This window comes from Streptomyces sp. NPDC005722 (assembly GCF_040630935.1).
In the GTDB taxonomy this organism is placed as follows: Bacteria; Actinomycetota; Actinomycetes; order Streptomycetales; family Streptomycetaceae; genus Actinacidiphila.
In genome coordinates, this window is record NZ_JBEXYN010000009.1 from 169,105 (window position 1) to 226,775 (window position 57,671).

Below are 57,671 nucleotides of genomic sequence, written 5' to 3' on the forward strand. Positions count from 1 at the left end.
TCGACGTCAGGTCGGTCGGGGTGCTGCCGCCGTCGGGGCCGACGGACACCGGCAGGCCCAGGCGGGTGCCGTCGTTGGACGACACGACCACCACGATCCCCGAGTCCACGATGGAGCGCAGGGTGTCCCTGATCTCGGGGTCGTCCTCCAGCCACCGGGAGGGGAAGCCGATCGAGCCGTCCGTGCCGAAGCCGAGGCTCGCGGTGATGACGTCCGGCCGGGGCTTCTGGGCGGCCGCGGCCCGCAGGGCCGCCGCGATGCCGACCGCGGAGGGCTCCTCGGGGATCACCAGCCGGTACTGCGCGCCGGGCGCGATGCCCAGCAGGTCGGTGGCGCCGCTGCCGGTGGCCTCGGGGCGCTGCCGGTCGTGCGGCAGCGGGGCCATCATCGAGAAGTCGAGCAGCACTTCGGCGAGGTTGGGGTCCTGGCCCTCGATGCTGCCGGCGGCGTCGAGACGGCCCTTGTTGTCGCTGGTGAAGGTCGGTATCAGCGGCAGGGAGGGGAAGTCCAGGTAGCGCTTGCCGTCACGGAGCACCGTGGTGGGGCCGTTGAGGCGCACGTACTCGTCGCCCGCGTCGGCCATGCCCTGGTCGGTGAGGTCGCCCAGCGACACGTTGGTGACGATCTGGCCCTCGCCGGGCAGCGCTCGCAGGTAGGTCGCGGTGTCCTGGAAGGCACCGACCGCGTTGACGCCGCCCGCGTTGAGGTACGACTGGAAGGACGTCGTCAGGCCCTCGTTGGCGGGCAGGTCCTTGGCGGCGGTCGAGGGGGCGGTGGTGCGGGCCGCGCTCCGGTCGCCCATGCCGCCGACGGCCGCGAGGACCTCCTTCGGGAGCTGCACGGCGCCGGAGTTCATCGTGCGGGGGCGGACCGCGGAGCGGGCGCCCGTGGACGCGCCCACGCTGTACGGGGTCAGCGCGGCGGCGTCGGCCCTGGCCTGGAGTATCCCGGGCGAGGGGGTCAGCGGGTCGCCGAACGCGCTGCGGCCCTGGGGGGCCACCACGGGGAAGGCCCGGGTGGTGCCGTCCTTGCGGGTCAGGGTGCCCGACCCGTCGTCGGACCAGCGCAGCACCGAGCCGTCGGAGAGGGTGAGGGAATGCGCCGCGGGAGCCGCCTGGGCCGCGGACCGGGACGCCGGGGCGTCCGGATCCGCGGCGTGGGCGACGGAAGGTGCGGCGGCGATCGTGGACAACAGGGCGGCGAGCGCCGTCAAGCGTGCTCGTCTGAAGCGGTGGGACATGCAACGCCCTTCGATGATCGGGTGAGGAACGTGCAGAGGGCCGGCGGGACTTCGGGACGCGGGACGGAGCTCACCTTGACGGTGCCACGTCACACCGGACAAGCTCCGGGAGCTGCGGGTTTGTGCAGTTGCCCACATGCGCGGGGCGCGGCACGCCGCCGCCGGGCGGTCACTGCTCGTCCCGCTCCGCGACGCGGACCAGGTGGACCGCCGTGCTGGCCCAGTCCCCGGGCGGCAGGTCCGGCGTGAGCCCGTACCCGCCGAGCACGGCCGCGTGGTGCACGGTCCCGGTGCGCGTGTCGCGGTAGCGGGCGCCGGGCGTGAGACCGCCCAGCCGCACCGGGCCCTGCGGACCGCCGTGCCGCCGGACGCTCTGCCAGACCAGCACCAGGGCCTCGCTCCCGTCGTGGGCGGCGTACTCCACCACCGTGGGACCCTCGTCGCCGCCCTCGCGCAGCCGGTGCAGCGCGCCGTGCTGGACGAGGTGCCGGACCCGCTTGTACTCGGCCACCAGCTCGGCGCCGGCGGCCAGTTCCTCCTCGGACCAGCGGCCGAGGTCGCCGCCGATGCCCAGCAGCCCGGCCATGGCGACATGGAAGCGGAAGCGCAGCGGCACCGTGCGGTGCGTCAGCTGGTTCGGCACGTCGGTCACCCAGGCGGCCATGGTGCGCGCCGGGTAGACCTGGCCGTAACCGTGCTGGATGGCCACGCGGTCGGCGGCGTCGGTGTTGTCCGAGGGCCACGCCTGGTCGGTGCGGGAGAGGATGCCGAGGTCCACCCGGCCGCCGCCGCCGCTGCAGGACTCGATCCGCAGCCGCGGGTGGTCGGCGCGGAGCCGGTCGATCACCCCGTAGAGGTTGTGCACGTACCCCGTCCACAGCCGGTCCGCGCCGTCCTCGCGGCCGGGCCAGCCGGCCTCGCTGAACGCGCGGTTCATGTCCCACTTGAGGAAGTCGACGCCGTTCCCGGCGACGAGCCGGGTGAGCCAGCCGTACGCCCAGTCCGCGACGTCCCGCCGCGCGAAGTTGAGGACCAGCTGGTTGCGCAGCTCGGTCCTGGTCCGGCCGGGGACGTGCAGCACCCAGTCCGGGTGCGTGCGGTACAGGTCGCTGTCGGGGTTGACCATCTCCGGCTCCACCCACAGCCCGAAGCGCATCCCGAGCCGGTGCACCTCGTCGGCGAGGGGGGCGAGCCCGCGGGGGAAGCGGTCGGCGGCCGGGGTCCAGTCGCCGAGGCCCGCGCGGTCGTCGCGCCGGGCGCCGAACCATCCGTCGTCGACGACGTACAGCTCCACGCCCAGCGCGGCGGCCCGCGCGGCGAGCGCCGCCTGGCCGGCCTCGTCGACGTCGAAGCCGGTGGCCTCCCAGGAGTTGTAGAGCACCGGCGCGATCTCCCGCGGGTGCGGCAGGACATGGGCCAGGGTGTGGGCGTGCCAGGCGCGGCTGGCGGCGCCGAAGCCGCCGTCGGTGAACACGGCGGCGAAGACCGGCGTGCTGAACTCCTCGCCGGGGGCGAGCGGCAGGCCCGTCCCGTCGTGCCCGGCGCCCCCGGTGAAGCCGGCCCGGCCGTCGTGCGTGCGCTGCGCGGTGATCCGCCAACTGCCGCTCCAGGCCAGCGCGGCGCTCCACACCCGGCCGTGGGTCTCGGTGGCGTCGCCCGCGTCGAGCATCACCCAGGGGTTGGCGTGGTGGCTGGTGATGCCGCGGCGGCTGGTGAGCACGGTATCGCCGTACGGCAGCGGGTCCCGGCGCAGCCGGCTCTCGGCGGACCACTGGCCGGTGACGTGGCTGAGCCGGTAGCCGGGCAGCGGCGGCAGGCTCCAGGCGGCGGAGTCGGCCCGGAGCAGGGTGAGTTCGCGGTCGCCCGCGTTGCGCAGGACGGTGCTGCGTTCGATGACGTCGCTGTCGTCGTGCACGCGGTACCGCAGGGTGACCTCCAGCGGGTGGACGCGGTCGCGGAACCGCAGCGACAACTCGGCCGTGCCGGGCGCCGGTTCCCGCACCTCGTGTCCCACCGGGAGCCACTCGAAGGCCCGGGTCCCGTCGGCGAAGCGGACCTGGAGCGAGGGCGGCCCGAAGCGGGCGCCGCCGTCGACGGGGAGCTCCTCGCCCACCGGGGGCCGGCCCTCGAAGCTGCTCGCGTCCGGCCCCGGGGGGACGGCGAGTTCCGCGGCCTCGTCGAGGGTCAGCCGCGGGCCCCAGGCGACGTGGCAGGGGGCACCGGTGGCGTCGACGCGCAGCGCGTACGACGTGCGCGGGGTGCTCAGCAGCCAGATCCCGGTGTCCGGGGCATGGGAGATCACGGGCATGGGTCCTCACGTTCGGGTGGTGCAGGGGAACAGTCGGCAGCCAATCCTTACCTTGGATCAGATGTCAACACCCACCCTGATCCGGCCTTTTCAAGCTGAGGGCACCTCATGGAGGCAACTTCCGAGGAACCTTGATTCTTTTATTGACAGCAGAAAAGAACCCACCTAGGTTCCCGGCCATGCGCTCGATCCTGCCGGGGGAGGCGTTCCCGGCCCACACGCCGGCCGCCGCCCAGATCTTCACCACCGTCCTGTGCCACGGTCCGCTCACCCGCACCGAGGTCGCCAGGCGTGCCGGGCTGTCCGCGGCCGCGGTCACCAAGGCGGTCCGGCCGCTGATCGAGGCCGGCTACCTCGTCGAGGACGTGGACGAGGAGGCCCGCCCCTCCCTGGGACGGCCGGCCAACCCCGTACGGGTGGACGGCGGCCGGGCGCTGTTCATCGGCCTCAAGATCACCGGGGACGAGATCATCGGCGTGCTCACCGACCTGTGCTGCCGGATCCGCACCTCCCGCCACGTGCCGCTGCCCGCCCCCGGCCCCAGGGCCGTCCTGGAGTCGGCGGCCGCGCTGGTGCACGAACTGCTGGCGGAGGCGGACGGCTTCGGCGTCGCCGTCAGCGGCCTGGGCATCGCGGTCTCCGGTGACGTGGACCGGGCCGGCGGCGTGGTGCGCTACTCGCCGTTCCTCGACTGGCGCGACGTCCCGCTGGCCGAACTGGCGGCGATGACCACGGGCCTGCCCGTCACCGTCGACAACGACGTCAGGGCGCTTACCGTCGCCGAGCAGTGGTTCGGCGCCGGCGTGGGCCTGTCCGACTTCGCCGTGGTGACGGTCGGCGCCGGCATCGGCTGCGGCCTCGTCGTGCACGGGCGCGTCGTCTCGGGCGCGTACGGGGTGGCCGGTGAGATCGGCCACCTGTCCATCGACCCGGCGGGACCCCTGTGCCACTGCGGCAACCGCGGCTGCGTGGAGGCGATCGCGGCGGACCCCGCCATCGTCCGCGCCGTCCGCGAGGCGACGGGCACCCCCGTGGCCGACGCCGCCGAGGCGCTGCGACTGGCCCACGGGGGAGACCCGGGGGCCAGGGAGGTGTACGCGCGGGCCGGCGAGGCGATCGGCCGGGCCATCGGCTCGGTGGCCAACCTCTTCGGCCCGGAACGCGTGATCATCTCGGGCGAGGGCCTGGTGGCCCACGACCTGTTCGCCGACCAGATCCTCGAGGCGTTCGCCGCCTCCGCCTTCGGCACCGCCGGGCAGTGCGACCTGCGGACGCGGCCGCTGCCCTTCGAGGAGTGGGCGCGCGGGGCCGCGGCCACCGCGATCCAGTCCTTCATCAGATCAGACACGTACTAGGAGTAGCGATGACGCTGCAGAGCCGCACCGTCCCGACCGCGCTTCAGCCCAGCCGCCGCACCGTGGTCGGCGGACTGTTCGGGCTCGGGGCCGCGACGCTCGCCGCCCCCCTCCTCACCGCCTGCGGCGGGGGAGCGACGGCCGACCCCAAGACGGTGACCTTCGGGTCCAACGGGGCCGACGCCACGCCCAAGTCCGCCTACGCCGCGGTCACCAAGGCCTTCGCCAAGGAGAGCGGCCTGACGGTCAAGACCAACACCGTCGACCACGACAGCTTCCAGAAGAGCATCTCCAGCTACCTGCAGGGCACTCCGGACGACGTCTTCACCTGGTTCGCCGGATACCGCATGCAGTACTTCGCCAAGAAGGGCCTGGCCACCCCGCTCGACGACGTGTGGGAGAAGATAGGCGGCGGCTTCAGCGAGGCCACCAAGCAGCTCTCCCGCGGCGAGGACGGCAAGTTCTACTTCGTCCCGCTGTACAACTACCCCTGGGGCGTCTTCTACCGGAAGAGCCTGTTCGAGGAGCGCGGTTACACCGTGCCCCGCACCTGGTCCGAGTTCACCGCGCTCGCCAAGCGGATGAAGAAGGACGGCCTCTCCCCGATCGCCTCCGGCTACGGCGGCGGCGACGCCTGGAGCATCCTCGGCGCCTTCGACTACCTCAACCTGCGGGCCAACGGCTACGAGTTCCACATGTCCCTGATGCGGGGCGAGGTCTCCTGGACCGACAAGCGCGCCGCCACCACCCTCGACCTGTGGCGCGAGATCAGCCCCTACTACCAGCAGGGCGCCGGCGGACGCTCCTGGCAGGACGCGGCCCAGTCACTGCTGGACAAGAAGTCCGGCATGGCGGTCATCGGCCTCTTCCTCGGCCAGCAGGTCTCCGACGAGGCGCTCCGCGCCGACATCGACTTCTTCCCCTTCCCCGAGATCGACCCGGCCAACGGCCAGGACGCCGTCGAGGCGCCCACGGACGGCTTCATGCTCAGCCGCCGTCCCAAGAACGAGAAGGGCGCCAAGAAGCTGCTGGAGTTCCTCGGCGGCGCCAAGGCCGAGGGCCTCTACATGGGCGTCGACCCCAGCAACGTGGCCGTCCACGCGCAGGCTGACACGGGTTCCTACAACCCGCTGCAGAAGAAGTCCGCCGAACTCATCGCCTCCGCCAAGCACATCACCCAGTTCGCCGACCGCGACAGCGACCCCGGGTTCATCTCCACGGTCGTCCTGCCCGGACTCACCCAGTGGCTCGGCCACCCGGACGACGGCGCCGCCCTGCTCAAGCGCATCGAGTCGCAGCGCTCGCGCTTCTTCACCTCCTGACCGGACCGGGAAGGTTCACCGTGCCCTCCGCGTCCCCCACCGCACCCCCCGTCCCCGGGCCGCAGGCCCCCGCCACCGCGGCGCCCCGGCGCCGCCCCCGCCGGCTCGGCCCCGGCGACCGGCTGTTCCTGACGGTCGTCGTCGGCGTGCCGCTGCTCGCCCTCCTGGTCTTCGTCTGGCTGCCGGCCCTGGCCTCCATGGGCCTGTCCTTCACCAGCTGGGACGGCATCTACCTGTCCGACATCCACTGGGTCGGGCTCGACAACTACCACCAGATCCTCACCAACTACCCGCCGTTCTGGCCGGCGGTGCGGCACAACGTCATCTGGCTGCTCTTCACCGCGCTGCTGCCCACCCCGTTCGGGATCTTCCTCGCCTACCAGCTCGACCGGAAGCTGCGCTTCACCCGGGTCTACCAGACGGCGATCTTCCTGCCGATGGTGCTCTCGCTGGCCGTCGTCGGCCTCATCTGGGAGATCATCTACAACCCCGACACCGGCCTGCTGGACGGCATCCTGAACGCGGCGGCCCCCGGCCACCACATCGACTGGCTAGGCGACCCCGACCTCAACCTGTGGGCCGTCCTGGTCGCCTCGGCCTGGCGGCACACCGGCTACATCATGATCCTCTACCTGGCCGGGCTGAAGGGCTTCGACCCGGCCCTGAAGGAGGCCGCCGCCCTCGACGGCGCCAACGGCCGCCAGACCTTCCTGAAGGTGGTCTTCCCCGCCCTCAAGCCGGTCAACGTCATCATCCTCGTCGTCACCGTCATGGAGTCCCTGCGGGCCTTCGACGTCGTCTACGTGCTCGGCGGCGGCGTCGGCAGCAAGCCCGGCATGGAACTGCTGTCGCTGCTCATCACCGACAACATCATCGGCGAGTCCAGTCACATCGGTTACGGCTCCGCTCTCGCGGTCGTCCTGCTCCTGGTCTCCCTCGCCGCCATCGGGACCTTCCTCGTCCAGACCTTCCGCAAGGAGGACCGGTGACCACGACCGCCGCCCCGCCCGTCACCCCGGCCCGCCCCCGCGACGAACCGCCGCACGGCGGCGGCGCCTCGAAGCCCCCGCGGCAGACCGGCCGCCACCTGATGCTCGCCACCATCGCGCTGCTGTGGCTGCTGCCACTGCTGTGGGCCGTGTACACCTCGCTGCGCCCCTACGCGGACACCAGCAAGCACGGCTACCTGTCCTGGCCCCGGGGCATCAGCCTGCAGAACTACACCGACGCCTGGAACCAGTCCGGCATGCCGCACTTCTTCTGGAACTCGGTCCTCATCACCGTCCCGTCGGTGCTGGGCACCCTGCTGTTCTCCGCCGCGGTCGCCTTCTTCGTCTCCCGCTTCGACTTCCGGTGGAACATCGCGCTGCTGATGCTCTTCACCGCGGGCAACCTGCTGCCCGCGCAGGTGCTGATCACCCCGCTCTACCGGCTCTACCTGCTGGTGCCGCTGCCGGCGTGGATGAGCGACTCGCTGCTGCTGTACAACTCGACGTGGGGCATCATCGCCATCCACATCGCCTACCAGTGCGGCTTCTGCACCTTCGTGCTGAGCAACTACATGAAGACGATCCCGGGCGAGATCTCCGAGGCCGCCCTCGTCGACGGCGCCCCGGTGTGGCGGCAGTTCTTCCAGATCATCCTCCCGCTGTGCCGGCCGGCCTTCGCCGCGCTGGCCACGCTGGAGTCGATCTGGATCTACAACGACTTCTTCTGGCCGCTCGCCCTCATCGAGACGGGTGACAAGCGGCCCATCACCTCGGCCCTGGCCAACCTGCAGGGCCAGTACTTCACCAACCCCAACCTCATCGCCGCCGGCGCCCTGATGACGGCGATCCCCACCCTGCTGGTGTACTTCGCGCTCCAGCGGCAGTTCATCAGCGGCCTGACCATCGGCTCCGGCAAGGGCTGACCTCGTCAGGCCCGGCACCCCCCACCCGCCGTACCCCCCACCCCCAGGAGGCCCGACCCATGCGGTCACCCTCGCGCTCCCCCCTGTCCTCGACCGCCGCCAGGACGCTGCTCGTCCTGGCCCTCACCGCCGGAGTGTCGGCGGCCGTCCCCGCGGCCGGGGCGACCGGCCCGGACGCCGCGCCCGCCGCGACGACCGCCACCGCGCACCAGGTCGCCGCCAAGCCCTACATGGGCTGGTCCAGTTGGAGCATGCAGTCCTCGAAGTACCCCGGTCTCAACCCCACCGGCGACTACAGCTACCTGACCGAGGCGAACGTCCTCAAGCAGACCGACGCCCTCGCCGCCAAGCTGAAGAAGTACGGCTACGACCACGTCAACCTCGACGCCGGCTGGTGGCGCGACCAGAGCTGGAAGCCCGAGTTCGACGCGTACGGCCGGCAGACCCCCGACCCGGAGCGCTTCCCGCGCGGCATGAAGGCGGTCGCCGACCACATCCACGGCAAGGGGCTCAAGGCCGGCATCTACCTGCCCGTCGGCCTGGAGAAGGAGGGGTACGGCGACGGCAAGCTGCCGATCTGGAACACCACCGACTGCACCACCGCCGACATCGTCTACGACGACCTGCGCACCACCAACGGCTGGGACAGCTCCTACAAGATCGACTTCTCGAACCCCTGCGCGCAGAAGTACGTCGACTCCCAGGCGCGGATGATCGCCGACTGGGGCTACGACTTCCTGAAGATCGACGGCGTCGGCCCCGGCTCCTTCAAGAGCGGTGACAACTACGACAACCGCGCCGACATCGCCGCCTGGCAGAAGGCCATCGCCGCCACCGGCCGCACCATCCACCTCGAACTGTCCTGGTCGCTGGACATCGGCCACGTCGCCGACTGGAAGAAGCTCTCCAACGGCTGGCGCATCGACACCGACGTCGAGTGCTACTGCGACACCCTCGTCAGCTGGGAGAACTCGGTCGACGACCGCTTCGACGACGCGGCGGCGTGGAGCCGGCACGGCGGTCCCGGCGGCTGGAACGACCTGGACTCCCTCGACGTCGGCAACGGGAGGATGGACGGCCTCACCAAGGCCGAGCGGCAGACCTACATGACGCTGTGGGCCATCGCCAAGTCCCCGCTGTACACCGGTGACGACCTCACCCGCCTCGACGACTACGGGCTGTCCCTGCTGACCAACCGCGAGGTCATCGCCCTCAACCAGTCCGGCACCCGCCCGGCCCGCCCGGTCACCCCCGCCGGCGACCGGCAGGTCTGGGCCGCGAGGAACGCCGACGGCAGCTACACCGTCGCCCTGTTCAACCTCGGCGACGCCCCCGCCGCCGTGACCGCCGACTGGACCTCGCTCGGCTTCTCCGGTCGCGCCCTCGTCCGCGACCTGTGGAACCACGAGGACCTCGGCGCCGTCAAGGACAAGGTCACCGCGTCCCTCCCCGCGCACGGCTCGCGCCTGTTCACCGTCACCCCGCACGGCCCCGCCGTGCGCACGACCGGCTACGAGGCGGAGGCCCCGGGCAACACCCTGGCCGGCAACGCCTCCCTCGCCGACTGCTCCGCCTGCTCCGGCGGCCGCAAGGCCGGCAACCTCTACCTCGGGGGCTCGCTCACCTTCGGCGACGTCGTGGTGAAGAGGGCCGGCACCTACCTGGTCGACGTCGCCTACGTGAGCGGTGACGCCCGCACCGTCCAGGTCTCCGCCAACGGCGGCGCCGCCACCGCCCACAGGTTCGCCTCCACGGGCGACTGGGGCACCGTCGAGACGGTCAGTGTCCCCGTCATGCTCAAGGCGGGCGCCAACACCGTCACCTTCGGCAGCGGCACCGGGTACGCCCCGGACATCGACCGGATCGACGTCCCCGAGCTGTCCTGACGTCCCTCGGGGCCCGGCACCCGCCGGGCCCCCAAGACAGGGCGGGCCGGCAGACACGGACGGGGGAGCGCGTATCTGCCGACCCACGATCACCATAGGGCCCCGAGGGGGGACGCCGCCCGCACATCGCGGATGTCCGCCGGTTTCGGCCACGAACCTGGCGCGGAGCGTTCACCGCCGTCCAACGGGCCCCGCGGGCCTCACACGCGTGCGGCGGAGCGCAGGTCGTGGTCGAAGGCGCGGATGTCCTCCGTCGTGAGCGTGGTGCGGGTGCGGGCGACGGCCTGCAGGTAGTCCTCGGTGCGGTGCGTCAGATCCGCCGTGGTGCGCGGATCCGTCGCCAGGTGCCGTTCGAAGGCGGTCTGCGCGGCGGCCTGGGCCGCGTACTCGATGTCCGCCGGCGTGAAGCGGTCGCTGGCCTCGACCAGCGCGTCCAGGTCGATGTCCGTGACACGGTCCGGCCCGATGTAGCGGACCCAGATGGCCCGGCGGGCCGCGGGGTCCGGCGGGCCGACCGGGATCAGGAAGTCGAAGCGGCCGGGGCGCAGGAAGGCCGGGTCCAGCGAGCGCACCGCGTTGGTCGCGCAGATCAGCAGCCGGCGCTCGCCGCGCCGGAACTGCGGGATGAGCTTCAGGAGCTCGTTGGTCACCCGGTGGGCCAGGGTGGACGGGTCCTGCCGCTCCGAGGCGATCTCCTCCGCCTCGTCGAAGAAGAGCACCACCTGCTCCAGGTGCTCGACGCGGGCGAACAACCGGCGCAGCCCGTCCGCCACCCCGTGCGCGTCCTCCGCCAGCCGGTACGGCAGCACCTCGATGAACGGCCACGCCAGCCGGGACGCCACCGCCTTCGCGAAGGTCGTCTTGCCCGTGCCCGGGGGACCGAACAGCACCACGGCACGCGGTGGGACGAGGCGGTAGCGCTCCGCGACCCCCGGGTTCTCCAGCGGCAGCACCAGCCGCCGCTCGATGAGCGTCTTCTCCGCGGCCATGCCCGCGATGCGGTCCCACAGCCCCTCCTCCGGGACCGCGCCACCGAGCTGGTCCAGCAGCACGGCCTCCGCGGAGTCGGCCGACAGCAGCTTCTCGAAGTAGCCCAGCCCGGGGCGGAAGGAGTAGCCCGAGTTCCGGAACGCCTGCTCGCCGACCTCGCCCGCCGGCAACAGCGCCCCGATCCGGCGCACCCCTGTCTGGCCGAGGCTCTCCTCCAGGGCGGCCAGCAGCGCCGAGCCCATCCCGTGGTGCCGCCACTGCCGGGCGATGGCCAGCCGCAGCACCCAGGCGCGTTCCTGGGCCGTCGACGACACGGCGGCCCCCACGACCCGGTCACCGACCACCGCCACCACCGCGGGCGCCCCCACGCGCAGCGCCCCGACCACCTCCGCGAGGGTCACCGCGGGATCCTCGGCCGTGTCGCGCGACTCCTCCCAGATCCGCACGACCTGGTCCAGGTCGCCTTCCTCCAGATCACGAACCCGCCAAGGCGTCATGGCGCTCACCTCCCGACCATTCTGGCCCAGCCGGCGCCGGAACGCTCAGCCGGCGGGGTGGCTGACCTGCTCCTCCGAGTGTGTGGCCGGGGCGTCGGCCTGGCGGAGTTCGGCGAGCAGCTCCGTCTGGCCCGCGAGCAGTTCGGTGAGGATGCGGCGGGCCGCGCGCAGGAGTTCGGCGACGTCCCCGCCGGCGAGGGCGTAGCTGACGGTGGAGCCCTCGCGTATCGACACCACGATGCCGGACCGGCGCAGCACCGCGAGCTGCTGCGACAGGTTCGAGGGCTCGATCTCGATCTCGTTCAGCAGGTCCCGCACCGGCACCGGGCCGTTCTGGAGCAGCTCCAGGACCCTGATCCGCACGGGGTGCCCGAGCATGCGGAAGAACTCCGCCTTGGCCTGGTACAGGGGTACCTGCATCGTCTGATCGCTCCTGCCCGGATTCCGACGGCCCTTCCCGCACCCGCCGGCGGCGGCTCCCCGCTCCCACCGGCGCGATGCTGCGTCCAATCCTTCCCCCTCGGGGGCCCGTGCACCGCCGTGCTTGTGCGGATCAGGATGTGCCGAATTGAAGGATTCTTCAATTCCCGGGCACACGGGACCCCGAGGAAGGACCGGCGGCTACAGCTCGAGATCGGCCTCGATGCGCCGCAGGCGGTGCCGGGCCATCGCCAGGTTGGCGTTGCGCCGGTCGAGCACCAGGTAGAGGAACAGGCCGTTGCCGTCACGGCTCTTGAGCAGCCGGATGAGGTGGTACTGCGTGTCCATGGTGATCAGGACGTCCTCGATCTCCTCCTTGAGGCCCAGTTCCTTCATCGTCCGTGCCTTGGCGCGGACCACGTCGGTGTTGCCGGCGGCCGCGACGGTGAGGTCGAGGTCCTTGCCGCCACCGATCGTGCCCAGCGCCATCCCGCTGGTGTAGTCGACGAGGGCAGCACCCACGCTGCCCTCGATCGACGTCATCGTCTCCTTGAGGGAGGTCTCCACATTCGCCATCGGCGTCCGCTCCTTGCCGTCGCTCTCCAGGCGTCCGCGCGTCCGCGCGCCGCCACCCCGGTTGGTGACGGAGAAGCTACTGAACGTGACGCCTCCCGTGGGGGAATCACCGATGCGGGCGAGCGGCCCCACGGCCGCGGGTAGGATGCGCCGCCCGCAGGGTTCAGCGTTCCCCGACGGCGAGGAGTTCGCCGAGGACGTGCCGGGCGATGGACGCCATCCGCTCGTGGGTGTCCCGGTAGTGCAGCAGTTCCATCAGCGCGATCGACAGCGCCCAGCCGCGACCGCGCGCCCAGGTCGCCTCGTCGGTGCCCAGTGCCGTACGGAACGCGGCGCGACCCTCGGCGGGCAGCACGTACCAGGCGGCGATGGTGTCGACGGCGGGGTCGCCGAGACCCGCGCAGCCGAAGTCGATGACGGCGCGGAGCCCGCCGTCCGCCACGAGGAGGTTGCCCGGCTGCAGATCCGCGTGCACCCACACCGGCGGCCCCTGCCGTTCCGGAGCCGCCAGCGCGGCCTCCCACACCGCGTGGGCCGCCGCGGGGTCGACCTCCGGGCGCAGCGCGTCGATGGCGGAACGCGTCTCGCCGTCGCGCGCGGAAAGGGGCCCGGTGCGGTACGCGGGCGGCGCGCCGGCCGGGCCGACGCGCTGCAGGGCGGCCACGAAGGCCGCCAAATCCCCGGCGAGCGGGCCGGGTTCGGCGACACGGCCCACGGAGGGGTGCTCGCCCTCCAGCCACCCGTACACCGACCACGGCCAGGGGTACCCGTCGGCGGGCGCGCCCTTGCCGAGGGGCGCGGGAACGGCCGTGGGGAGCGCCGGCGCGAGCCGCGGCAGCCACTGGTGCTCCTTCTTCACGTCGTCCGCGGCGCCCGCGGTCCTGGGCAGCCGCACCGCCATGTCCGTGCCCAGGCGGTACATGACGTTGGCGGTGCCGGCCGACTCCGTGGCGGTGAGGGGGAGGTCCGCCCAGTGGGGGAACTGCGCGCGCAGCAACCGGCGTACCAGGGCCGTGCCGGTCCCGGACCGGTCGCCGCTCGGGGTGTGTGGGTGCATGTCCGCCTTCCGGAGTGGTCGCGCCGACCATGATGGGCCGACGGGGAGCGGGCGCGGCAACGGATTTCCGCACGCCCCGGCCCCCGGGTGCGCGGCCGGCGGGGCCATGGGCTTGGATGTGCGCGTGACCGTCCACGATGTTGCCCCGCTCCTGCCCTCCATCGCCGAACTGCGCGACCACTGCCGCGCCCTGGCGATGCTCGAGGCGATCCTCAGCCCCGAGTGGGAGACCCGCTACCACTCCTTCGACGCCGTGTGGGACGCGGACGAGGAGATGGCCTCCCTGCGCAACGGGTCGGGCGACGAGTACGCCATCGTGTTCTCCGCCGCCGGCGCCTTCATCCGCGGCTTCGACCACGAGTCGCCCGTCAGCCCCTACGGTTCGGAGGACCACGAACCGTGGCCGGGCGTCGTCGACGAGGTGCCGGAGGCCTTCCGCGCGTACGTGGAGGAGCCGGCGTTCTGCGACGAGGAGGGGGTGCCGGTCGCGACCGTCTGCCTGTGGCGCGGAGCCGGGGACGACGCGTGGCGGCACGGCTCCGTCGACCTGCCGGCCGACCGCGAGGACGCCGACGGCGCCTCGTACCTGTTCGAGATGCTGACCGACCGTTCCCCCGAGGCGTTCCGCTCCTTCGCCGAGGACTACTACGAGGTGCCGGTCGACCTCGACGCGGTACGTCACGTCAAGGCGCTGCGTCCGCTCACCGCGGAGGTCGTCGCGACGCTGAACGCGGAGGTCACGCTCGCGCAGCTGGCCGAGGACATCGAGGGCATCGGTTACCCGCGAGAGCGTATGTGACGGTCTGTCAGGGGTGGGCGGGGTCCGCCGCGGCCGGGCCCCGTGCGACGTCCCGCAGCGCGTCGAGCAGCCCCCGCAGCGCCGGTTGCAGCAGCGAGGTCTCGCGCACCGCGGCGTGGACCGCGCGGACGGGTTCCGGGCCGCGCACCCTCCGTACGACGACCCCGGGGTGGTGGTGCGCCAGGGCGGCCAGCGGCAGCAGGCTCACCCCGAGACCGGCGGCCACGAACCCCTGGGCGGTGGCGTAGTCCTCGCTCTGCACGACGACGTCGGGGCTGAAGCCGGCGGCGGCGCACGCCTGGAGGATCAGCTCCAGGCACGAACCGTCCGGGGACTCGCTGCCCACCCACGGCTCACCCGCGAGGTCGGTGAGGTCCAGCACCCGCTTCGCGGCGAGGCGGTGGCCCTTGGGGAGGACCGCCCGGTACGGGTCGTCCCGCAGGTGCACCAGGCGCAGCCCCTCCCGGCCCTGCCCTCGGGGCCGCACCACGATCGCCAGGTCCGCGCGGCCCTTCTCCACCTCCGGCAGCGGATCGCCGGGGTCGACCAGGCCGAGGTCGATCCGCACCCCCGGATGCTCACGACGCAGCCGCGCGACCGCCGGGGCGACCAGGTCCGCTCCCGCCGTGGGGAAGTAGCGCACCGTCAGCCGGCCGCTGCGGCCCGCGCGCAGGTCGGCGAGCGCCGTCTCGGCCTCGGCCACCTCCCTGCCGATGCGGGCGGCGTACTCGGTGAGCAGCAGTCCGGCGGGCGTGGGCTGGACGCCGCGTCCGACGCGTTCGAGCAGCGGGATCCCGGCCTGCCGCTCCAGGACGGCGATCTGCTGGCTGACCGCCGAGGGCGTGTAACCGAGATGGGTGGCGGCCGCGGTGACCGAGCCGCTGGTCACCACCGCCCGGAGGACCTGCATGCGGCGCACGTCGAGCATGTAGCCCAGCTTAACGGTAGCTCCGTGAACTTTCGCTTGTCGTACCAGAACACGGTGGGGGAACGTCGGGGGACGGTGACGTTGCGACGAGCGGAGGCGGGGATGTCCGGGGAGTCCGGAAGCGGTGGCGGTGGGGGCGCGAGGGCGCTGTTGCGGCTGGGGGTGCTGGCCCTCCTGTGGGGGTCGACCTTCCTCTGGATCAAGATCGCACTGGAGGGGTTGCCGCCCGCCTGGGTCACCTTCCTGCGCTGCGCCTCCGGCGCGGCCCTGCTGCTCCTGCTCTGCCGCCGTGCGGGTCTGCGTCTGCCGCGCGGACGGGTGCTGTGGGGCCGGATCGCGCTGGCCGCGCTGCTCTGCAACGCGCTGCCCTTCCTCCTGTTCGGCGTCGGCGAGCAGAGCGTCGACTCCGGCGTCGCCGGCGTGCTCAACGCCACGACGCCGCTGTGGTCGCTGCTCATCGGCCTCGCCCTGGGCACGGAACGCGGCATCCGCGGACCCCGCCTCTGCGGGCTGCTCGCCGGCTTCGCGGGCGTCCTGCTGATCTTCGCCCCCTGGCACCGTTCGGGTCTGCCGGGCTGGGGCGCCCTGGCCCTGCTGGGCGCGGCGGCGAGTTACGCGCTCGCGTTCACCTACATGGGGCGCAGGCTCGTCGGCACGGGTACGGGCACGCTCCCGCTCGCCGCCGCGCAGTTGAGCGCCGCGACCATGTTGAGCGTCCCGGCCCTCCTCGCGACCGGCACCGGTGGGATCGCGCTGACGGTGCGTCCGGTCGTCGCGGTGCTCGTCCTCGGTGTCCTGTGCACCGGAGTCACCTTCCACCTGACGGTCCGCGTCATCGCCGACGAGGGCGCGACCGACGCGGCCACCGTCGGCTACCTGCTCCCTGTCGTGTCGGTGGGGCTCGGCGCCCTCGTGCTCGGCGAGCCGGTGGGCGGAAGGGTGGTGGCGGGCATGCTGGTCGTCCTCGCCGGGGTCGGGCTCACACGGTCGCGGGCACCACGGCTACGGCGGCGGCATGCCGACCGCGCGGGCGAGCGCGGCGACGACCGCCGGGGCGTGCCCGGGCAGACGCGACGCGGCCCAGCCGGCGCAGGCACGGAGGAACGCCGCCAGGTCCCGCTCGGCGTCGGCGATCCCCTGGCGCAGGACGTCGGCGGCCACCTCGAACGCCGGACCGTCGTCCCGCTCCGCGTCGACGGTCAGACGGACGACGTCGCCGCGCCGTTCGGCGAGCGGCCAGGGGCTGTGGCCGAGCCACGTGTCACCGGTGCCGTCGAGGACGCCGAGCCAGGTCTCCCGCCAGTCCTCCAGGCCGCAGCAGCAGCCGGGAAGCAGCACGGCCCCGCCCGCGGGGTCGGCGATCCGCAAGCCGCCGTAGCACTGGAGGTCCTCCTCGGACAGCAGCCCCAGGAGGAAGGCCTCCACCGGATCCCCTGAACGGGCGGGGAGGTCCGCATCGTCCGCCTCCGTGCCGTTGTACGCCGCGACGGTCATCACGGCCGTACCGATCTCGGCCGCCGACAGCCCGCCGTGCAGCGGCACGAAGGTGAACGGCTCCCACTCGGCCACCGGCCAGAGGGCGAAGCCGTCCGCGGTTCCGGTCTCCAGCACGGGCTGCACGACGATCACCGCCCGAGTCTGCACCGGCGCGACGCCGGGCCGCCTCCTGTTTTCCGGCTGCCCCGGGGCGGCGGACGTCACTTCGCGGGGGCGAAGACCCGCTGCGCGGCGACGGCCGCGCCCAACTCGGCCGCCGACAGCCCGCCGTGCAGCGGCATGAAGGTGAACAGCTCCCACTCGGCCACCGGCCAGAGGGTGGAGCCGTCCGTGGTTCCGGTCTCCAGCACGCGCTGCACGACGATCACCGCCCGAGGAAGCGGTCCGGGGCACCCCGGTTGCCTCACTGACCCCCACCGGCCGTTGTGCGCCCCTACCTCGGGAGGGGGTGTGGCGGGGTGCGCCTCCCGGCCGAAGGCTGGGGGAGGGCGGGAGGGTGGGGGCCGCCTCCTGCTCCCGGCCCCCCGCGCCGAGCGGCCCGCGCGGCGGACGTCACTTCGCGGGGGGCGAAGACCCGCTGCGCGGCGACGGCCGCGCCCATCTCGGCCGCCGACAGCCCGGCGTGCAGCGGCATGAAGGTGAACGGCTCCCACTCGGCCACCGGCCAGAGGGTGAAGCCGTCCGTGGTTCCGGTCTCCAGCACGGGCTGCACGACGATCACCGCCCGAGGTAGCGGTCCGGGGCGCCTCCGGACTGCCTCCATACCCCCCACCGGCCGTTGTGCGCCCATACGGCGGGAGGGGGTGTGTCGGGGTGCGCCCGGAAACGACGAGCGGCGGACGCGGTGCCCGAGGATGTTGGGGTGAACCGCGAGCGTTGAGGACGTGCGCCGGCGCGGCGCCGACCCCAGACGAACTTGCGCAGGCCCGCACCAATCGCGCCGGGCAATCGGGTGGGAGGGTGGGGGCCGCCTCCTGCTCCCGGCGCTCCGCGCCGAGCGGCCCGCGCGGCGGACGTCACTTCGCGGGGGGCGAAGACCCGCTGCGCGGCGACGGCCGCGCCCATCTCGGCCGCCGACAGCCGCCGTGCAGCGGCATGAAGGTGCCGCCTCCTGCTCCCGGCGCCCCGCGCCGAAGGCCCGCGCGGCGGACCTCACTTCGCGGGGGCGAAGACCCGCTGCGCGGCGACGGCCGCGCCGCCGCGTGCCCATTCCTCGAAGGGCAGCGGACGGACGACGAGGTCGCAGTCGGCCGCCGCACCGAAGGCGTGGTCGGCGAAGGTCTGCCGGATCTGGTCGGCGAACAGGTCGTAGGAGGCCACGCCCTCGCCGGAGATGATGATGCGTTCCGGGCCGATGAGGTTGGCCACCGAGGCCATCGCCAGGCCCATCACGTGCCCCGCCCGGGAGAAGACCGCGCGGACGGCGGTGTTGTCGGCGTGCGCCAGCCGTACCGCCTCCTCCATGGTGAGCGCGGGGTCGCCGGTGGCCTGCCGGGCCTGCTCGGTGATGGCGTGCGTGGAGGCCACCGTCTCGACGCACCCGGTGTTGCCGCAGGTGCAGGTGCGGTCGGTGCCGCCCACCGGCAGGTGGCCGACCTCGCCCGACACCCCGTGCGCCCCCGACACCACACGGCCGCCGATGGACAGCCCGCAGCCGATGCCCGCGCCGACCGTGACGAGGGCGAACGAGGACAGCCCCACGCCGGCGCCGAACCACTGCTCGGCGACGGTCAGTGCGCGCACGTCGTTCTCGATCACCGCCGGGATGCCGGAGGCCGACTCCACCAGCTGCGCGAGCGGCACGCGGCGCCAGTCGAGGAACGGTGAGTACTGCACGGTGCCGGTCTGCCCGTCCACGTCGCCCGAGATCGTGACGCCGACGCTGTGGACGGCGCCGTCCTCCTCCGCACCCGCGTCGGTGCGCAGCTGCCCGATGAGCCGGGCGATCGCCAGCACCACGGTCCCGACGTCCCGGGAGTCGAGTGCGGCGCGCCGGGAGGCCAGCGGCCGGGCGGTCAGGTCGGTGAGCACACCGATGAGTTCGTCGCCGGTCACCTTGACGCCGACGAACCGCGCGCGGTCGGCGCGCACGGCCATGGGCGTGGCGGGCCGGCCGCTGGCCCGCTCCCGGGCCGGCCTGCCGAGTTCGGTGATCCAGCCGTCCGCCAGGAGGGGAGTCGCGGCCTTGGTCACCGCGCCCGCCGACAGTCCCGTGCGCCGCCCGGTCTCGGCCCGGGTGAGGGGGCCGTGGACGAGCAGGGTCTGGAAGACCAGGACGGCGGCGGGGGGCTGGTCGGCGAGGCTCATGTCCCGGACCATACCTTTCCAAGGGAAAGTAAGGAAGGGGCTCGGCCGCGCCCACTCATCCCATCTTTCCCAGCAGAGGAGGGGGTTGCGGCCCAGGTTTTCCGGTGAAGGCCGAAGGCTCGGCCGGACAGACATCCGATTTTTGCCGCGGAATATGTTGACGGTGGAAGGAAAGCCTGGCTACATTCGCCGCACTCCTCGCCCGGAGCGGACGTAGTGCCCCCGGCCGAGGCGTGCGACCGGAGCCTCCCCCGGTCGCAGCACGTCCGCCCTCGGTGGTGTTCCGGGACGACCGCCACCGAGGGACGCGCCTTGCCTGCCGTACCCCCTGCCCACTCGAAGCGGACGCCGTCGCGCCGGGATGGAGTGCCCCCATGGCCCGTTCAGCTCTACTCGCACGTCTCAGATGGCCCGGGACCCGCGGACGCGGCGGCATGGGCAGGGCCGCCGTGCCCGCGCTCGTCGCCACCGCGCTCGCCACGGCCCTGGCGGTGCCCGCCGCCGCGTCGCCCGCCGCCGCGTCGCCCGCCGCCCCCGCGTCGGCGTCGGCGTCGTCCACGGCGTCGTCCGTCGCCGCCGCGTCCCGGGCCGGGGCCGCCGGCTCCGGTGCCGACCCCGTCGTGGCCGCCAAGCCCTACATGGGCTGGAGCAGCTGGAGCCTGGAGTCGACCAACTTCCCCGGCTACGGCGGCTCCTGGCTCACCGAGCCGCACGTGCTGCAGCAGGCCGACATACTGGCCTCGAAGCTGAAGCGGCACGGCTACGAGTACGTCAACGTGGACGCCGGCTGGAACGTCGGCAGCGCGACGAACAAGAGCCTCTCCGACGAGTACGGCCGCCCCGTCGCGGACCCCGTCAAGTTCCCGCACGGCATGAAGTGGCTCGGCGACCAGTTGCACGCCAAGGGCCTGAAGTTCGGGCTCTACCTGGCGGTCGGCCTGTACATCGACACGTACGACGACGGCAGGACGCCGATCCACGGCGCGCCGGGGTGCACGACCAAGGACATCGTCTACCCCGACCTCCGCAAGACCAGCGGCTGGGACAACGTCTCCTACCAGCTGAACTTCGCCAGCCCGTGCACCGAGAAGTACATCCAGTCCGTGGCCGACCAACTGGCCGGCTGGGGAGTGGACTTCCTGAAGATCGACGGTGTCGGCCCCGGCTCCAACCAGGGTGACGCGGCACACGACAACGTCCCCGACATCAAGACCTGGCACGCCGCGCTGGAGCGGACCGGCCGGCCCATCCAGTTCATCCTGTCCTGGTCGCTCAGCCACGACAAGGTGGACGTCTGGAAGGAGAACTCCAACGGCTGGCGCGTGGACACCGACGTCGAGTGCTACTGCGACACCCTGGTGACCTGGAACAACTCGGTCAAGCAGCGGTGGAACGACGTCGTCCCCTGGATCGACGACGCCGGGCCCGGGCACTGGAACAACCTCGACTCCCTCGACGTCGGCGCCGGCCCGCTCGACGGCCTCAACGAGGTCGAGCGGCAGAGCCACATGACGCTGTGGGCCATCGAGAGCGCGCCGCTCTACATCGGCGACGACCTCACCAAGCTCGACGCGTACGGCCTGTCGCTGCTCACCAACGACGAGGTCATCGCCGTCGACCAGGCCGGCAACCCCGCCAGGCCGCTCAGCCAGGACACCCCGCAGCAGGTCTGGTACGCCCGCAACGCCGACGGCAGCTACACGGTGGCCCTGTTCAACCTCGGCAAGGGGTACTCCGACGTCACCGCCGACTGGAGCGAGCTGGGCATCAGCGGCAAGCCCGCCGTCCGCGACCTGTGGAGCCGCAGGAACCTCGGCAGGGTCGACGGCGGCTTCACCGACAACCTGCCCCCGCACGGCTCCCGGCTGCTGCGCGTCACCCCGGCGAACGTGACCGGCAGGCCCGGCGTGCCGCTCGGCGTCCACGCCACCGCCGCCACGGCCGGCAGCGTCTCGCTCGCCTGGGACGCGGTGAACACCGGTACCGCCACCACCGGTTACGACGTGTACGCCGACGGAGCCAAGGTCGCCACCGTGGACGGTACCTCCGCCACCGTCACCGGCCTCCACGCCGCCACCGGCCACGCGTTCACCGTGGCCGCCCACGACGCCCGGGGCCGCACGTCCGCACCGAGCAACGCCGTCTCCGTCACCACCCCCGCCGCCGAAGGACCCACCGCCTACGAGGCGGAGGCCTCCGTGAACCCGCGTACCGGCAACGCGAGCATCAGCGACTGCTCCCGCTGCTCCGGCGGCAAGAAGGTCGGCAACCTGGGCGTCGACGCCTCCGTGACGATCAAGGACGTGACGGCGCCGGAGGACGGCACCTACCTGATGACGGTGGACTTCACCGACGGATCCTCGGGCCGCACCGCTGTGGTCACCGTCAACGGCACCGCCTTCCAGCTGCCGCTGCACGGCGGCAACGACAACGACTGGGGCCGCCCGCGCTCGGTCACCGTGCCCGTCCGACTGAAGGCGGGCGCCAACACGATCGCCTTCGGCAACCCGTCCGACTACGTGTCCGACGTCGACCGGATCACCGTCTGACCGGCGGTCAGGGCGGCAGCGGACACCGTCCCGGCCGCCCTGACCGCCCCAGCCCTGACCGCCCCAGCCCTGCCAACCGCTCGACCCGCCCCACCCGTTCGACCCGACGCACGTGAAGGAGAGTGCCGTGGTGGTCACATCGCAGGACAACCACACGACGCCGGTGGCACCACCGTCCGGCGCAGCCGGTGCGGGGGCCACCACGGCCTCTTCGGCCCCGAAGGCCCGCGGACCCCTGAAGGTCCGCAAGGACACCGGCCGCCGCCGGCCCCGGCGCGTGACCGCGACCCGGTCGGCGGCGGCCCGGCGGCGGGACCTGCCGGTCGCGCTGCTGCTGATCCTGCCCGCCGTCGTCGGGTTCGCGATCTTCTACGCCTACCCGACCCTGCGCGGCATCTACCTGGGCTTCACCGAGTTCCACGTCCTCACCCCGCCGCGCTGGGTGGGACTGGCGAACTTCCACGAGATGTTCGGGGACGGGGTCTTCTGGCACTCGCTCCTCGTCACCCTCTGGTTCGTCGTCCTGTCCGTCGTCTTCGGCACCCTGGTCTCCCTGGTGACCGCGGTGGTCCTGCACCGCGTCACCGACTCCTCGGCGCTGCGCGGCGTGATGCTGCTGCCGTTCCTGATCTCCAACGTGATCGCCGCGCTGGTGTGGCAGTGGATGCTCGACCCGCACCTCGGGGTCATCAACATCGTGCTCGACCACGTCATCGGCCACCCGGTCCTCTTCCTCGGCAGCGGCCCGTGGGCGATCCCCTCGCTCGCCGCGATCAGCGTCTGGAAGTGGATGGGCTACTACTCCCTGCTGATCTTCGCGGGCCTGCAGACCATCCCGTCCACCATCTACGAGGCCGGCCGGGTGGACGGCGCGAGCGAGTTCCAGATGTTCCGCCGCCTCACCGTGCCGCTGCTGCGGCCGATCCTCGTGATGGTGGTCGTCCTGACGGTGATCAACGCCTTCCAGGTCTTCGACATCGTCGCCGTCACCACCAGGGGCGGCCCCGCGAACGCCTCGAACGTGCTGCAGATGTACATCTACGACAAGGCCTTCCGCCAGTTCGACTTCGGCTACGCGGCGACCATGTCGCTGGCCCTGTTCGTCCTGCTCATCACGGTCACCTTCACCCAGCTCCGGCTCGCGCGGGCCGACGAATCCGACCTGAACTGAAGGAGGCCCCCGATGACGCTCCCCCTCGCGCCCCGTACGACGAGCGTGCGGCGCCCCCGCACCCGCAGGGCGACCCCCGGCCGGATCGTGGCCTGGGCCTACCTCGGCCTCGTCGCGCTGATCACCCTCTTCCCCTTCTACTGGATCCTGCGCACCGCGCTGTCCAACAACTACCGGCTGGCCACCGACCCCTCCTCGCCGCTGCCCGTCGGCTTCACCTTCGGCGCCTTCAAACGGGCGCTGGGCCTGGCCTCCCTCGCCGAGGCCCAGGCCCAGGGCGGCTCGGGCGCCTCCCTCGACATCGCGCTCTACCTGCGCAACTCGCTGATCTACGCATCGGTGCAGACCGTGCTCATCGTGCTGTTCTCCGCCTGCGCGGCCTACGCCTTCGCGCGCCTGCACTGGCGCGGCCGCAACCTGGTGTTCGGCGTCCTCATCAGTGCGCTGATGGTGCCGAGCGTCTTCACGCTGCTGCCGAACTTCGTCTTCATCAAGGACGTCGGACTCACCAACACCTTCGCCGGCCTCATCCTGCCCGGCGGGCTCTTCCAGGCCTTCACGGTGTTCTTCCTGCGGCAGTTCATGCTCGGCCTGAGCAGCGAGATCGAGGAGGCCGCGATCATCGACGGCGCGGGCCCGCTGCGGATCTTCTACCGCATCATCCTGCCGATGTCGGCGGCGCCGATCGCGACCGTGTCACTGCTGATGTTCGTCAACGCCTGGAACGACTACATGTGGCCGCTGCTGGTCACCAACGACCCCGGTGCGCAGCCGCTGACGCTCGCCCTCGGCGTGTTCAAGCAGTCGTCGCCGCAGGCCGCGCCCGACTGGGCGGGGCTGATGGCCGCCGCCCTCATCGCGGCGCTGCCGATGCTGCTGCTGTTCCTCGCCTTCGGCAAGCGGATCGTCAACTCCATCGGCTTCTCCGGGCTCAAGTGAGCGCGCCCGCGCACCAGGACGGCACCCCATGAACCCCACTGACCTGCTGCTCGGCTGGCCCGCGCCCGCGGCCGGCTGGAACGAGGCCGCACCCGTCGGCAACGGCCGGCTCGGCGCGATGGTCTTCGGCGGCGCCCACCGCGCCCGGATCCAGATCAACGACTCCACCGTGTGGTCCGGCACCCCCGGCGGCCCGGCGAAGGCGCTCGCCGACGTCCTCGCCGCCGGGGCCGGCCCGGAGCGCCTCGCGGAGGTGCGTGACGCGCTCCGGGCCGGGGACCCGCACCGCGCCGAGGACCTCCTGATGGCCTTCGAGGGCCCGTACAGCCAGGAGTACCTGCCCTACGCCGACCTGTGGCTGACGGTGTCCGGCGCGCAGGACGCGACCTACCGGGGCCGCACCCTCAACCTCGACAGCGGCGTCGCCGAGGACGCCTTCGAGTTGCGCTCCGGCACCTCGGTCGCCCGCCGGACCTGGGCCGACGCCACCACCGGGACGCTGTGCACCGACATGACGGCGCGCGGCGGCACCGTGGACCTGCGGCTGGAGCTCACCACCCCGCTGCGGGAGGTGCACCGCGCCGCCGGCCCCGAGGGGGTCGTCCTCGGCGTGGAGATCCCCGTCGACGGGGCACCCGCCCACGAACCGGACGTCCCGGAGCCGCTGCGGTACGCGGACGGCCCCGTCGACGGCTACGACCCCTTCGGCGCGCTCGCCCTGCGCGTGGCCACCGACGGAGAGGTCACCGCCGACGGGGGAGCGTTCCGTGTCACCGGCGCCACCCACCTCCTGGCCGTCGTGGCGAGCTCCACCGAGGCGCTGCGCCACTGGCGCGGCCTCGACACCCCGAACGGCCGGCCCGCGCACCTCGACGCCGCCGCCGACAGCGCCGCCCGCGCCGCGCAACGCGGCGCCGACGACCTGCTCAAGGCCCACGAGACCGACCTGCGCGCCCTCCTCGGCGGCACCTCGCTGCGCATCGGACCGCGCCGCACCGGTACCCACGACGTGGCCCGCGACATCCTTTCCGGCGAGGACGAACTCCTCACCGCCACCGTGCTGTTCCAGTTCGGCCGCCACCTGCTGGCCGCCGCCTCCCGCCCGCAGGCCGGACCGCCCGCCAACCTCCAGGGCATCTGGAACGCCGACCTGCGCCCCGCCTGGTCGTCCAACTACACGATCAACATCAACACCCAGATGAACTACTGGGGCGCCGAGGCCGCCGGCCTCGGCCCCTGCCACGAGCCGCTGTTCGACCTCCTCGACCGCGTCGCCGCGCACGGCCGGGACGTCGCCCGGCAGCTGTACGGCGCCCGCGGCTGGGTCGCCCACCACAACACCGACATGTGGGGCTGGGCGCTGCCCGTCGGCATGGGCCACGGAGCCGCGTCCTGGGCGATCTGGCAGATGGGCGGCGCCTGGCTCGTCCAGCACCTGTGGGACCACTGGGAGTTCGGCCAGGACACCGCCTTCCTGCGCGAACGCGCCTGGCCGCTGCTCAGCGGCTGCGCCGAGTTCCTCCTCGACTGGCTGGTCGACGACGGCACCGGCGGCGGCCGGCTGGACACCCTCCCCTCCACCTCGCCCGAGAACCTCTACCTCACCCCCGGCGGCTCCACGGCCTCGCTCACCCGCTCCGCCACCATGGACACCGCACTCACCCGGGCCGTCCTGGAACGCACCCTGCGCGCCGCCGCGCTCCTCGGCGTCGACACCCCGCTGACCGGCCGTATCGCCGCCACCCTGCCGCGGCTGCGGCCCTTCCGGATCGCCCCGGACGGCCGGCTCCAGGAGTGGGACGACGACCTCCCCGAGCACGACGCCCACCACCGCCACCTCTCCCCGCTGGTCGCCGTCCACCCGCTCGGCCAGGTCGACCCGGACCGCACCCCGGAACTCGCGGCCGCCGCCACGGCACTGCTGGACCGGCGCGGTCCCGGCGCGATGGGCTGGTCATGGGCCTGGAAGACCACCCTGCGCGCCCGGCTGCGCGACGCCGCGACGGCCCGCACGCTCCTGCTGGAGGCGAGCCGCCCGCTGACCGCCGACCCGGACACCGACGCCCCCGTCGACGGCTCGGAGTGGGGCGGCCTGCTCCCCAACCTGTTCTCCACCCACCCGCCGTTCCAGATCGACGGCAACTACGGCCTCATGGCCGCGGTCACCGAGATGGTGCTGCAGAGCCACGACGGCGCCGTCCACCTGCTGCCCGCCCTCCCCGCGCAGTGGACCGAGGGCGAGGCCTCCGGCCTGCGCTGCCGCGGCGGGCTGGCGGCCGACCTCACCTGGCAGGACGGCGCCCTCACCGCCGTCACCCTGCGCCGGCACGCCGGCGACGACACCGAGCCGGTGACGGTCCGCCACCGCGACCGCACCGCCCGGCTACGCGTCGCCACCGGCGCCGCCGTCACCCTCGACGCCGCCCTCACCCCGTACGAGGAGGCCCGGCCGTGCTGACCGAGGACGACGTCCCCGAACTGTGGGCCTACCGCAGCGCATACCGCGAGCCCGCCGACTTCGACGCCTTCTGGAGGGACACCCTCGACGCCGCCCGCGTCCACGAGCCACGGCTCGAACTCACCCCGGTCGACACCGGCCTGGAGACCGTGGACGTCTACGACGCGGTCTTCCCCGGCTTCGGCGGTCACCCGGTCCACGGCTGGCTGCGGTTGCCGCGCCACCGCAGCGGGCCCCTGCCCGCGGTCGTGCAGTTCCACGGCTACGGCAGCGGACGCGGCGCCCCCGTCGAGGACCTGCTGTGGGCCTCCGCCGGCTACGCCCACCTGCTGGTCGACACCCGTGGGCAGGGCGGAGCCTGGGCGGGCGGCGGCGCCACCGGCGACCCGGTCGGCAGCGGGCCCTCGCACCCCGGGTTCCTCACCCGCGGCATCGAGGACAAGGACACCTACGTCTACCGCCGGGTCTTCACCGACGCCGTCCGCGCCGTCGACGCCCTGCGCACCTCGCCGCACGCCGACCCCGACCGCGTCGCGGTGACCGGCCCCAGCCAGGGCGCCGGCATCGCCCTGGCCGTCGCCGGACTCCTCCCGGACCTCCGCGCCGCCCACTTCCAGGCGCCGTTCCTCTGCGACATCCGGCAGGCCACCCGGCTCACCGGCGAGCAGCCGTACGCCGAACTCGTCGGCTACCTCGCCGCCCGCCGGGACCGGGTCGAGCAGACCTTCCGCACCCTCGGCTACTTCGACGGCCTCGCCTTCGCCCACCGCGCCACCGCGCCCGCCTGGTTCTCCGCCGGACTGCGCGACGAGGTGTGCCCGCCGGCCACCACCCTCGCCGCCTACCACCGCTACGGCGGGCCGAAGCAGATGCGGCTGTGGGAGTTCAACGGCCACGACGCCGGCGGCCCCGAGGACCTGGTCACCACCCTGGGCGCCTTCCGCGCGCTCCTCAAGACGTCGTCCCACCACCCTCACCAGGAAACGTCCCGAAAGAAGGAATCATGAGAATTCGCAGAGTCGTCGCGCTGGGGGCCACGCTCACCCTCGCCGCGGTGCTGTCCGCCTGCTCCTCCGGCTCGGACTCCGCGGGCGGTTCGAAGACCGTCAACTGGTGGACCTGGGACGACAAGCAGGCCGCCGCGTACAAGACCTGCGCCGCGGACTTCGAGAAGGCCAACCCCGGCACGACCGTCAAGATCTCGCAGTACAACGTCGACGACTACTTCACCAAGCTGACCGCGGGCTTCGTCGCGGGCAACGCCCCCGACGCCTTCCAGAACAGCGTGCAGTTCTTCCAGGCGTACGCGAGCCAGCACCAGCTCCTGCCGATGGACGACTTCATCGCCAAGGACAACTTCGACCTCTCCCGTTTCTCCGTCGGCGTGAACGCCTGGAAGTTCACCGACGGCAAGCAGTACGCGCTGCCGCTGGACTGGGCCGCGGCCGGCCTCTACTACGACCAGGACGCCCTCACCAAGGCGGGCTACAGCAAGGCCGACGTCGACTCCGCGACCTGGAACCCCGACGACGGCGGCGAGTTCGGCAAGATGATCGCCCACCTCACGATCGACGAGAAGGGACGCCGCGGCGACGAGCGCGGCTTCGACAAGGCCCACGTCAAGACCTTCGGCTTCGGACAGATCGCGGCCAAGGACTTCATCGGCCAGACCTCCTGGAGCCCCTTCGCCTCCAGCACCGGGTGGCGGCTCGGCGACAAGGAGAGCTGGCCGACCGTCTTCAACTACGGCGACCCCCGCCTGGTGAAGACGCTGCACTGGGCGCGCTCCCTGACGGAGAAGGGCTACGCGCCCAAGCTCGGCGAGTTCACCTCCAGCGTCAGCGACGTCGACCTGCTCTCCTCCCACAAGGTGGCCATGGAGATCGGCGGTTCCTGGTCCGCGTCCACCTTCGCCAAGATCCCCGGCGTCAAGGCCGGCATCGCCGCGCCCCCGTACGGCCCCGACGGCAAGACCCGCGCGGTGATGAGCAACTCCAACGGCAACAACATCTGGGCGGGCACCAAGAACCCCGAGCAGACCTGGAAGTGGGTGTCCTACATGGGCTCCGAGGCCTGCCAGTCCAAGGCGGCGAGCAGCGGCTCGTTCTTCCCGTCCATCCCCGCCTCGATGGACGCCGCGACCAAGGCGCTGGCCGCCGACGGCGTCGACCTGTCGGTGTTCACCAGCATGCTGAAGGACAAGGTCCTCTACCCGTCCCCGGTCTACGGCAACGGCGCCGCCGTGCAGGACGCCCTCAACCCGCTCTTCGAGGGCTACTTCGCCGGACAGAAGGACGACTCCGTCTTCGCGGACATGCAGGACCAGAGCAAGACCCTCCTCGCGAAGAACTGAGCCACCGGAAGCGAACCGACGCACCCGCCGCCGGACGACGCCCCGAACCGGGGCCGTCCGGCGGCGGGGCACACCCGAAAGGAATCCCCCCATGGCAGACAGCACCGCGCGGATCGTCCCGCTGCGCGCGGCCGGCACCGCGTTCGTCGTCGAACTGACCGAGCCGGTGCCCAGGGTGCTCCACTGGGGGGCCGACCTCGGGCCGCTGTCCGCCGCCGACCTCGCCGCCCTCAGCCTGACCGCGGAGCCCGCGGTCCTCAACAACTCCCTCGACACGCCACGCCGCTTCACCCTCTGGCCCACCGAGGCGGACGGCTGGGCGGGCACCCCCGCGCACCACGGGCACCTCGACGGCGGCGCCGCCGCCCCCCGGCTGACCACGACCGCGACCTCCGTCCGCCAGGACGCCGAGGGCGGCGAACTCAACGTGGCCCTCACCGACGCCGCCGCGGGGCTCGACATCACGATCACCTACCGGCTGGAGCCCTCCGGCGTGCTCGCCGTCCACAGCGAGATCGCCCGGCAGCGGACGGCGGACCCGGCCCCGTACGACCTCGCGCAGGTCACCGCGCTGCTCCCGCTGCCCCGCCGGGCCGGCGAGATCCTCGACTTCACCGGCAAGTGGAGCCGCGAGCGCTCCCCGCAGCGCCGTCCCCTCACCCACGGCACCCACGCCCGCGACGTCCGGCGCGGCAAGCCCGGACTGGACTCGCCGTACCTCGTCGCCGTCGGCGTTCCCGGCTTCGGCTTCCGCGAGGGCGAGGTGTGGGGCCTGCACGTCGCCTGGAGCGGCGACCAGCGCTACCTCGTCGAGCAACTGCCCGAGGGCGCGGGCGTCCACGCCGCCGTCCTCGGCGGCGGGGAACTGCTGCGCGCCGGCGAGGTCCGGCTCGCCCCGGGCGACACCCACCGCACCCCCGTCTGCCACTACGCCTGGTCCGGCGCCGGCCTCGACGGACTCGCCGACCGCTTCCACACCCTGCTCCGGGACCGCCCGGTCCACCCGCGCCGCCCGCGCCCGGTCATCCTCAACAGCTGGGAGGCGGTCTACTTCGACCACGACCGGGAACGCCTGCTGCGGCTGGCCGACCGGGCGGCCGAGGTCGGCGTGGAGCGCTTCGTCCTGGACGACGGCTGGTTCCACGGCCGCCGCTCCGACCGCGCGGGCCTCGGCGACTGGACGGTCGACCGGGAGGTGTGGCCCGCCGGGCTGGCCCCGCTCGCCGACCACGTGCGCTCGCTGGGCATGGAGTTCGGCCTGTGGGTCGAACCCGAGATGGTCAACCTCGACTCGGACCTCGCCCGCGAGCACCCCGACTGGGTCCTCGCACCCGCGAGCGGCGCCGGCCCCGCGGCCCGCCAGCAGCACGTCCTCGACCTCTCCCACCCCGGCGTCGCCGCCCACCTGCTGGGGGCCCTGGACGCCCTCGTCGAGGAGTACGGCATCGCCTACCTCAAGTGGGACCACAACCGCGAGGTGCACGAGGCCGTGAGCGGCCCGGCCGACCGCCCCGCGGCGCGCGCCCAGGTCGAGGCGCTCTACCGGCTGCTGGACACCCTCCGGCAGCGCCACCCGGCCCTGGAGATCGAGAGCTGCGCCAGCGGCGGCGGCCGCGTCGACCTCGGCATCCTCGCCAGGACCGACCGGGTGTGGGCCTCGGACTGCAACGACCCGGTGGAACGTCAGTCCATCCAGCGGTGGACGGGACAACTCCTGCCCCCCGAACTCGTCGGCGCCCACGTGGGCCCCACGCCCAGCCACACCACCGCACGCGTCAGCTCCGACACCTTCCGGCTGGTCACCGCGCTCTTCGGCCACCCCGGCATCGAGCAGGACCTCACCCGCTGCACGCCCGAGGAACTGGCCCGGCTCACCGCCTGGACCGCCTTGTACCGGGAACTGCGCCCGCTGCTGCACGGCGGGCGCACCGTACGCGCCGACCTCGCGGGCGGAGAAACGCTGCTGCACGGCGTCGTCGCCCACGACAGTACGGCCGCGCTCTACTGCTGGGCCCGGGTGGCGACCTCCCCGGAGGGCCAGGCCGGCCGGGTGCCGCTGCCCGGCCTCGACCCCGCCGCGCGCTACCGCGTGCGCGTCCGCACCGACCTCGGCCTGCCCTCCTTCCACCAGCGGAGCGGCCCGGCCTGGCTCCCGGAGGCGATCGACGACGGCCTCACCCTCCCCGGCACGCTGCTCACCGCCGCCGGCCTCCCGATGCCGCAACTCGACCCCGAACAGGCCCTGCTGATCGAGGTGCGCCGGGACGAGTGAGCGGTGGGGAAAACCCGGCGGGCTACAGCGTCCCGGCGTCGGGCCAGTGGGACCAGTGGGTGTTCGGGGGAAGCGTCGGCCGGTAGCGGGACGGGTCCCCGGAGTCCAGGACCTCGGCCATCATCCGGAACGTCTCGCATCCCGCGGGCATGACCTCTCCCAGGTCCTCCGGCTGGTGCCATTCGTCCAGCCGCAGCAGCACCGGCAGGTCGCCGGGGACGCCGGCGCGCAGTTCGGCGCCGTCGGCCAGGAAGAGCGCGCGGTGCGCGGGCACCAGCTGACGGAACACGTCCTCCAGCGGTGTGCCGGCGGGGGCGTCGACCGGAAGCGCCTGCCCGCGCACCCTCACCGGAACCCCTCCGGCGTACACCTCGTCGTCGCCGAGGACGATCTCCTCCATGTTCTCCACCCGGTCGAGGAGGGCGCCGATTCCGGGCTCGCCGACGGTGAGGCAGTTGCCGAACCGGTGCACGACGTCGGTGAGGTTGCCGGCGCGCGGGGAGTACCCCAGCAGTTCGGCGACCATCGCCCAGCGGGTCGAGTCGCCGAACAGATGGATCCGGGTGTCGACCGGGTAGTAGTAGCCGTTCAGCAGATCGGGGAACTCGGCCCGATCCGCGATGAGGTCGAACTGCCCGAGGACGGAGGAGGTGGTCATCACCCGCCACACGGTAGGGCCGGCCACCGACAGCGGACCGGGCGGCCGGAGCGCCCGCGGGACCCCGCCTACTCCTCCTCGGCGTCACCCGGCGTCGCCGCCCCCTGGCGGCCGAGCCAGTACAGCGCCGTGTCGACGTCACGGGCGGTCCAGCCGTCCGTGCCGGGGCCGGAGCGGGCGAGGAGGTCGTCGAGGAGGTCCATGTAGCGGCCGTAACGGCCGGGCGCCGGGGTCAGTTGGTAGCCCAGCTGCTCCAGGCCGAACTGCGCGCGGCGGTCGTAGACGGCCATCCGGTCCGGCGCGGCGGCGGTGAGCAGCGCCGAGGCCAGCGCGTCGCCGGTGCGGCAGCCGGGGAGGGGGAGCAGGGCCCTGCGGCCCTCGCGGGCGGCGGCACCGCGCGGGGAGTGCGGGTCACGGACCGCGCGCACTGCCGCGGCCGTGACGGCCCTGACCTCCGCGTCGCGCAGGTTCATCAGCTCGACGACCCACGCGGTGCTCGCCTGCAGCCGCTTCCACACCACCAGCGCGGCGATGTCCGCCTTGCCCAGGCTGCCGGTGTCCCGGGCCCGCTCCGCGATCTCCGTCAGCACCTCGTCGTACGCGGCCGGGACTGCGGCGCGGTACGCCTCGCGGGCGGCGGTGAGGGTGGACCGTACTCCGTCGGGGAGCGGGGTGAGTGCGGCGGTCGCGGATGGGTTCATGGACCGATCCTGGCCCGTCTCGGCCCGCTCCAGGTGCACTTGACCGCTTGTGATCGGATCCGGTGCGATGTGCCGTCAGGAAGGATCAGATCCAGCCACGTGCGCCGGCCTCCACCCCTGCCTGGAAACGCGTCGTCGCGTCGAGCCGTGCCATGAGGGCGGCGATGCGTCGCGTCGCCGTCCGTGTGCTCAGCCCCAGCTGACGGGCGATCGCCTGGTCCTTGAGACCGGCGCGCAGCATCGTCAGCAGCGCGACCTCCTCGGCGGTGGGGCCCTCCTCGCCGGCCCCGGGGGCCGGGGCGCCGATCGGCTCGGCGCGTGCCCAGTACGCCTCGTACAGCTCGATGAGGGCATCCAGCAGGCCGGAGGGGTGCACGACGGCCAGGCTGTCGTAGACCCCTCCGACCAGCGGGACGAGGGCCACACGGCGGTCGATGACGTGCAGCTTGAAGGGGAGGCTCGGCAGCATCCGGGCCTGCTCGCCGAGCGCGGCCATCTCCAGCACCGTCTCGAAACGGCCGGGCCGCTCCATGGACTCCGGGCAGTAGACCGAGCGGATGTCCACGCCGCGGCGCGCCCAGGCGGCGGTCGACGCCTTCTCGGCCTCGTTGGTGTGGGGCAGCCCGTCCGCGCGGTCGAGGTAGGGCGGCTTGTCGAGGATCCAGATGTGCGTGCGGACCGAGCGGTTGAGCTCGTCGATGCGCGGCGCGACGACGTCGCGTCCCGACAGCACCTCCACCAGGCTGCCCGGATCGCTGCGCAGCCGCCCGGCCCGGTACTCCTCGGCGAGGTCGTCGACGACCGACCGCACCCCGGCGAACGCGGCCTCGGTCTCCAGCCGTCGCTGGTCGAGCAGGGCGGTGAGCGCGGTGCCGGGACCCACGGGCCGGTACTCGCCGCTGCCGTCGCGGCGCAGCAGACCGAGCCCGGCCAGCCGGGCGACGGCCCCGCGGACGCGGTCCGGGGAGACCCCGGCGGTCGCGGCGTACTCCTCGGTGCCGAAGCCGGCCCGGGTGAGGAAGGCCCGGTAGACGTCCTCGTCGAACTCGCTGATACCCAGGGCCTGCAGCACGTACGCGCTCCTCGTGATGGCGTGGTCCGCCAGCTGTCCGAAGACGCCACAAGATTATCTGGACATCGACCGGTCGTGGGCCGTTCACTTTTGAATCGTCCCAACACCCCCACCGGGGAGCGGCGGTCCGCCGGCCGCCCCCGCGCACCCCGCCGCGCCCGGACGCGCGGTGACGCCCCTGGCCTCTTCCCTTCTGGAGGACCGAACGTGACCTCGACGTCACGCAGCACCAGACCGGCCGCCCTGGTGGCGGCCGCCGCCTTCGCACTGGCCCTGTCGTCCGCCGTCCCCGCCCAGGCCGCCCCCGCGGCCGGCCCGAAGCCGGTCCCGGTGGCCGGCCACCTCGCCGCGGGCCGCTACGTCGTCACCCTCGCCGACCGGCCGATCGCCGCTTACCGGGGCGGGGTCGACGGCATACCCGGCACCGCCCCCGCGCCGGGCGCCAAGGTCGACCTCGCCGCCCCCGGCGCCGTGCGCTACCGCGCCCACCTCACCGGGGCCCAGCGCGCCGCGGCCGCCTCGGTCGGCGTGCGGATCGAGCGCGGGTACTCCGTGGTCACCAACGGCTTCACCGCGGACCTGTCCGCCGCGCAGGTGGCGGCGCTGTCGAAGACCCCCGGGGTGCTGTCGGTCGCACCCGACACCCTCAACAAGGTCTCCGACGACCGCAACTCCCAGGACTTCCTCGGCCTCACCGGGCGGCACGGGCTCTGGTCCGCCCTCGGCGGTGCCGAGAAGGCCGGCCGGGGTGTCGTCGTCGGTGACATCGACACCGGCGTCTGGCCGGAGAGCCGCTCCTTCGCGGCCGCCCCGCTGGGCACCGCGCGGCCCACGTCGAAGGACCCGTACCGTCCCTACCGCAAGGGTGACAAGGTTGTCATGCGGAAGGCGGACGGCGGCACCTTCACCGGAACCTGCCAGGCGGGCGAGGAGTTCACCGCCGGCGCCTGCAACGGCAAGCTGATCAGCGCCCGTTGGTTCGGCGACGCCTGGCTGGACAGGGTGCCGCCGGAGCGCCGCGCGGACTACGTCTCCGCACGGGACGGCGAGGGCCACGGCACGCACACCGCGTCCACCGCGGCGGGCAACAGCGGGGTCGACGTCACCGTCGACGGCCGGCACCTCGGCAAGGTCTCCGGGGTCGCACCGGGCGCCGCGATCGCCGTCTACAAGGCGTTCTGGACGGGCAAGGCGGCCGGCGACAGCGGCGGCATGACCTCCGACATCGTCGCCGCCGTCGACCAGGCCGTCGCCGACGGCGTCGACGTCCTCAACTACTCGGCCGGGTCGGTGATCGAGACGGCCCCGGACTCCCCGGTCCAGGCGGCCTTCCGCACCGCCGCGGCCGCGGGCGTGTTCGTCGCCACCGCCGCCGGCAACTCCGGCCCCGAGGTCTCCTCCGCCGACAACGTCGCCCCGTGGACGACCACGGTGGCCGCGAGCACCCTGGCGCCCTACGAGGCCACCGTGCGCCTCGGCAACGGGGACACCTACGTCGGCGGCAGCACCACCGTGGACGCCCCGCTCGGCCCCGAGCCCCTCGTGCTGGCCGAGAAGGTGAAGAACCCCGGCGCCTCCACCTCCGACGCCGCGCTGTGCCAGGACGGCACGCTCGACCCGGCGAAGGTCTCCGGCGCGATCGTCGTCTGCGACCGGGGCGTCAACCCGCGCGTCGACAAGTCGCACGAGGTCCAGCGGGCCGGCGGCGTCGGCATGGTCCTGGTCAACGTCAGCGACCTCGACACCGACGGTGACCTGCACGCCGTGCCCACGGTGCACCTCAACACCCCCGGTGCCGCCGACGTCCGGGCGTACGCCGCCGGCGCCGGGGCCGAGGCGAGCCTGATCCCGGGCGGCACGACCGGTCAGCCGTACCCGCAGATCGCGCCGTTCTCCTCGCGCGGCCCGTCCACGACGAACAACGGCGACCTGCTCAAGCCCGACATCGCCGCGCCGGGCGTCGGCATCCTCGCGGCCGTCGCGCCCGCCTCCAACTTCGGCCACGACTACGACTTCATGACCGGCACGTCGATGGCGACCCCGCACATCGCCGGCCTCGCCGCGCTCTACCTGGCCGAGCACCCCTCGTGGTCGCCGATGGCCGTGAAGTCCGCGATGATGACGACCGCCGTCGACACCAGGACCGCGACCGGCGGGAAGAACACCGACCTGTTCGCGCAGGGCGCCGGTGAGGTGCGCCCGGCGGACATGTTCGCACCGGGCCTGGTCTACGACTCCACCGAGAAGGACTGGCTGGGCTACCTGGAGGGCCTCGGCGTCGACACCGGCACCGGGGTGCGGGCCGTCGACCCCAGCGACCTCAACTACCCGTCGATCGCCATCGGCCGCATGGTCGGCTCGCAGACCGTGACCCGCACCGTCACCGCCGTGGCGGCCGGCACCTACCGGGCCTCGATCTCGGTGCCCGGGGTCAAGGCCACCGTGCACCCGTCCGTGCTGCACTTCAGCAAGGCCGGTCAGAAGGCGCGGTTCAGCGTCAGCTTCGAGCTGACGACCGGGCGGTCCGGCGAGACCGTCACCGGTGACCTCACCTGGCGGCACGGCCGCACCGGCGTGCGCAGCCCGGTCGTCCTGACCCCGTGGAGCCTGATCGCCCCCGACCAGGTGTCCGGCCCCGCGGGCAGCGGCAGCGTCTCCTTCCAGGTGACGCCGGGCACCACCGCGCTCGCGCCGGCCCCGCGCGGCCCGGTCGCGGGCACGCCCGTCCGCAACGCGGTCTCCAACGACAAGCCCGAGCAGGACTTCACGTTCACGGTGCCGGAGGGCACGCAGGCCGGGCAGTTCTTCGTCACGCCCGACAACCCGGAGGCCAGGCTGACCCTGCTGCTCGCGTACGACCCGGGCGACGGCCAGCTCCCGTACATCGTCGGGGACCTCGCCCTCGACCAGACGCGGCCGGTGGTGAGCCTGCCGAGCATGAAGCCGGGGAAGTACCTGGCCATGGTCATGACGCTGGGCGGCCAGCCGGAGCTGACGGACTTCCCGTTCTCCTTCCAGACCAACCTGATCGGCCCGGACAGCCCGCCGGCACAGGGCACGTTCACCGTGACGCCGCGGAACGCCGTCACGAAGCCCGGCGTCCCCCTGACGCTGACCGCCTCGTGGAGCGGCGTCCCCTCCGACCGTCCCGCCACCGCCTACATCGGCTACCCCAACGCCGCGGGCACCCTCGTCACCATCGGCTGACGGGCCCCGCGTGACGGTGCCGGCCCCCTCGCCACGAGGGGGCCGGCACCGCCGCGTCCCCCAGAGGGCAGCGCCGTCAAAGGCGTACGGCCCCCGGCCCGGAGGCGCCGCCCGGCAGGCCTCCCGGGGCCTCGGGGGAGCGCGCGGCGGACGGGGCGTCGTCGAGGTCGCCGCGGAGCGCCGCCAGGGCGAAGGCGACCGCCGAGGTCAGCAGCACCGCCGCGATCGGCCCCCAGATGGCCGGGATCGACCACATCGGCCACCCGCCGGCCGCCTGCGCCCAGAGCGTCACGATCGCCGCCACGCCCATCGGGACGCCGTGCCACCGCACCACCCTCGCCGCGCGTGCGTGCCGCGGCTCCCGCGTGAAGAGCGCCCACAACGCGCCGACGAGGGCCATCAGGCCGGTCGAGAGTCCGGCGAGCGCGCCGCCGAGGCGGTCCTCCGGCCACTCCAGGGGCCCGTCGCTCGTCTCCTGCCAGGTTCCCGCGGCGTCCCGCACCTCGACGACCTGCCCCCGCCAGATGAGGCCGACGACCTTGTCGTCCGGCTCCAGCTGCGAGAGCACCGGGCCCGTCCGGCGGAAGGTCAGGTGCCACGGCTTTCCGGAGGGCAGCAGGAAGTCCGCCTCGGGCGACTTCCGCCTGCCGCTGTGGGTGTCCACCGACCGTACGGTGAACCGCTGTTCCCACCGGCACTCCGACACCTCGACCGGTACCGAGGCGCACGGCGGAGCGGCGCGGAACTCCCGTTCCCGTTCCAGCGCGTCACGCGTGAGGAAGACCATCGCCACCCCGACGGCCAGCGCCGTCACGGCGATCAGCAGCCACACCACGACCGACGACCTGTTCCGTTCCACCCGTTCCACCGTGTCTCCCCACCCGCGTACGCCCCCCGCACCTCGCATCCGATCACGCCGGGCCGAGCGCCGGCCAGGTCCGCTGCCGGCAGCGGACGACCCCGCCCCCTTGCCGGTTCGGGGCAACGAACGGAGCGCCGGGGAACGGCAGCGCGGCCGGCCCCGAGGGGACCGGCCGCGCTGTGTTTCGCGCTGTGTGCGTCCGCGGATCAGGCCAGGCCGGTGGCCCGGATCACCGTCTGCGTCACGGTGTTGCCCCGCTTGTCCGAGGCACGCACGCGCAGCGAGAGGAACTCCGCCCGCCGCGGCGCGTCCAGACGGACCCGGGCGGCGCCGTCGTCCGCGCCGCGCAGTGCCGGCTTGTGCCACGTGCGGCCGTCGTCGTACGAGACCTCCACCGCGTCGGTGCGGACCCGCGAGGCCGGCGTGCCCGGCAACGCGGAGGCGCTTACCGTGAGTTCGGCGTCACGTCGCGCGGCGCCGCCCGCGTCGGTGCGGATCCCGTAGTCGAGCTGCAGGAGCGGCAGCACCTGCGGGTCGTCCGCGGCCGCCGTTGCCGAGGAGAAGCCCCACTCGGTCCGGGTGGCGGTGGAGTACGGGTACCCCTCCGTCCGCTCGGTGGCCGTCACCAGCCGGTACCGGCCCGACGCCGCCGGGACGTCCCCGCCCAGCCAGCCGCCCTCGGTGCGGGTGACCAGGTCGCCGCCCCGGTAGAGCTCGTTCACCTGGGAGGTGGTGCCCGGGCCGATCACGCCCGCGTGGTCGCGGCCGCCGTCGCCCCAGGCCGGGATGGTCACGTCCAGGACGTCACCGTTGCGCTGCGGCAGCCACTGGCTCTCGTTCATCCGCGGGTGCTCGACGGGCCCGAACCACTGGACGTCGGTGGTGCGCCCCGCCGGGTAGCCGACCAGCCCGGAGAACTGGATCGAGCGGATGCCGTTGGCGGCCTCCTCCATCCAGGTCGCCTCGTCCGACGGGGTGACCCAGTCGGTGCGCTCGGCGCCCGCAGTCGACAGCCGGGTGCCACCGACCTTGACCCCGAGGTACGGCTGGATGTCGTAGCGGAACTCGTCGACCTCCGTGCCGGGTTCGTTGCGGAAGCCGACGTCGACCCGGGCGAGCCGGTGCTCGGCCGGCGCGTAGCGCTGGGTCTGCGGGACCGTGCCGTGCCAGGTGTGCACCAGGTCGTACAGGTAGTCCGTCTCGGCGTGGCCGGCGACCCGCATCGGCACCGAGCCGGAACGGCTGTCCTGGATGCGGCCGATCAGGGCCTCGCCCTCGGTGCGGGAGACGCCGGCGACGACGACGGCGGTGCGGCGCACGGGTTCGCGCAGCCGGCCGTCCAGGTCGTTCACCACGACCAGCAGGGCGACGCCCGCCTTCTGCGCGTCGGTGATCTGGTCGTCGTCCCCCGTGTAGCGGACCACGGCCACCTTGTCCTTGGCGCCGGCGGCCGCGTACTCGGCCGCGGTGCCCTTGCCGGCGAAGACGGCGGGCAGCGTCCTGGTGCCCTCGGCGGGACGGCCGGAACCGGGCTGCAGCCACAGGTCGTCGAAGACCTGGTCGCCGGAGGACAGCGCCAGCAGCGGCTGCTGCATGCGCCAGCGGACCGTGTACGCCAGGTCGCCGCCGGAGGCCTTCGGCATGGGCAGCGCCCACACGCTGTCGAAGCCGTCGCCGACGGTCGCGGTGTCCGTGATCGCCGGCGAGCCGTCCTTGAAGGACTGGGTGAAGTCCATCCGGATGTCGCTGTCGGTCGAGGTCTTCGGGGTGACGACCTCGGTCCTGCGCAGCTTCGTCCCGTCCAGCGCCGTGTCGGTGTCGGCGTTGCCGACCACGACGCCGGTCCTCGCCAGCAGGGCCCGCCCGTAGGAGGACTCGCCGTGGACGCCGCGCACGGCGCCCCAGGTCCAGACGGTGTACGTGCCCGGCGGGACGACGGTGTCGAGCACGCCGTCGAGGTCGGTGTAGAGGGCCTGCGCGTACTCGTCGCCCTTGCGCTGGTACATCACCAGGCCGACCAGCGGGTCGCCGGCCCGGTCGGTGACGTGCACGCGCAGGTGGTGGTACTCGTCGCGGGTGCTGACCGCGAGCAGGGTGCGCGTGACGGCCTTGCCGTCGACGACGCCCTCGACGTGCCCGGTGAAGCGGGATCCCGCCGGGGCCCGGTCGAGCGTGGTGGTCACGGTGGTGGAGGCGGTGCCGTGGGCGGGGACGGTGACCTGACGGTCCGTCACGGTGAACAGGCCCTCGGGCACGCCCGGGGTGTCCAGGCGCGGGGTCACGGTGACGGCGGTGTCACCGGAGTTGGCCCACTCCACGGTCCGGGTCACGGTCCCGCCGGACGCGCCGCCCGGGGGGTGGATGCCGGAGTCCGCGGTGGCGGTGGCCACGAGCGTGCTGCTGGTGGCGGCGACCGCGTCCACGCGTCCGTTGCCGCCCGAGTCGGCGGGGATGTCCGGCGTCGCGACGGAGGTGGAGACCAGGGCGTCCTTGATCCGGGCCCCGTTCCAGTCCGGGTGCTTCGCCGCCACCAGGGCGGCGACGCCCGCGACGTGCGGGGTGGCCATCGAGGTGCCGCTGAGGGTGGCGTACGAGCCGGTCCCGAAGGGCGCCCACTGCGAGCGGGCGGCCAGGATGTCGACGCCGGGGGCGGTGATCTCCGGCTTCATCGCGTCGTCCCGGAAGCGGGGGCCGCGGCTGGAGAAGTCGGCGATGGCGTCGGCGGAGTCGACGGCGCCGACGGTCAGCGCGGCGTCCGCGGCGCCGGGCGCGGCCACGGTGCCCTCGTAGGGGCCCGAGTTGCCCGCGGCTATGGTGAACAGCGCGCCCGTCTCGGCGCTGAGTTCGTTGACGGCCTGGCTCATCGGGTCGGTGCCGTCGGTGGGCTGGTCGCTGCCGAGGCTCATGCTGACCACGCGGGCCCCGGCCTCACGGGCGGCCCACTCCATGCCGCTGATGATCCAGGAGTCGGAGCCGTTGCCCGCGTTGCTGAGCACCTTGCCCACGTGCAGGCGCACGCCGGGGGCGACGCCCTTCTCCTTGCCGCCGGACGCGGCGCCGTTGCCGGCGATGGTGGACGCCACGTGGGTGCCGTGGCCGTGGTGGTCGTCGATGTCCTCGCCGGGCACGAAGCTGCGGGAGTCGGTGACGACGCCGTCGAGGTCGGGGTGCCCGGGGTCGTAACCGGTGTCGAGGACCGCGACGTCCACGCCCTGCCCGGTGTCGCCCCCGGCCCAGACCTCGGGGGCGCCGATCTGCGCCACGCTGTCCGCGAGGTCGGCCTTGACCTTGCCGTCGAGCCACACCTTGCGTACGCCGCCGGTCAGCGCCGGGCCGCTCGCCACGGCCCTCGCTGCCGCCTGCGGCGCGGCGCCCTGGCCGGTCAGGTCGTCCCAGAACTCCGCCGCCTGGTCGTGGTCCTGCGTGGTGGCGGTGCTGTCGATGCTGGTCAGCGCCCGTGCACCGGTGGCCCCTTCGGGCAGCGACGGCGCCGCGAGCCTCCGGCGGGAGTCGGAGGAGTAGGTCAGGATGACGGGCAGGCCCTTGGACCGGGCGTCGTCGTAACCGTCGGCGATCAGCCGCGTGACGTTGAAGAGGTCGGTGTCGAGCAGCCCGGCCGCCACGTACCGTTCGGCGGCGAACGGGTAGACGTAGGTGTCGCCGTGCTGGGTGGTGATGCGGGCGTCCGCGCGGTGGCCGCGGGGGCCCTCGACGGTCACGGAGGCACGGCCGTCGCCGCCGGGCGTGACGGTGACCCGGTCGCCCGTGATGAGGGTGACGGTGCGCGGGGTGGAGCCCGCGGGGGCGCCGCCGGTCACGACCACGTCGTCGGGCGAGGGGGAGGCCGTGGCGTGGTCACTGGCAGCTGCCGGTGGGATCGCCATCAGCAGTGCCGCGACACCCGCGACGATCGGGAGGCCGGTTCGGCCCGGGAAGAGCGGTCTCACAGGGGATCCTTCACGTTAGATCCATCCAATGTCCGCCGCATGCTAGCGAGTTAAACGATTCAACGGACCGGTAAACGAGAGACGAACAGCGGCGTCTTTCCGCCCCCTGTCGGGATCACGACAGGGCGTGGACTTCGGCCGTGCGAACCTCCGCTCGACCGGGGGCGGTTCGCTCCGCCCGGTTTCGGGGCCGTCGTCCGCGGGTGACCGGTTCGGCGATCCGGCCTTCGGGCACGTGCCCGGGGTCCTCGTGCGGCGGCGGTGGCCGTGCCCGGCGGGGCCACGGACGGCCCAACGAGGGGATCGGCCGAAGGTCGCCGACCTCGCCCGTAGTTACGATCTTCCCGATATGGCCAATTTGACTGGATATGAGTCATGGCCGCGGCCGTCCGATCACCGGGAGCACACTTGTTCGCACTTCTGCTGTCCCGTCACCATGGACCGCGTCCCTCGTCCGCCGGGGTCCGGCACCCCTGGGGGAGCCGCGGCCGAATACGGCCGGGACGGGGCTCCCGCCGGTCCGGGCGGCTCGCGGTCGCGGGGCTCCTGGCCGCCGGTCCGTTGTTCGTCCCCGGCGGAGGAGCCGCCGCGAGCGTGCCGGTGACGATCACGTTCGCGTCTGCGGGGGAGCACACCTTCACCGTCCCCGCGGGGGTGTCCGCGGTGACGATCACCGCCGTCGGCGCCCGCGGGGGCAACGCGGGGGGACCGGGCGCCACGGTGACCGGGTCCGTCGCCGTGACGAGCGGCAGCACCTTCTACGTCCACGTCGCGAGAGGCGGAGCGGCGCCCGTCGCGGGGGGCGGGGCGGGCGGCGGAGCCAGTGACGTGGCCACGTGCGGCTCGGCCGACGCCGGGTGCGTCCTGACCGGTGATCCGGCCACCGACCCGCGGTTGATCGTGGCCGCCGGCGGCGGCGGAGGGGCGGCCGTATCCGGGGGCGGGGCGGCCGGCGGCGCCGCCGGCGACAGCGGCGAGGCCGGTGTCACCAGGGCGGTCCCCGACGCCGCGGAAGGCGGCGGCGGGGGGAGCTCCACGGGCGGGGCGGGTGGCGCGGCGTGCGTCGGGACCAACGGCGCCGCCGGGACCCCGGGTACGGCCGGAGCCGGCGGGTCCGGAGGCGGCCGCGGATTCGGCGGTGGCGGAGGCGGCGGCGGGTGGTTCGGCGGTGGCGGCGGAGGGAGCTGCGTGGTCAGCGGCTCGGATTCGCTGGGCGCGGCCGGCGGCGGTGGCGGATCGAACCGGGTCCCGGCCGCCGGGACGTCCGCGACGGCGACCGAAACGGCATCCGTGAAGATCACCTTCCAGGTGCCCGACCTGGTGATCACGACCATGTCCCTTCCGGACGGCGTGACCGGCATCCCCTACTCGGCGGCGATCGCCACCGCCGGCGGCGTCGGCGCACCCTCCTTCGCGGTGACCTCGGGCGCGCTGCCGCCGGGTCTCACCCTGGACGCGGGCACGGGGCGGATCAGCGGGACCCCCACCGCGTCCGGCGCGTTCACCTTCACCGTGACCGCCTCCCAGACCGCCCCCGCGCAGACGGCCGCACAGTCCTTCACGCTGACGGTCTCCGCCGCGACGTGCGCCACGGGTGCCCCGACCATCACCGGGACCGACGCCGCCAACGTCATCATCGGCACCCCCGGCGATGACGTGATCTTCGCCCGGGGCGGCAACGACGTCGTGGACGGCCGCGGCGGCAACGACCTGATCTGCGGCGGGGCCGGCAACGACACCCTGACCGGTGGCACCGGCAACGACCGTGTCGAAGGCGGTGACGGAAACGACGCCCTGACCGGCGGTGACGGCGACGACACCCTCTTCGGCGACGCCGGCAACGACGTCCTCTCCGGCGGTCCCGGCACCAACGCCAACGACGGCGGACCCGGCACCGACGTCTGCACGAGCCCGGCCACCGGTCCCGGCTGCAACCCCTGACCGCTCACCGGCCCGGGGCGTCGCCACGGCGGCCCGGTCGGCCCCCGGCGACGGCGCTGGACGGCGCTACCGCGGCGCGCCGAGGCGGTCGACCAGGTCGTGCCAGCCGGCGTCCAGCCGCTCGACGGGCATGCCCCGGGCCGTGAGCAGGTACTCCATGAGCACGGTGTCGAGGTAGGCCTGCAGGGTGTGCCCGGTCAGTTCGACGTCGCCGGGGGCCCCGGCCTGCCGGAGCAGCAGCGTCAGGTGCGTGTGCCTGAGCTGGTACGACGGGTGGAAGCGGCGGCTCAGTCCGCGGCGTGCGGCCATGTACAGGTCGTGGTGGGCGTGTTCGTGGCGGATCACGGCGGGGCCGAAGGCGTGCAGCCGTTCCAGCGGCGGGGCGTCCGGTCCGAGGGGCGGCGGGCCGGTGAGGAAGGCCGCCTGGATCTGCTGCTCGATGTGGTCGAGCAGCGAGAGCATCAGCCCCGCGCGGTCGCCGAAGCGCCGGAACACCGTCCCCTTGCCGACCTCGGCCGCGGCGGCGACGGCCTCCATCGTCACGTTCGCCGCGCCGCGCTCGGCGGCGAGTTCGGCCGCCACCTCCAGCAGGCGCTTGCGGTTCCGTGCGGCGTCGGCACGCAGCCGTGGCGGCTCGCCCACCGGTGTGAGCGAGAGGTCCACGGGTCCGGCGGAGGCGTCGCGCGCGGGAGGGGCGGCGCGGGGCGGCTCGGTCATGGCCACAGCGTAGCGGCGGGAATGGAAGTGGACCGCGGTCCGTTTAGCTGGTAGACAGGTAACCGGACCACGGTCCGTTTCCGGTTCCCAGAAGGAGATCCCCCATGTCCGTCCGCATCCTCGCTCTCGTCGGCAGCCTCCGCGCCGGTTCGCACAACCGCCAGCTCGCCGAAGCCGCCGTGAAGCACGCCCCCGAAGGTGTCGAGATCACCCTCTACGAGGGCCTGGCGGAGGTCCCCTTCTACAACGAGGACATCGACGTCGAGGGCGCGCTGCCCGAGGCCGCCGCACGCCTGCGGGCCACCGCCGCCGCGAGCGACGCGCTCCTGCTCTTCTCGCCCGAGTACAACGGCACCATCCCGGCCGCCCTCAAGAACGCCATCGACTGGATGTCCCGCCCCTACGGCGCCGGGGCGCTGATCGGCAAGCCGGTCGCCGTCGTCGGCACCTCCCTGGGCCAGTACGGCGGGATCTGGGCGCAGGACGAGGCCCGCAAGGCCGCCGGCATCGCCGGCGCCACGGTCCTCGGCGACGCCAAGCTCTCCATCCCGGGCTCCGTGAACCGCTTCGCCGAGACCCACCCGGCCGACGACTCCGAGGTCGTCGACGGCCTCACCCAGGTCATCCGGCAGCTCACCGAGGCCGGCGCCGCGGCCTGACCCCCTCCGCACCGGGACCCCGCGGGCCGTTGCCCGCGGGGTCCTGATGTTCCGTGCGGCCCCGCGTCACGCGGAGGCGCGCCGCATGACAGGGTCGTCGTCGTGATCGACGACGACCACGGCGTACGCCGCGCATTCGTGCCCGCCGGCGGTTCGAGCCCCGCGGACCTCGTGTCCCTCCACCGTGAGGCGCTGCGCGTCCTGCGGCCCGACCTCGACAGCGCGCACCTCGACGCGTACACCGACGGTGCGTGGCCGCAGGAGGTCCTGTCCTCGTACGCGAGCCTGCTCGCACTGTCCCGGGAAGCGGTGGCGGCCGGGACGCGCTCGCGGCGTGACGACCCCGGGATGGGGATCGACATCGACACACGGGACGACGCGCAGTTCGGGCTGTTGCTCGACCTGGCACCGTTCAGCATCCACGCCGAGGGCCGGTGCGCGGGGCGGACGGTCTTCACCGCCGACGACGGGGGCGCCCTGTGGATCGCCCTCACGCGGGCACAGGAGTCGGAACTCCTGGCGCGGTTGGCGGCACACGGCATACCGGCCGTCGCGCTCGTCGCGTCCGCCGCACGAGGGCGCTGACGGCGGTGCGGGCGGGCCCTGGAGGGCCCGCCCGCACCGTGGGATGTGACGGCGTCGCGTCAGCGGAGGCCGAAGGCCCGCATCACGGTCTGGGTGACCGCGTTGCCCGCGGAGTCGTGCGCCCGCGCACGCAGCGAGACGAACCGGGCCTGCTTCGGCGCGGAGAGCCCGAAGCGGCCGTCGTGCCCGCAGGCGGTCTTCCGCCAGGTGCGTCCGTCGTCGTAGGACACCTCCAGGGAGACGGCCGACAGGGAGCCCGCACCCGCCGCGCCCGGCAGGTGCGCGGCCGTCACGGACAGCGTGCCGTTTCGGGCGGCCCTGCCCTCCGCGTCCGTGGCGACGCCGTAGTCGAGCTGCGGCAGCGGCAGCACCGCGGCGTCGTCGCCCGACGGCGCCTTGGACGTGAACTCCCACTCGGTGTGCGTGGCCGAGGAGTACGGGCTCACCGACGCGTCACGGCTCGCGTCCAGCACCAGGCGGTAGGGCAGCTTGCCCGCGGCCGGGGCGGTGCCCCCCATGCTGGTGTTGGTCGTGCTCTGGCCCAGGCGTGTGTCGCCCTGGTAGAGCGTCAGAGTCTGCTTCGTGCGGTCGTAGTCCATCGACATGCCGACGTGGTCCGCACCGCCCCAGGCGGGGATGTCGAGGGCCAGCCAGCTCCCGCTGCGCGTCGGCAGCTTGTAGTTGTTGTTGAGGTACGGCCGCTCGACCGGCTTGAACCACTCCTGGGTGTGCCGGCTGCCCGCCCGGTACGTGGTGCGCGGTTCGATCTCGTACAGCAGGCCGTCGACGTACGCCTCCTGGCCCCAGGAGTACCCCGGACCGGTGGAGACCCAGTCGACCCGGTGGGAGTTCACCGGCTCCCGCATCGTCAGGCCGATGCCCCAGTTGGAGTACACGGGCCAGTCGAAGCGGAACTCGCCGCCGCCCTTGGCCGGGTCGGGGCTGTCGAAGGTGACGTCGACCCGCGCCAGGTTCTTCGTGCCGCCCTTGACGACGAGGTCGCCGGGGATCTCGTCGTGCCAGGTCCACATGAGGTCGTAGACGTACGGGCTGACCGGCTGCGAGCCGACCTTCAGCACGGCGCCCCGCGCCGACGCGCGGCGCATGAGCCGCTCACCCTCGTCGGTGCTGAGCAGCGCGACGTCGATGGCGGCGGGCGGGAGGAAGGGATCGCCGGTGTAGCTCCGCAGCTGGCGTCCCGGCTGGTCGTTCACGACGAGCAGGAGCCGGGCGCCCGCCGCGACCGCCGCCGCGGCCTGCTCGGCGTCGCCCACGTTCCCGTTGCGGCGCACGACCACGGCCTTGCCGCGGGCGGAGATCCCGGCGTAGTCCGCGCTCGCGCCGTCACCGGCGGCCACCAGCGGGAACGAGTAGTCGCCCTGGGGGAGCGCGGTGACGTCCTCCTGCCGCAGGACGTCGGTGAACTCGTCGTCGCGGGTCGTCACCGACAGCGCGGGCTGCTCCTTGCGCCAGCGGGCGCCCAGGTAGAAGTCGCCGTGGGTGACCTTGTGCGTGGTGGGCTGGGCCCAGAGGCTGTCGTAGCTGGTCTGGGTCTCCATGTAGTCGCGCCAGCTGCCGCCGCCCATGGCGCGGTTGTACTCCAGGCGCTGGTAGGTGGTCTCGGTCGGCTGCGGCGTCGTCATGTCGACGCGCTTGAGCTTCGTCGCGTCCAGCGTCACCGTCCGGTCGCGGTCCATGACGACCTCGGGGTCGCCGAGGAGCGCCATGCCCATCGAGTGCGCGCCGTGCACCCCGCGCACGTCCTTGAAGGACAGCGCCGAGTAGACGTCGTCCGGCAGCCAGGCCTCCAGGCGTCCGGTCTGGTCGACGAGGTAGAACGCCGGGTCGAAGTCACCGGAGCGCAGCACCTGGACGACGCCGGACATGGGCTTGCCGTCGCCGTCCTTGAGGACCAGGGTCAGCTTGTGGGCGGCGTCGCCCAGCGACACCGCCGTGTGGGCGACCGTCCTGCCCGCCGGGTCGGCCGCGAGGACCTGGCCGGACCAGCGGCCGTTGCCCGTCGCCTTCGAACCGTCGATGGCGACGGTCACCTCGGCGGTGCCGTGCGCGGGCACGACGACCCGCGACGCGGACAGCGCGAACAGGCCCGCGGGCGCGTTCGGGGCGTCGACGGACAGGGCGAGCGTCACCGGGGCGTCCCCGGTGTTGGTGTACGTCACCGGGCGCCGCACCGCGGCCGTGCCGCCGCCCGCCTCGGCCTGGCCGGCGAACGCGGTCGCCGAGGCGAACACCCCGGCGCCGAGCGCCGACGGGACGTCCACCCGGCCGCTGCCCGCCTGGAAGGCGTCGTACTGCGGCGTCCGCTTCGAGCTGCTCACCAGCAGGTCCTTGAGCTGGGCGCCGGTCAGCCCGGGGCGCGCGGCCGCGAGCAGGGCGGCAGCTCCCGCGACGTGCGGGGTGGCCATCGAGGTGCCGCTGAGCGTCTGGTAGCTGCCCTCGCCCTCCGGCGCGTACTGCGAGCGGGCGGCCAGGACGTCCACGCCGGGGGCGGTGATCTCCGGCTTGAGGCCGCCGTCGCCGACCCGCGGGCCCTGGCTGGAGAACCAGGCGACCTCGTCGGCGGAGTCGACGGCTCCCACGGTCAGGGCGGCGTCCGCCGCACCCGGTGCGCCGACGCTGCCGGGCGTGCCCATGTTGCCCGCGGCGATCACGAACAGCGCCCCGGTCTGCGCGCTCAGGCGGTCGACCGCCGCGCTGAGCGGGTCCGTTCCGTCGGAGGGGTTCTCGGAGCCCAGGCTCATGCTCACGATGTCCGCGTCCTGGTCCACCGCGGCCCACTCCATGCCGGCCAGCACCCAGGAGTCCTGGCCGGAGCCCGAGTCGGCCAGCACCTTGCCGACGTGGAGGTCCGCGCCGGGGGCGACGCCCTTCTCCTTGCCGTCCGAGGCGGCCCCGGTGCCGGCGATGGTGGAAGCGACGTGGGTGCCGTGGCCGTTGCGGTCCGTCACCTCCTGGTCCGGGACGAAGCTGCGCGCGGCCGTGACGCGGCCCGCGAGGTCGGGGTGCCCGGTGTCGACGCCGGTGTCGAGGACGGCGACGTCCACGCCCTTGCCCGTGTCGCCGGCCGACCACGCCTGCGGGGCGCCGATCTGGGAGGTGGTGTCGGCCAGGTCGGCCTCGACCTTGCCGTCGAGCCAGATGCGCGCGATCCCGGAGCCGAAGGAGGGGGCGGCGGAGGTGGCCTTGGCGGCCCGCGCGGCGGTCCCGGACCCGGAGGTGACGGACCGCCAGAAGTCGGCGGACCGGTCCCTGTCCTCGGTGAGTGCGGCCCCCTGGACGCTGCTGAGGTCCTTGACCCGGGTGGCGCCCTGGGGCGCGGTGGTGCGCAGGCCGGCGGAGGCGGAGTCGTAGGAGACGATCAGCGGCAGGTCGTCGCGGTGCGCGTCGTCGTAGCCGTCCGCGACCAGCTCGCTGATGTTGAACAGGCGCCGGTCCAGCGTGCCCGCCGCCACGTAGGGGAGGGCTGACTCGGGATAGACGTACAGGTCGCCGCGGGACTCCATGATGTGCGCGCGGGCCTTGGCGCCGTCGGCGCCGCGTACCTCGACGGTGCCGCCGGCGGCTCCCGACTGCCGGGTGATAACGATGTCACCGGTGATCAGGGTGACCGTGTGGACACCCGGAGGCACGTTGCTCCGGGCCGCCGCGGCGTCGGTCCCGGAGTTCGCGGGCGAGTCCGCGTGGGCGGCGGAGACGGCGGCGGGCTGCGCCAATGACAGGAGGGCGGCGCCGGCGGCGGCGAACACGCCCCAGCGTCCTGGTGATGGTCTCAAGGGATTCCCTGGCTGCTCCGTGGGGCCGGGTCGGCCCCGAACGGTTCGGACTGCCCCGGTGGGGGCGGGTCGCATCCTGGCCCCAAAACCCGTGGACGGAGCCCGGGCGTGCACGGTGATCTTCACCACGTCCGCAGCGTGACCAGGCAGGTTTGGGGGCGTCAAGTCCCCTCCCACGTGCGGGAGTCGTACGGCCGACGGCTCCGGCGGCGTACCGTCCCGGCCCGTCCGGGCACCCGGGTGGGAGGGCCGGGCGCCACGGGCCGGGAGGTACGGATCGGGCCGCCCGGCGCCGCGCTGCGCGGTCCTGCGCCATCCGTACTGCTAGAAAGGGAAGGAAATTCACATATAGGACAAACGAGAAAGGGGTCCGGGTGGACTACGCGGCGTCCTTCGGAGCCGGCCTGGTCGTCGGCATCATGTACGGCCTGCTCAGGGTGCCGTCCCCCGCGCCGCCGTTCGTCTGCCTCGTCGGCCTGGCAGGCATCCTGGTCGGATACTCCGTGCCGGGGTGGTTGGTGTGAGGACCCTGCTCTCCAGATGCCTCCTGGCCTTCTCCGTGGGAGCTCTGGCGGGTGTCCTGTACTGGCTGATGGGCGTTCTGGCGCCGGCCCCGCCGTGGATCTCCCTCGCCGGTCTGCTCGGCATCCTCGCCGGTGAGGTGGCGACCCGGCGCCTGCTGGCGCGCCGCCGGAAACCGCCCGCCGGCCCCGCGGAGGATCCGCCCCCCGCTACTCCCTGAGGGGCGTCTCACGGTCCGTCGCCAGCCACGTCGTCAGCGCCCACCACCAGTGGAGGGCGTCCAGCGGGTCCGCGGTGGCGTCCGCGGGCGGCTCGCCGGTGATCTGCCGGAGCCGGCCGAGTCGGTAGCGCACCGTGTTGGGGTGGGTGAACAGCGCCGCGGCCGTCTGGTCCAGGCGCCGTCCGTGCTCCAGGAATGCGAGTGCGGTGAGCGCCAGTTGGCGGTGGAAGGCGTCCGAAGGATCGAGGGCGCCCAGGAGCCTGCCGGCCAGGAACGAGCCGAGCAGCGGTTGCTCGGCGGTCGCGATCTCGCCGGCGAACTCCGTCAGCTCCCGGACCCCGCGCCGTCCGCGCCGGTTCCCGGCGGTCAGCGCGCGGACGCAGAGCCGGTGGACGGGCGGCAGCCCGGACGGCGCGACGGCGGGGGAGAGCACGACGAGCGCCCCCGCCTGCGGCCCGAGTCCGCCGCTCGCCGGCATCCGCGGCAGCAGGCCCGCCGGCCGGCCCTCGACCCGTCCGCTGATTCCCCGCAGCGCGTCGATCCGCTCCGCGAGCCCCCGGGTCCCGGCGGCGTCGAGGCCGTCCGCGACGAGGCAGTGGTACCTGCCGTCGGGCCGCAGGCCGGCCCGCGCCAGGTCCGCGGCGGCCGGCGGTGCGCCTCCGGTCAGGAGCCGGCGCAGCAGCCGCCCTCGCAGGCCGTCGGAGACGGGCGGCAGTTGCTGCTCGGCCGCGCGGTAGCCGTTCACCACATGGCGTTCGACGGCGTCGCCGTACTCCTTGAGCCGCAGCACCGCCGAGAGCAGCAAGCCGTCGGGCACCCCGGCCGACCGGCTGCGGTCGACGGCGATCTCCACCGTGCGGGTGAGGGCCGCCTGGACGCCGTGCAGCACCGAGGTGATGGGGACGCCCTGTTCGGCCCGGTCGGTGCCCAGCAGCAGGGCGGCGGCGAAGTCCTGCCCGTCCACGCGACCGAAGGTGCCGAGCCACGGCCCGGCCGCGGCGACGATGGCGGTGACGTGCCGCCGGGTCTCCGCCTCGCCGAGCCGGGCGACGTCGGGGGAGTGGGTCCGGGCGGCGTGGACGAGCTGGCCCCGCACGTCGGAGTCGCCGGCCATGTCCCGCAGGATGCCGGCCACGGGCTCGGGCCGGTGGGTGACCGTCAAGAGCCTCGCCCCTTCCACGACCGGACGCTGTGGCCGGGCGACAACCGGGTGCGCGCGCGTTGGCTGCCGGCGACTACCGCATCGTCACGACCACCTGATTACCTGTCGGCTACCGAAGGTAACAGCAAGGTCATCCTGGCAACACCCTTCGTGCATCCCCCCGCATCCTCCGGAAGGCACGCCATGGAGACAGTGACAGACCCCGCCATGCCCAGCCGGCGCCGCCTGCTGGCGGCGGCGGGAGGCGCGATCGCCGGGGCGAGCGCCCTCGCGCAGGCGGTCCCCGCCCACGCCGCCTCCCAGGACGCCGACGTGATCGTCGTCGGCCACGGCCTGGCCGGCCTGGTCGCGACCGCCGAACTGGCCGACAGGGGGCGCAAGGTGCTCCTGCTCGACCAGGAACCGGAGACCAACATGGGCGGCCAGGCGTTCTGGTCCTTCGGCGGGCTGTTCCTCGTCGACTCCGCCGAGCAGCGGCTGATGGGCATCAAGGACTCCCGCGACCTGGCGTGGCAGGACTGGCAGGGCGCGGCCGGCTTCGACCGCGACGTCGCCGACCCCCGCGGCCAGGACCACTGGGCGTACAAGTGGGCCGAGGCGTACGTGGACTTCGCCGCGGGGGAGAAGCGGTCCTGGCTCCACCAGCAGGGCGTCCGCTGGTTCCCGATCGTCGGCTGGGCCGAGCGCGGCGGCGGTCTCGCCGACGGGCACGGCAACTCGGTGCCCCGCTTCCACGTCACCTGGGGGACCGGCCCGGCCGTCGTGGAGCCCTTCGAGAAGCGCGTGCGGGCGGCGGCCGCGAAGGGACGGGTGAGCTTCGCGTTCCGGCACCGCGTCGACGAGATCGTGCGCACCGGCGGTGCCGTCACCGGGGTCCGCGGTGCCGTCCTGGAGCCGAGCAACGCCCCGCGGGGCACCCGCAGTTCGCGCACCGTCGTCGGCGACTTCGAACTGCGGGCCCCGGTGGTGATCGTGACCTCGGGCGGCATCGGCGCCAACCACGACCTGGTGCGGCAGAACTGGCCGGCCCGGCTCGGCGACCCGCCGCGGAACATGATCTCCGGCGTGCCCGAGCACGTGGACGGCCGGATGCTCGCCATCACCGAGCGGGCCGGCGGACGGATCGTCAACCCGGACCGCATGTGGCACTACACCGAGGGCCTGCGGAACTACGCCCCGATCTGGGCCGGGCACGGCATCCGCATCCTCCCCGGCCCCTCCTCGCTCTGGCTCGACGCCACCGGCCGGCGCTTCCCCGCGCCCGACCTCCCCGGCTACGACACCCTCAGCACGCTGGGGGCCATCACCCGCACCGGGTACGACTACTCGTGGTTCGTGACCACCCAGAAGATCCTGGCCAAGGAGTTCGCCCTCTCCGGTTCCGAGCAGAACCCGGACCTCACGAACAAGGACATCCCGCTCACCCTCTCCCGGCTGTGGCAGACCCCGGAACCCATCGAGCGGTTCAAGAAGAACGGCGCCGACTTCGTGGTCGCCTCCTCGCTGCCCGCGCTCGTGGCCGGGATGAACAGGCTCACCGGCGACGGCCTCATCGACCCGGCCGACCTCAGGCGGCAGATCGACGCCCGGGACCGCGAGATCGACAACCCCTACACCAAGGACGTCCAGGTGATGGGGATCCGCAACGCCCTCGCCTACCCCGGCGACTTCCTCAGCCGCACCGCCACGGCACACAAGATCATGGACCCGGCCGCGGGGCCGCTGATCGCGGTGCGCCTGAACATCCTCACCCGCAAGACGCTCGGCGGCCTCCAGACCGACCTGTCCGGCCGGGTCCTGGACGCGACCGGGACACCGGTGCCGGGTCTGTACGCCGCCGGTGAGGTCGCCGGCTTCGGCGGCGGCGGTGTCCACGGCTACCGCTCCCTGGAGGGCACGTTCCTCGGCGGCTGCCTCTTCTCCGGCCGCCAGGCCGGTCGGGCGGCGGCCGCCGCCACCGCGACCTGACGCACACCCCGTCAACTGCGGGCCGGACCCGGCCCGCAGCGGACACGGTGTCCGGGAAGCGGCGCAACGCTGATCGGTTTCGGACAGGACGTGCCGACGCCATGACAGCACCCCCTTCCATCTGTCACGCTGTGTACGCGGCCGAACACGGAAAGCGTCGGCCCCTCGGGGCGCGACCGGACCCGCAAGCCCGGGGCCCGCGAAGCCGTCGTGCCCGGCACTTGCTCCAGCGACAACCGGACCACCACCCCGCAGCGGACCACACTCCGCTCCGCCGGCGGGCCGGGCCACCCCCCTCCCGGCCCGCCGGCGCCCCGCACCGCCGATAATCCGTTGCCCCCGGCCGACACCGCGGGTGATCATCTCCGGATGCCCACCACCCCGCCCGACGGCCGCGCCGGGATCGACGCCTCACTGGTCACGCGCCTGCTCGCGGCGCAGTTCCCGCAGTGGGCCCACCTGCCCGTCACCCCGGTGGAGGTCGACGGCTGGGACAACCGCACCTACCGCCTCGGCCACGCCATGACGGTCCGTCTGCCCACCGCCGAGGGCTACGTTCCCGCGGTCGCCAAGGAGAACGAGTGGCTGCCGCGGCTGGCGCCCTCGCTCCCCGTCGCCGTCCCGTCCGTCCTCGGCATGGGTGTCCCGGGCGAGGGCTACCCCTTCCCCTGGTCCGTGCGCGGCTGGCTGCCCGGCGGAACGGCCGCCCCCGAACGCATCGCGGACCTCCCCCGGTTCGCCCGAGACCTCGGCGGGTTCCTCCTCGCCCTCCAGGGCTGCGACCCCACCGGCGGCCCGGCCGCCGGTCAGCACAGCTGGTACCGGGGTGCCTCGCCCGCCCACTACGACGAGGAGACCCGCCGCTGCCTGGCCCTCCTCGAAGGCCACGTCGACACCGCCCGGGCCCGTGCCGTCTGGGACGCCGCCCTCGCCGCCCCGTGGCACGGCCGGCCCGTCTGGTTCCACGGCGACATCGCCTCCGGCAACCTCCTGGTCCACGGCGGCGAACTCTCCGCCGTCATCGACTTCGGCACCTCGGGCGTCGGCGACCCCGCCTGCGACCTGGTCATCGCCTGGACCATGTTCTCCGGCGCCGCCCGCGAGGCGTTCCGCCGCACCGTCCGCCAGGACCCCGCCACCTGGGCCCGCGCCCGCGGCTGGGCCCTGTGGAAGTCACTGCTGGTGCTCACCGGGTCCCTCACCACCGACCCGGCCCGCGCCGGGGCCGACCTCCGCGTCATCGCCGAAGTCCTCGACGACCACGACCGGTTCGCGCGGGCCGGCGCCGCCGCGGCAGGGTGAGCCCACGCCGCCGTCAGGCCGGGCGCGGACCGCGCAGCACGAGCAGGGCGAGCCCTTCGGCGTCGAACCGGTCCACCGTGCCCCACGCGCCCACGAGGACGCCGATCTCGTCCTCGTCCAGGGCGATGCCCCTGCGCTCGGCGGGGGTGTTGGCGGCCAGGGGCGTGATCACCACCAGCGCGCCCCCGGGCCGCAGCCGGGCCGCGAGACGGCGCAGCACATCGCAGCGGTCGCGGAAGAACGCGACCACCAGGCGCAGCGTGACGAGGTCGTAGCCGGCGTCGCCCAGCTCCGCGGGCCATCCGTCCTCGACGTCGCCGCACGACCAGCGCACCGACCCGCGGGCGGGCGCCCGCTTCCCGGCCCGCTCCAGAGCGCTCCCGGCGAAGTCGACGCCGTCCACCGCGTACCCGAGTCCCGCCAGGTGGACGGCGAGTTCACCCGTGCCGCAGCCCACGTCCAGCGCCCGGGAACCGCTGCCGGCCGGTACGTGCTGGGCGAGCAGTTCGCGCTCCGAGGCGGTGAGACGGCGGAAGCCCCTGCCCCCGGCGTAGTGCTCGTCCCATGCGGTCCGGGTCGGGTACGGCAAGGGACCACTCCTTATCGCGGGGTACGGGCGGGGCGGGCGCGTCGGCAGGTTCAGCCCGCGCGCTCCGCCGCGCTGCGCTCGACGCAGAACTCGTTGCCCTCCGGGTCGGCGAGCACGACCCAGCCCGTGCCGTCGGGGCGGCGGCGGTCGTCCACCTGCGTCGCGCCGAGGAGCAGCAGGCGCTCGACCTCCTCGTCCCGGGTGCGGTCCTGCGGCTGGACGTCGAGGTGCACGCGGTTCTTGACGGTCTTGGCGTCCGGGACGGTCACGAAGAGGATCCCGGGGCCGCCGTCGACCTCGATCAGGACCTCCTCGTCACCCGGTTCGTCGTCCTCGTGGAGCGGGCGGTCCAGGACGAGGCACCAGAAGCTCGCCAGGCGGTGGGCGTCGGAGCTGTCGATCGTGATGTGGCGCATAGCGGAGGTCATGGGGACGGATTCTGGTCCACCGCGGAGGACGGGGCAATGCGATTGTGCCGGCGGCACCGGACGGCCCTTCGGGCGTTCCCCCGTCCGGTCCCGTGGGCGGGGACCACCGCGCCGGCCGCCGTTCCGGGACCCGGCGATCCCGACGGAGCCGACGTCGGGACCGAGGTCAGCGGGCACGGGACGTACCGCGCTAAGAACGTCAGTCCGTGCGGCCCGTCGCGGCCACCGTGACGCCGAGGCCGATCATGGCCAGCCCGCCGGCGCCGCCGATCGCGGAGAGGCGCCGGTCGGAGCGGCCCAGCCACACACGGGCGGCGGAGGCGGTCAGACCCCACAGGGTGTCGCTGACCAGGCCGATGCCCATCGGGACGAGGCCCAGGAGCAGCATCTGCGCCGGCAGCGACCCGGCCGAGTGGTCCACGAACTGGGGGAGCACGGCGGCGAAGAAGACGATGCCCTTGGGGTTGGTGACCCCGACCGCCAGGCCGTCCGCGACGGTGCGCAGGTCACCGCGGGCGGCCCGCGCGGGGCCGTCCATCGCGCCCACCGTGAGCTGCCGGCGGTGCCGGAACGCCTTCACACCGAGGAAGACCAGGTAGGCGGCCCCGGCCAGTTTCACCGTGAGGAAGAGCGTCATCGACCGCTCGAACAGCGAGCCCAGACCGAACGCCACGGCCACCACCAGCAGGTAGGAGCCGATGAAGTTGCCCAGCACCGACGCGAGGGCGGTACGCCGGCCGTGGGCCAGGGCGCGGCCGATGACGAAGAGCACGCTGGGCCCGGGAATGACGATGACGAGCAGGGACATCGCGGCGAACGCGAGCAGCCGGTCCGTGGACACCATGGTCCATCACCTCCGCGGCCATTGAAGCAGGTGCCGGGGGTCCCCCGCCGGTCGTACGGCGACCGGCGGGGGAGTCCGGGGACGGGACCCGGGCCGTCAGTCCCGGCCCACCACGGCCTCGCCGTACGGGATCAGCCGGACCGGCCCGACGAGCCCGGTGCGCTGCGAGGCGGCACCGCCGTAGACCGACGGGTCGCTGACGCGCAGCCGGTTGATCAGCGGCGTGGCCACCTCGACCTCGATCGTGTTGCTGCCGCGGCGCAGCAGCCCGCCGAGGTCCACCACGGGGTCGATGTGGCTGGTGACCGGTGCCGGCCGCCCGTTGACGCTGACCCGGAAGGTGTCGGTCACCTCGCCGAGGTCGAGCACCGCTCCGAATCCGCCGCTCCAGGACCCGTCGAGTTCGACCGTCGTGCGGTAACGGCCGATGCCCGCCGCGTCCTTGATGTCGGGGATGGCGTTCCACGGCGCCAGGGCGTCGAGGGCGATCCGGTGCCGTACGACGGTGGTGCGGTCCGGGTCGGCGCCGGGGCGCCAGTCCTCGGCGTCCAGGGTCCATGAGGTGAGCTCCCGCGGCGCGGGCACTTCCCCGACCACCGTGCCGGCCGAACCCCCGCGCGACAGCGCCGTGGTGTAGGTGCCGGCCGCGCGGGCGCGCAGGACGAGCCGCCCGTCCTCGAAGCGCACGTCGTCCGCGTCCGTGCTGACGGCGTGCGTACGGCCGGGCTCGCCGTGGAACCGTCCCGGAGGCGCGAACGCCACGACCATCGACTCGGACGGCTGCAGCGCCACCCGGAAGGTGAACAGGTCGCCGTCCTGCCCGTACAGCGCGAGCGGCCGGGCCTCACCCGTCCACGGGTCGAGCAGGTACGGCACCGCGCCCGGGCGGGTGCGGCGCACCGTGACGGCGTGGTCGATCGCGGCGACGGGGGGCTTGACGGTCTCGGCGTGCTTGCCGTTGACGAGGTAGAACCAGTCGACGCCCTCGTCGAAGCGGTGCATCGTCAGCAGCGTGGAGGGCACGGCGTAACTGACGTCGGGCACCAGACCGAGGTCCGCGAGGGCCTGGCCCACCGCCGTCTTGTCGGTGACCTGCCGGACCCGCGGCTGCGCCAGCAACTCGGCGACGAGGGAGCGGACCTGCTGCAGCCGCGCGTCGTCCGTCACGCCGGGCGTCGTGACCGTCGTCCAGTCGCCGAGCAGGACGACCGGCAGCCCGGCCCGCGTCAGGCGCAGCAGGTGGCGCGCGTCCGTGACGGTGAGGGTGACGGCGGAGCCGGAGAAGAAGTCGCCCTCGACGAACAGGGCCCGGTAGGCCGGGCCGTCGGGGGCCAGCCGTCCGCCGCGGACCTTCGCCGACGGCAGGTCCAGCAGGGGACCGCTGACGAACTGGTGGGTCCAGCCGAGCGGCACGCCCGTCGAGGTGAACCAGGAGGCGCCGATCCCCGTCGCGGTGTACCCGGTCTGCCGGAAGACGGCGACGTCGATCCGCGAGGTGCCGCGCTGCATGGCGTGGTGCACCCGCGACAGGTAGCCGGCCACGTCGCCGACGTGCCGCCAGGTCGGGTGCCGCGGACCCCAGGACTCGCCGTAGCCGACGGTGCCGTTGTACGGGGTGAAGGCCGCGTAGCCGGGCCACTTCACGCCAGGAAGCGTG

44 protein-coding genes (2 of these 44 only partly in view) are annotated in these 57,671 nt (G+C 73.6%); 22 read left to right on the forward strand and 22 right to left on the reverse strand.

Annotation, left to right across the window (positions count from 1 at the left end; genetic code table 11):
• Nucleotides 1-1,213: the 5' portion of a S8 family serine peptidase gene (locus ABZ479_RS14120; protein WP_500461826.1), read on the reverse strand. It extends 2,732 nt beyond the left edge of the window; the window shows 1,213 of its 3,945 coding nt (coding positions 1-1,213); its start codon is at nucleotides 1,211-1,213; its stop codon lies off the left edge, out of view.
• 196 nt (nucleotides 1,214-1,409) lie between these two features.
• Nucleotides 1,410-3,548, reverse strand: coding sequence for an alpha-galactosidase (locus tag ABZ479_RS14125; protein ID WP_500461827.1), 2,139 nt, complete (start codon nucleotides 3,546-3,548; stop codon nucleotides 1,410-1,412).
• A 179-nt stretch (nucleotides 3,549-3,727) separates the two neighbouring features.
• On the opposite strand from ABZ479_RS14125, the gene ABZ479_RS14130 reads away from it, so the two are divergent.
• Genes ABZ479_RS14130 through ABZ479_RS14150 form a run of 5 tightly spaced genes read left to right on the forward strand, consistent with a single transcriptional unit; the run spans nucleotide 3,728 to nucleotide 10,023 of the window.
• Complete coding sequence (locus tag ABZ479_RS14130) at nucleotides 3,728-4,903, forward strand: ROK family transcriptional regulator (RefSeq protein ID WP_500461828.1); 1,176 nt, start codon at nucleotides 3,728-3,730, stop codon at nucleotides 4,901-4,903.
• Between the two features lie 8 nt (nucleotides 4,904-4,911).
• Nucleotides 4,912-6,225, forward strand: coding sequence for an ABC transporter substrate-binding protein (locus ABZ479_RS14135; RefSeq protein WP_500461829.1), 1,314 nt, complete (start codon nucleotides 4,912-4,914; stop codon nucleotides 6,223-6,225).
• Nucleotides 6,226-6,245: 20 nt separating this feature from the next.
• On the forward strand, nucleotides 6,246-7,214 hold the full coding sequence (locus tag ABZ479_RS14140) for a carbohydrate ABC transporter permease (protein WP_500461830.1): 969 nt from the start codon (nucleotides 6,246-6,248) through the stop codon (nucleotides 7,212-7,214).
• Nucleotides 7,211-8,137 (forward strand): carbohydrate ABC transporter permease, encoded by a 927-nt coding sequence (locus ABZ479_RS14145; protein WP_499605438.1) that lies wholly within the window; start codon nucleotides 7,211-7,213, stop codon nucleotides 8,135-8,137. Before ABZ479_RS14140 ends, ABZ479_RS14145 begins: the two co-directional genes overlap by 4 nt.
• A 59-nt stretch (nucleotides 8,138-8,196) precedes the next feature.
• A complete protein-coding gene (locus ABZ479_RS14150) occupies nucleotides 8,197-10,023 on the forward strand; it encodes an alpha-galactosidase D (protein ID WP_500461831.1) in 1,827 nt (608 codons plus the stop codon).
• A gap of 200 nt (nucleotides 10,024-10,223) precedes the next feature.
• On the opposite strand, the gene ABZ479_RS14155 is transcribed toward ABZ479_RS14150, so the two are convergent.
• From ABZ479_RS14155 to ABZ479_RS14170, 4 genes are all read right to left on the reverse strand, one after another.
• Nucleotides 10,224-11,510, reverse strand: coding sequence for an ATP-binding protein (locus tag ABZ479_RS14155; RefSeq protein ID WP_500461832.1), 1,287 nt, complete (start codon nucleotides 11,508-11,510; stop codon nucleotides 10,224-10,226).
• A gap of 45 nt (nucleotides 11,511-11,555) precedes the next feature.
• A complete protein-coding gene (locus tag ABZ479_RS14160; RefSeq protein ID WP_500461833.1) occupies nucleotides 11,556-11,930 on the reverse strand; it encodes an ArsR/SmtB family transcription factor in 375 nt (124 codons plus the stop codon).
• A gap of 201 nt (nucleotides 11,931-12,131) precedes the next feature.
• Nucleotides 12,132-12,506: a roadblock/LC7 domain-containing protein gene (locus tag ABZ479_RS14165; protein ID WP_500461834.1), complete on the reverse strand. Its 375-nt coding sequence runs from the start codon at nucleotides 12,504-12,506 to the stop codon at nucleotides 12,132-12,134.
• Nucleotides 12,507-12,669: 163 nt separating this feature from the next.
• Nucleotides 12,670-13,563, reverse strand: coding sequence for an aminoglycoside phosphotransferase family protein (locus tag ABZ479_RS14170; RefSeq protein WP_500461835.1), 894 nt, complete (start codon nucleotides 13,561-13,563; stop codon nucleotides 12,670-12,672).
• Nucleotides 13,564-13,669: 106 nt separating this feature from the next.
• Between ABZ479_RS14170 and ABZ479_RS14175 the strand changes: the two genes are divergently transcribed.
• Nucleotides 13,670-14,362, forward strand: coding sequence for a hypothetical protein (locus tag ABZ479_RS14175; protein WP_500461836.1), 693 nt, complete (start codon nucleotides 13,670-13,672; stop codon nucleotides 14,360-14,362).
• A gap of 7 nt (nucleotides 14,363-14,369) precedes the next feature.
• Here the strand turns inward: ABZ479_RS14175 and ABZ479_RS14180 are convergent, their stop codons facing one another.
• Entirely contained in the window at nucleotides 14,370-15,290 is a 921-nt protein-coding gene (locus ABZ479_RS14180) for a LysR family transcriptional regulator (protein ID WP_500461837.1), read from the reverse strand.
• A gap of 102 nt (nucleotides 15,291-15,392) precedes the next feature.
• Here ABZ479_RS14180 and ABZ479_RS14185 point away from each other — a divergent pair, with 102 nt between their 5' ends.
• Entirely contained in the window at nucleotides 15,393-16,727 is a 1,335-nt protein-coding gene (locus ABZ479_RS14185; protein ID WP_500461838.1) for a DMT family transporter, read from the forward strand.
• A gap of 260 nt (nucleotides 16,728-16,987) precedes the next feature.
• On the opposite strand, the gene ABZ479_RS14190 is transcribed toward ABZ479_RS14185, so the two are convergent.
• The 3 genes from ABZ479_RS14190 to ABZ479_RS14200 all read right to left on the reverse strand — a co-directional run bounded on the left by ABZ479_RS14190 (nucleotide 16,988) and on the right by ABZ479_RS14200 (nucleotide 19,094).
• Nucleotides 16,988-17,155, reverse strand: a complete 168-nt coding sequence (locus tag ABZ479_RS14190; protein WP_500461839.1) for a hypothetical protein — start codon at nucleotides 17,153-17,155, stop codon at nucleotides 16,988-16,990.
• A gap of 65 nt (nucleotides 17,156-17,220) precedes the next feature.
• The gene (locus ABZ479_RS14195) at nucleotides 17,221-17,508 is read right to left on the reverse strand and encodes a hypothetical protein (RefSeq protein WP_500461840.1); all 288 of its coding nucleotides are present in this window, start codon (nucleotides 17,506-17,508) and stop codon (nucleotides 17,221-17,223) included.
• A 431-nt stretch (nucleotides 17,509-17,939) separates the two neighbouring features.
• Complete coding sequence (locus ABZ479_RS14200) at nucleotides 17,940-19,094, reverse strand: ROK family protein (RefSeq protein WP_500461841.1); 1,155 nt, start codon at nucleotides 19,092-19,094, stop codon at nucleotides 17,940-17,942.
• Between the two features lie 434 nt (nucleotides 19,095-19,528).
• Between ABZ479_RS14200 and ABZ479_RS14205 the strand changes: the two genes are divergently transcribed.
• From ABZ479_RS14205 to ABZ479_RS14235, 7 genes are all read left to right on the forward strand, one after another.
• A complete protein-coding gene (locus ABZ479_RS14205) occupies nucleotides 19,529-21,643 on the forward strand; it encodes an alpha-galactosidase D (RefSeq protein WP_500461842.1) in 2,115 nt (704 codons plus the stop codon).
• 127 nt (nucleotides 21,644-21,770) lie between these two features.
• On the forward strand, nucleotides 21,771-22,814 hold the full coding sequence (locus tag ABZ479_RS14210) for a carbohydrate ABC transporter permease (RefSeq protein ID WP_500461843.1): 1,044 nt from the start codon (nucleotides 21,771-21,773) through the stop codon (nucleotides 22,812-22,814).
• Between the two features lie 12 nt (nucleotides 22,815-22,826).
• Entirely contained in the window at nucleotides 22,827-23,753 is a 927-nt protein-coding gene (locus tag ABZ479_RS14215; protein WP_500461844.1) for a carbohydrate ABC transporter permease, read from the forward strand.
• Between the two features lie 28 nt (nucleotides 23,754-23,781).
• On the forward strand, nucleotides 23,782-26,211 hold the full coding sequence (locus ABZ479_RS14220) for a glycosyl hydrolase family 95 catalytic domain-containing protein (protein WP_500461845.1): 2,430 nt from the start codon (nucleotides 23,782-23,784) through the stop codon (nucleotides 26,209-26,211).
• On the forward strand, nucleotides 26,205-27,218 hold the full coding sequence (locus ABZ479_RS14225; protein ID WP_500461846.1) for an acetylxylan esterase: 1,014 nt from the start codon (nucleotides 26,205-26,207) through the stop codon (nucleotides 27,216-27,218). Before ABZ479_RS14220 ends, ABZ479_RS14225 begins: the two co-directional genes overlap by 7 nt.
• Nucleotides 27,215-28,564: an ABC transporter substrate-binding protein gene (locus tag ABZ479_RS14230; protein ID WP_500461847.1), complete on the forward strand. Its 1,350-nt coding sequence runs from the start codon at nucleotides 27,215-27,217 to the stop codon at nucleotides 28,562-28,564. Before ABZ479_RS14225 ends, ABZ479_RS14230 begins: the two co-directional genes overlap by 4 nt.
• A gap of 91 nt (nucleotides 28,565-28,655) precedes the next feature.
• Nucleotides 28,656-30,836 carry an alpha-galactosidase gene (locus ABZ479_RS14235; protein WP_500461848.1) on the forward strand — a complete coding sequence of 727 codons (2,181 nt, stop codon included), beginning with the start codon at nucleotides 28,656-28,658 and terminating at the stop codon, nucleotides 30,834-30,836.
• A gap of 22 nt (nucleotides 30,837-30,858) precedes the next feature.
• On the opposite strand, the gene ABZ479_RS14240 is transcribed toward ABZ479_RS14235, so the two are convergent.
• From ABZ479_RS14240 to ABZ479_RS14250, 3 genes are all read right to left on the reverse strand, one after another.
• On the reverse strand, nucleotides 30,859-31,494 hold the full coding sequence (locus ABZ479_RS14240) for a DUF7003 family protein (protein ID WP_500461849.1): 636 nt from the start codon (nucleotides 31,492-31,494) through the stop codon (nucleotides 30,859-30,861).
• Between the two features lie 68 nt (nucleotides 31,495-31,562).
• The gene (locus tag ABZ479_RS14245; protein WP_500461850.1) at nucleotides 31,563-32,195 is read right to left on the reverse strand and encodes a hypothetical protein; all 633 of its coding nucleotides are present in this window, start codon (nucleotides 32,193-32,195) and stop codon (nucleotides 31,563-31,565) included.
• Nucleotides 32,196-32,280: 85 nt separating this feature from the next.
• On the reverse strand, nucleotides 32,281-33,267 hold the full coding sequence (locus ABZ479_RS14250) for a LuxR C-terminal-related transcriptional regulator (RefSeq protein ID WP_500461851.1): 987 nt from the start codon (nucleotides 33,265-33,267) through the stop codon (nucleotides 32,281-32,283).
• A 207-nt stretch (nucleotides 33,268-33,474) separates the two neighbouring features.
• Between ABZ479_RS14250 and ABZ479_RS14255 the strand changes: the two genes are divergently transcribed.
• On the forward strand, nucleotides 33,475-36,474 hold the full coding sequence (locus ABZ479_RS14255; RefSeq protein ID WP_500461852.1) for a S8 family peptidase: 3,000 nt from the start codon (nucleotides 33,475-33,477) through the stop codon (nucleotides 36,472-36,474).
• A gap of 76 nt (nucleotides 36,475-36,550) precedes the next feature.
• On the opposite strand, the gene ABZ479_RS14260 is transcribed toward ABZ479_RS14255, so the two are convergent.
• Nucleotides 36,551-37,333 (reverse strand): hypothetical protein, encoded by a 783-nt coding sequence (locus ABZ479_RS14260; protein WP_500461853.1) that lies wholly within the window; start codon nucleotides 37,331-37,333, stop codon nucleotides 36,551-36,553.
• A 209-nt stretch (nucleotides 37,334-37,542) separates the two neighbouring features.
• Complete coding sequence (locus ABZ479_RS14265) at nucleotides 37,543-41,283, reverse strand: S8 family serine peptidase (protein WP_500461854.1); 3,741 nt, start codon at nucleotides 41,281-41,283, stop codon at nucleotides 37,543-37,545.
• Nucleotides 41,284-41,877: 594 nt separating this feature from the next.
• Between ABZ479_RS14265 and ABZ479_RS14270 the strand changes: the two genes are divergently transcribed.
• Nucleotides 41,878-43,224 carry a calcium-binding protein gene (locus ABZ479_RS14270; RefSeq protein WP_500461855.1) on the forward strand — a complete coding sequence of 449 codons (1,347 nt, stop codon included), beginning with the start codon at nucleotides 41,878-41,880 and terminating at the stop codon, nucleotides 43,222-43,224.
• Between the two features lie 66 nt (nucleotides 43,225-43,290).
• On the opposite strand, the gene ABZ479_RS14275 is transcribed toward ABZ479_RS14270, so the two are convergent.
• Nucleotides 43,291-43,941, reverse strand: a complete 651-nt coding sequence (locus tag ABZ479_RS14275; protein WP_500461856.1) for a TetR/AcrR family transcriptional regulator — start codon at nucleotides 43,939-43,941, stop codon at nucleotides 43,291-43,293.
• 104 nt (nucleotides 43,942-44,045) lie between these two features.
• Here ABZ479_RS14275 and ABZ479_RS14280 point away from each other — a divergent pair, with 104 nt between their 5' ends.
• Nucleotides 44,046-44,600, forward strand: coding sequence for an NAD(P)H-dependent oxidoreductase (locus ABZ479_RS14280; protein WP_500461857.1), 555 nt, complete (start codon nucleotides 44,046-44,048; stop codon nucleotides 44,598-44,600).
• A gap of 102 nt (nucleotides 44,601-44,702) precedes the next feature.
• Nucleotides 44,703-45,185 (forward strand): hypothetical protein, encoded by a 483-nt coding sequence (locus ABZ479_RS14285; protein ID WP_500461858.1) that lies wholly within the window; start codon nucleotides 44,703-44,705, stop codon nucleotides 45,183-45,185.
• 59 nt (nucleotides 45,186-45,244) lie between these two features.
• On the opposite strand, the gene ABZ479_RS14290 is transcribed toward ABZ479_RS14285, so the two are convergent.
• Nucleotides 45,245-48,952: a S8 family serine peptidase gene (locus ABZ479_RS14290; protein ID WP_500461859.1), complete on the reverse strand. Its 3,708-nt coding sequence runs from the start codon at nucleotides 48,950-48,952 to the stop codon at nucleotides 45,245-45,247.
• A gap of 401 nt (nucleotides 48,953-49,353) precedes the next feature.
• On the opposite strand from ABZ479_RS14290, the gene ABZ479_RS14295 reads away from it, so the two are divergent.
• Nucleotides 49,354-49,503, forward strand: coding sequence for a DUF1427 family protein (locus ABZ479_RS14295; RefSeq protein ID WP_089223925.1), 150 nt, complete (start codon nucleotides 49,354-49,356; stop codon nucleotides 49,501-49,503).
• A complete protein-coding gene (locus ABZ479_RS14300) occupies nucleotides 49,500-49,721 on the forward strand; it encodes a DUF1427 family protein (protein WP_500461860.1) in 222 nt (73 codons plus the stop codon). The genes ABZ479_RS14295 and ABZ479_RS14300 overlap by 4 nt, the downstream gene beginning before the upstream one ends.
• Here ABZ479_RS14300 and ABZ479_RS14305 read toward each other — a convergent pair.
• The gene (locus ABZ479_RS14305) at nucleotides 49,711-50,883 is read right to left on the reverse strand and encodes a helix-turn-helix domain-containing protein (RefSeq protein WP_500461861.1); all 1,173 of its coding nucleotides are present in this window, start codon (nucleotides 50,881-50,883) and stop codon (nucleotides 49,711-49,713) included. The genes ABZ479_RS14300 and ABZ479_RS14305 overlap by 11 nt on opposite strands.
• Before the next feature lie 183 nt (nucleotides 50,884-51,066).
• Between ABZ479_RS14305 and ABZ479_RS14310 the strand changes: the two genes are divergently transcribed.
• The gene (locus tag ABZ479_RS14310; protein ID WP_500461862.1) at nucleotides 51,067-52,851 is read left to right on the forward strand and encodes an FAD-binding dehydrogenase; all 1,785 of its coding nucleotides are present in this window, start codon (nucleotides 51,067-51,069) and stop codon (nucleotides 52,849-52,851) included.
• 369 nt (nucleotides 52,852-53,220) lie between these two features.
• On the forward strand, nucleotides 53,221-54,153 hold the full coding sequence (locus ABZ479_RS14315) for an aminoglycoside phosphotransferase family protein (RefSeq protein WP_500461863.1): 933 nt from the start codon (nucleotides 53,221-53,223) through the stop codon (nucleotides 54,151-54,153).
• Nucleotides 54,154-54,166: 13 nt separating this feature from the next.
• Here ABZ479_RS14315 and ABZ479_RS14320 read toward each other — a convergent pair whose 3' ends face one another.
• The 4 genes from ABZ479_RS14320 to ABZ479_RS14335 all read right to left on the reverse strand — a co-directional run.
• Nucleotides 54,167-54,742, reverse strand: coding sequence for a class I SAM-dependent methyltransferase (locus ABZ479_RS14320; protein WP_500461864.1), 576 nt, complete (start codon nucleotides 54,740-54,742; stop codon nucleotides 54,167-54,169).
• A 50-nt stretch (nucleotides 54,743-54,792) separates the two neighbouring features.
• A complete protein-coding gene (locus ABZ479_RS14325; protein ID WP_500461865.1) occupies nucleotides 54,793-55,170 on the reverse strand; it encodes a VOC family protein in 378 nt (125 codons plus the stop codon).
• A gap of 199 nt (nucleotides 55,171-55,369) precedes the next feature.
• Nucleotides 55,370-56,014, reverse strand: a complete 645-nt coding sequence (locus tag ABZ479_RS14330) for a LysE family translocator (RefSeq protein WP_500461866.1) — start codon at nucleotides 56,012-56,014, stop codon at nucleotides 55,370-55,372.
• A 96-nt stretch (nucleotides 56,015-56,110) separates the two neighbouring features.
• Nucleotides 56,111-57,671 carry the 3' portion of a glycosyl hydrolase gene (locus tag ABZ479_RS14335; RefSeq protein WP_500461867.1) on the reverse strand. It continues 1,481 nt past the right edge of the window, so the window shows 1,561 of its 3,042 coding nt (coding positions 1,482-3,042); the start codon falls outside the window, past its right edge; it ends in the stop codon at nucleotides 56,111-56,113.

Coding starts and splice junctions, on each gene's coding strand:
- ABZ479_RS14325 (WP_500461865.1), bottom strand. CDS start 55,170: ATGACCTCCGCTATGCGCCACATCACGATCGACAGCTCCGACGCCCAC.
- ABZ479_RS14200 (WP_500461841.1), bottom strand. CDS start 19,094: ATGAGCCTCGCCGACCAGCCCCCCGCCGCCGTCCTGGTCTTCCAGACC.
- ABZ479_RS14130 (WP_500461828.1), top strand. CDS start 3,728: ATGCGCTCGATCCTGCCGGGGGAGGCGTTCCCGGCCCACACGCCGGCC.
- ABZ479_RS14135 (WP_500461829.1), top strand. CDS start 4,912: ATGACGCTGCAGAGCCGCACCGTCCCGACCGCGCTTCAGCCCAGCCGC.
- ABZ479_RS14205 (WP_500461842.1), top strand. CDS start 19,529: ATGGGCAGGGCCGCCGTGCCCGCGCTCGTCGCCACCGCGCTCGCCACG.
- ABZ479_RS14275 (WP_500461856.1), bottom strand. CDS start 43,941: ATGACCGAGCCGCCCCGCGCCGCCCCTCCCGCGCGCGACGCCTCCGCC.
- ABZ479_RS14165 (WP_500461834.1), bottom strand. CDS start 12,506: ATGGCGAATGTGGAGACCTCCCTCAAGGAGACGATGACGTCGATCGAG.
- ABZ479_RS14245 (WP_500461850.1), bottom strand. CDS start 32,195: ATGAACCCATCCGCGACCGCCGCACTCACCCCGCTCCCCGACGGAGTA.
- ABZ479_RS14310 (WP_500461862.1), top strand. CDS start 51,067: ATGGAGACAGTGACAGACCCCGCCATGCCCAGCCGGCGCCGCCTGCTG.
- ABZ479_RS14240 (WP_500461849.1), bottom strand. CDS start 31,494: ATGACCACCTCCTCCGTCCTCGGGCAGTTCGACCTCATCGCGGATCGG.
- ABZ479_RS14125 (WP_500461827.1), bottom strand. CDS start 3,548: ATGCCCGTGATCTCCCATGCCCCGGACACCGGGATCTGGCTGCTGAGC.
- ABZ479_RS14330 (WP_500461866.1), bottom strand. CDS start 56,014: ATGGTGTCCACGGACCGGCTGCTCGCGTTCGCCGCGATGTCCCTGCTC.
- ABZ479_RS14175 (WP_500461836.1), top strand. CDS start 13,670: ATGGGCTTGGATGTGCGCGTGACCGTCCACGATGTTGCCCCGCTCCTG.
- ABZ479_RS14230 (WP_500461847.1), top strand. CDS start 27,215: ATGAGAATTCGCAGAGTCGTCGCGCTGGGGGCCACGCTCACCCTCGCC.
- ABZ479_RS14280 (WP_500461857.1), top strand. CDS start 44,046: ATGTCCGTCCGCATCCTCGCTCTCGTCGGCAGCCTCCGCGCCGGTTCG.
- ABZ479_RS14160 (WP_500461833.1), bottom strand. CDS start 11,930: ATGCAGGTACCCCTGTACCAGGCCAAGGCGGAGTTCTTCCGCATGCTC.
- ABZ479_RS14155 (WP_500461832.1), bottom strand. CDS start 11,510: ATGACGCCTTGGCGGGTTCGTGATCTGGAGGAAGGCGACCTGGACCAG.
- ABZ479_RS14180 (WP_500461837.1), bottom strand. CDS start 15,290: ATGCTCGACGTGCGCCGCATGCAGGTCCTCCGGGCGGTGGTGACCAGC.
- ABZ479_RS14215 (WP_500461844.1), top strand. CDS start 22,827: ATGACGCTCCCCCTCGCGCCCCGTACGACGAGCGTGCGGCGCCCCCGC.
- ABZ479_RS14235 (WP_500461848.1), top strand. CDS start 28,656: ATGGCAGACAGCACCGCGCGGATCGTCCCGCTGCGCGCGGCCGGCACC.
- ABZ479_RS14315 (WP_500461863.1), top strand. CDS start 53,221: ATGCCCACCACCCCGCCCGACGGCCGCGCCGGGATCGACGCCTCACTG.
- ABZ479_RS14185 (WP_500461838.1), top strand. CDS start 15,393: ATGTCCGGGGAGTCCGGAAGCGGTGGCGGTGGGGGCGCGAGGGCGCTG.
- ABZ479_RS14170 (WP_500461835.1), bottom strand. CDS start 13,563: ATGCACCCACACACCCCGAGCGGCGACCGGTCCGGGACCGGCACGGCC.
- ABZ479_RS14220 (WP_500461845.1), top strand. CDS start 23,782: ATGAACCCCACTGACCTGCTGCTCGGCTGGCCCGCGCCCGCGGCCGGC.
- ABZ479_RS14150 (WP_500461831.1), top strand. CDS start 8,197: ATGCGGTCACCCTCGCGCTCCCCCCTGTCCTCGACCGCCGCCAGGACG.